This is a genomic window from Algoriphagus sp. (assembly GCF_029254265.1).
Taxonomy (GTDB): Bacteria; Bacteroidota; Bacteroidia; order Cytophagales; family Cyclobacteriaceae; genus Algoriphagus.
In genome coordinates, this window is sequence record NZ_JAQWXX010000012.1 from 1 (window position 1) to 57,671 (window position 57,671).

A 57,671-nucleotide genomic window follows, 5' to 3' on the forward strand; every position below is an offset into this window, starting at 1 on the left:
GCAGATCAGATTGCGGGATCTGTACAGAAAGGTATGGGGAATCTCCTCGGGGACCTGGTTATCGTCATCGTAATGGGTGCGATGCTAGGCAAGCTAGTCGCGGAGTCAGGGGCTGCACAGCGTATCGCAGGAACCCTGATGAAAATCTTTGGAGAAAAATACATCACTTGGGCTATGTCTCTAACCGGTCTGATTGTAGGAATCCCACTCTTTTATAATGTGGGCTTCGTCCTCTTGGTACCCTTAGCATTTACCGTAGCATATCAGTATAAAATATCTGCAGTCTATGTAGGGATTCCACTGTTGGCCGCATTATCTGTAACGCATGGATTTTTACCGCCACACCCTTCACCTGCTGCACTTGTAGCCCAATTTGAAGCCAATATGGGCCTGACTCTTTTTTACGGATTCTTAATCGCAATCCCTACCATCATCATTGCAGGACCTATTTTCACCAGAACACTTAAAAATATTGAGGCAAAACCATTAAAGACTTTTCAGGCAGAAACCAAACCTGAAGAACAACTACCAGGAAAAACAAATAGCTTTTTAACTGCTTTATTACCTGTTTTCCTCCTAGTAGGCACGACAGCACTCAGCTTAAATACACCCGAAGAGAGTCCATTTGCAAAGCTGATTGGCTTCATCTCCAATCCGGGTATTGTAATGTTGATCTCGGTTTTGGTAGCGACCTACACCTTGGGTTTGCGCCGCAAATTCAGCATGCCTCAGCTCATGGATATCTACACTATAGCTACCAAAGATATCGCAATGATATTGCTGATAGTGGCAGGTGCCGGAGCTTTGAAACAAATATTTACGGATACCGGAGTAAGTCAAGTGATTGCAGAAAGCTTGCAGACTTGGGATATTCATCCGCTGATCCTAGCATGGATCATCACAGCAATCATTCGAGTTTGTGTAGGATCTGCAACCGTAGCTGGATTGACCACAGCGGGCATAATCGCCCCACTAGTGACTACAATGAATGTAGATCCAAATCTTCTTGTGCTGTCAATAGGTGCTGGGAGTTTAATGTTTTCTCATTTCAACGATGCCGGATTCTGGATGTATAAGGAATTCTTCAACGTGAGCATCAAAGATACCATCAAATCTTGGTCCTTGATGGAGACACTCGTAGCAGTCATAGGACTTGCCGGAGTGTTAATTCTTGACCTTTTCGTATAAATTCAACTCTTAAATAGAATATAATGGAAACCCCCGAAAGTAACTTCACTAAAACTGGATTAACATTACCGCCTGCTCCAAAGCCCTTAGGAGTGTACAAGCCTTGTCTTGTGGATGGCAAATATCTCTACCTCTCCGGTCACGGAACCGTCCAATCAGACGGCACATTGATCATCGGAAGAATCGGTGAAGACATGGATCAAGAACATGGAAAACTTGCCGCAAGACAAGTGGGATTGGCTATGCTGGCGACTATCAAAGCCAATCTAGGTTCTCTGAATCGAGTCAAAAAAGTAATCAAAGTGCTCGGGATGGTAAATTGTATATCCACTTTTGAAAAGCACCCCTATATCATCAATGGCGCCAGCGAATTATTTGCCCAAGTTTGGGGCGAAGAAAATGGAATAGGGGTACGGTCTGCAGTAGGAATGGGTTCATTGCCTGATAATATACCAGTAGAAATCGAGGCTATGTTCGAGCTTCACGAGGGAGCTTAATGCTCCACTAGGGATTTGTACGATTGGAAAATACTTAGGACATCCTTGACGTAGTTGACGGCAAGGTGCCCTTTTGCAAAACCGCTTTTGACAACTGGATCTTTGTAATATTCTGGGTCACTTTTCAATTCTAAGAATTGAGATACTTCGGACCAGCTCTGAGTACTTTTTCCATATTTCAGAGTAAGTCTCCAGGCATCTTCGACATGCCCGTGACCAATGTTGTATGAAGCGAGGATAAATTTCAATCGCTCATTGACATCAGGTACTCGTTCAATCCAAAACTTATCCAAATAGCGAAGATATCTGACACCTCCAAGAAGTGACTCTTGCGGGTCATTTGGATTGGTGACTCCAAAACGTTCCAGAGTTACAGGCATTAATTGAAGTAAACCCTGGGCACCGGCATAGGAAGTAGCCGTAGTATCAAACCTCGATTCTTTATATACTAATGAGGCAAGTAATCTCCAGTCCCACCCCAGTTGCTCTGCTCCCACTTTGATTATTTCATCGTATTCGGAAATTTGATTTCCTGCAAGGGAAGAGAAAGGACTTGTATTTCGGAAATAAGAGTTTTTTGAGTTTCTAAAGTACTTTGAATAAAGGTCTGGAATAAATCGCTTTTGCTTTTCCACCATCCACTCATTCAGTTTTTCTAGCAGAATCGGTGAGTTTTCACGAACGACCCAGGCAACTTTTCCCTCATCGCTTATTTTCCAAGAAATATCCAAGCCCTCATAATAGGTAGCATTTGCCATCGCAATATTTTGATCGGCAACAGTCCATTTGATTTGACCATTTACAACTTGATCTATCAGTACTTCTTCTTGATCTTTAGATGCTTTTACCGTAAATGCGAGATTAAGGGAATCTTTTATAGCAGTTAGTTTACTTTGATACACAGTCCCTTCTCTTACAAAGATGGTATCATTTGCTAACTGCTCCCAAGATTTGATTTTCCCTTCTTTTTCACGTCCAACCAGAAGGGTTTTCATATTACCAAGGGGAATAGAAAAGGAATTTCCTAGGGCTCGCTGAGGATTCTCTTCCAGATTCATCGCAATCAAATCAACCTTTCCATTTTCTAAGAAATCAAAGGCCGCATCAATATCAGAAACCAACACCAGTCTTAATTGTACATCCAATCGCTTGGCAAGATCTCTTAGCAATTCGTACTCGTAACCCATCCTTCTCCCTCGATAGATATAATAACCTGTGGTGTTATTATCTACCGCTGCGCGGATAAATCCTCTCTTTTGAATTCCAGGGAGATCAAGGATATAGGTATCTTTAGTCAATTTGACCCCGAAATTCTTCTCGAGGAAAGTACATTGTACCCCAAAGAAAAGAAGTACAAAAACTAAAGTAAATAGAATAGAGGCTCTTTTCATTAAGTTGGGTCACTGAAACCCAGGATGTTCTGAAGCCCATTTGGCAAATGCTATGCCAAAAGAAAAAGTAAGGAATTGTTAAAAAAAGCAAATAAAAAAATGGGCAGCCGTATTTTCAGCTGCCCAGTATATTTAATTTTCTGCAGGAATGTCAAAAGGGGCAAAACTATTCTGGAAGAAAATTTTCCCAGAAAGTCTTCTAAGCTCAATTTCTTGTTCCTTAATATTGAAAATGGAAGTAATCAAACGATTCTGGGCAGTAAGCAAGTTAACCTGTGCATCTCTGAATTCGAGATAAGAAGAAATTCCCAAACGGAATCTCTCCAAGGCTATTTCTGTACTTTCTTTTGCAGTTTGATAGTTCTTCTTTTCTACCTCAAGAAGGTTCTTGTTCGTCAGATAGGTATTGTAAGACCGATGAATATCCGATTTGAGTTGCACTTCAAATTGGTCAGTCGCATAAGACTGGATCTTTTGTTGGACCTTTGCATTTTGGATTCGTCTATTCAGTGTCAATCCACTGAATAGATTCACAGTGATATTACCTCCACCATTGAATCCTTGACGCTGATTCTGAATCAAAAATCCTGCATCTGAATTGGAAGTGTTATTAACGTAATTCCCATTTAGATTTAAGATTGGTAATCTAGAAGCACGAAGTTCCTTCATTTGAAGAAATGCAACATTTTCTGCTCGCTGGGCAATCAATAAATTCTTGTTTTCGGTAAATGCATTTTCCTCCAAATCAAGAAGAAGAAGAGGATCACCAATCAAAATCGTGTCTTTCACAGTGAATTTGACATTCGGGTCCAATGCCATCAATTCATTTAGATTCACCCGAGCATTTTGGATAATCTGCTCTTGGGTCAAAAGCAAAGTCAAATCTGAATTGTAATCTACCTGAGCAGTCAGAAAATCTCTCTTGCCTGCACCGCCGAGTTCGTACTGAGCCTGTGCAATATCTAATCTGGATTGGCTGAGCTCCAAAGTATTTTTAAGGACTTCGTAGCGTTGTAGCTCCAGCACTAGTCTGTAATAAGCTGAAGAGATTCCGGCAACAGTATTCTCTACCACAACTTTGGTCTCTAGCTCAGAGATCTCTGTAAGTTGGCCTAGGCGCTTCATGACAATAAAGCTCTCTGGCCTAAAGCCATAAATCGCTGCTACGGTGAAATTTTCATTTCTCGATTTCGCATTGTCTATCTGTCTAGGCTCAGGATCGTTTACAAATTTTTGAGTGACGTCCTCCTTACTGAAGTTTCTCAGATAAGTCGCATCGACTCGAGGTAAAAATAAATCTCCAGTGCCAATTTTTTCATCTCCTTCGCGTAGCGTAATAGTTTCCACTGCAATTTTCACCTGCAAATTGTTTTCCAGACCCATTTGAATCGCCTTTTCCAAATCAAGAGATTCTTCACTTTGGGCAAATAAACAGGTAGAAATGCTACTCAATAAGAGCAATAGGGTAATTCTCTTCATTAAATTCGTGCTAGTCTAGCTTCTTTTGAAGTCAAGTATGTGTAAATAGCTGGGATAATAAATAAAGTCAAGATAGTCGCTAACGCCAATCCTCCAATTACAGTCGCTCCCATTGGCACTCGGCTTTCCGCTCCTGCTCCAAGTGCCAAAGCAATTGGAAGAATACCAAGGATAGTTGATAAACTAGTCATTAGAATCGGTCGGAATCTGGCGACAGCTGCTCCAAAGATTGCTTCGTTAACATCCATTCCTTGTGCTTTTCGCTGATTTGCAAATTCAACGATTAGAATTCCATTTTTTGTCACCAATCCAATCAACATGATAATTCCAATCTGGCTGAAAATATTCAAGGTATAGCCGAAAAACCATAGCGTGAACAAGGCTCCAAAGAGCGCAAGTGGTACGGTAAACATGATCGTCAAAGGATCTCTAAAGCTCTCAAACTGAGCAGAAAGAACTAGATAAATCAAAATCAAAGCAAAAATGAAAGCGAATAGCAAGCTATTGGAGCTTTCTCGAAATTCCTTGGAAGGTCCAGCCACATCTGTAGAGAAAGAATCATCAAGGACTTTAGCCGCTATTCGATCCATTTCATCCAATCCATTTCCAATGGTATATCCTTCAGCAAGATTAGCTGAAACCGTCGCGCTTACGAATCTATTATATCTATACAATTGTGGTGGCGTACTTTTTTCCACTACACGGACAAGGTTATCCAGTTGAATTAGCTCGCCATTGTCTGCTCTTACATAAAGCATCCGAAGATTAACCGGCTCATTTCTATCTTGAATTTGCATTTCACCTACTACCTGATATTGCTTTCCTTCTCGGATAAAGTAGGCAAATCGCTGCCCTGAGTAAGAAAGCTGAAGCGTACGAGCGATTTCCTGTACAGAAACACCAACATTTCTTGCTTTCTCACGATCGATCTCAATCTCTAACTCAGGCTTGGTGAATTTCAAATTTATATCAGAGAAAATAAAGGCAGGACTTTGACTGGTCTCTTCCAAAAAGGTAGGTATGACCGCTTTCAATTTGTCCAAGGTCGGTGCTTGTATGACGTATTGCACTGGAAGACCACCTCGCCGATCTCCAATAGACTGTGCTTGAGAAGCAAAAGCCCTAACAGAAGTAATGGTTCTCAGCTTCTGGTTAACTTGATCATAGATCTGTTGTTGGGATCTTTCTCGCTTATCCGCATCTGTCAGAATCATTCGGATAAACCCAGAATTAGTACTTGCAGTACCAAAACCTGGTGAAGTCACACTAATCATTCTGATTCGTTCTTCCTGTGGTATTTCCTCCATGAAATCACGGGTCAATTGATCGATTACCGGATCCATATAGCCAAAAGTTGCTCCCTCAGGACCAGCCATATTGATTCGTATTTCTCCCCGATCTTCGGTTGGGGCTAGCTCTGTTTGGATATTGTTGAATAACCAATAAATCCCAAATCCCATCAATCCAATGAATACAAATGCAACCCAACGAACTTTCATAAATCCGGTTAAGGCTTTATCATACTGATTGTTGATCCAGACAAATCCGGGCTCAGTAAAATTGTAAAACGCATTATGCTTTTCTCTTCTTTTGAGCAATTTAGAGCTTAGCATCGGGGTCATAGTCAATGCTACGAAGGAGGAGATTATCACGGCCCCAGCCACTACAATTCCAAATTCTTTGAAGAGTCTTCCCGTCGTTCCCGTCAGGAAAATCACCGGAAGAAATACCGCTGCCAAAGCAACTGTAGTAGCTATAACTGCAAAGAAAATTTCCTCAGATCCTTTTTCTGCAGCTTCTTGTGGATTTTCTCCCTTCTCTATTCGGGTATAAATATTCTCCAAAACGACAATGGCATCATCAACCACCAAGCCTATGGAGAGAACAATCCCCAAAAGTGTCAAGACATTGATAGAAAAATCCATCAAATACATGATGAAGAACACTCCGATTAAGGAAATAGGAATTGTCAAGACTGGAATGAAAGTCGTTCTCCAATCTCTAAGAAATAGGAAGATGATTGCAACCACCAAAAAGAAGGCAATAACTATCGTCTCTTGTACTTCAGCTATTGAATTTCGAATGTATTTAGTCGCATCATAAGTAACTTCGATTGTTACATCTGAAGGAAGATCTTTTTTAATGCTTTCAACTCTCTTGTAGAATTCATCCGCGATCTCAATACTGTTTGATCCAGGTAAGGGTACTAGAACTACCACAACCATTGGAGTATTGTCGCTTTTCAAAACTGTTCGCTCATTCAAAGCGGTAAGTTCTGCTTTGCCAATATCTTGAAAACGAACAATATTATTTTGATCTTCTTTAATAATCAAGTCATTGAATTCCATCGGTGAACTCAAACGGCTTTTTGTCCTTACCGATAATTCAATGGTTGATCCTTCGATTCTTCCAGAAGGTAATTCAACATTTTCACTCTGTACTTTTTGGAGAACATCTAAAGGAGTCACTCCGTAGGATGCCATTTTAAGGGGATCCATACGGAGACGGATGGCATATTCCTTATCTCCCCAAATCTGTACTCTACTTACACCAGGGATAGTCTGAAGTCGCTCTTTGAAAATATTATCTGCCAAATAGGAAACGTCAAGAAGACTTCTGACTTCACTCTGGACACTCAAATAAATGATTGGGTTGGAATCAGCATCAGCTTTAGATACTACTGGAGGTTCAGCATCAGGTGGCAAATTTCGCTGAGCTCCTGCAACTTTATCCCGGACATCATTTGCCGCAGCTTCAAGATCAGCTCCGACATCAAATTCTACGGTAATATTACTAGTTCCATCATTACTGGTAGAGCTCATGGACTTGATCCCTTGAATACCATTAATAGCCTCTTCGAGTGGCTCGGTAATCTGGGCTTCGATGACATCTGCATTGGCACCTGTATAAGCAGTCCTGACAGAAATTACTGGTGGATCCACGCTTGGATATTCTCGTATGCCGAGTAAACTGATACCAATCACTCCAAAAAGAACGATTGTTATCGACATCACGATGGCCAATACTGGCCTATTGATACTCAAACTAGAAAGACTTGCCATATTAGTTTGTATTTGTGATTTTCAAAGGGGACCCAGGCCGAGCCTGAAGCACACCTGATGTAAGTACCATATCTCCTTCTTCCAGACCCTTAGTGATTTGAACTTGACTTTCGGTACGAGTTCCTATTTCTACACTTCGTTCTTCAGCCTTTTGGTCCTTTCCTACCACAAAGACTTTATAACCTTGAAGCTCCGGAATTACCGATTCTGCAGGCACCATTAATGCATCATCTATTTCGCCTAATACAAATCGAATCTTAACAAACATTCCTGGAAGGAATTTACCTCCTTTATTAGAGCTTTGAGCTCTTAGTTTCAAGGTCCGGGTAGCTGCATCGATTTGTGGTTCAAAAGCATAAACTTTACCTTCTGCCTCATCCTTGGTTGCCTCACTTGAGAAGAAAACCGGAGCACCAACTTCTACCATGTTTGCATATCGCTCTGGAATAGAAAATTCAATTTTAATAGGATCCATGCTTACTACAGTTGCTATAATATCATTGGACCCAATCACACTACCTTCACTGACCTGGCGAAGACCCAATACCCCATTAAATGGAGCTCTGACAATAGTCTTTTGGATTTGAGCTTCTACTAATTTCAGATCTGAGAGTGTTGTGTTGTATTGGTTCAAGACGATGTCATATTCTTCCTGGCTGATAGCTTCACGTGCTAAAAGTTGTTTCTGACGATTCTCCTGACTTTCGAATAGCTTTTGGGTATACTCTAATTTTTGATATTGTGCCTGAAGATCATTGTCATTCAAATAAAGTAACGGCGTACCTTTGGAGACATATTGTCCTTCTTTGAAGGTAATCCTCGTGACCAAGCCTGAAACTTCAGGTCTCAGTGATACCGATTCATTGGGAAGAATAGTCCCAGTTACGTTCAGTTGATTCTTCAACGTTTCCTTTTTTAACGTAATTACCGTGACTGGTAATTCTGTAGCTCCTGCCGGAGGACCAGAAGGAGCAGCCGGGCCTGAATTAGTACCACTGTTCCATCTTGGATAAATGTAAATGACCGCGATAATGGCGACTAATGCTACGATTAATAGGGTTTTGGTTTGCTTATTCATTTAGAATAGTTGGAGCTTAATTACTGTGATTTTGAATAAATGCAAGCGATAAATGATTGAATTCGTAGGGACGTTCGACGTTCACCACATGCCCACATTTTTCTAGAATGGTTAATATTGAATTTTTATGAGATTTAATAATGTGCCTTACTGGCTCCAAAAACATTACATCTTGATCACCCATGACATACAATGTTGGAATCCCAAGATCTGACTCTTTGAAATATCTCAATAATGGATTTATATCTTTGGTAAGTTTGAACCATCGAATAAACTCTTTCTGGCAAAGTTTCTGGGCTTCTTGGATAAATAGATTCCGAGATTCAGCATGCTGCTTTCTTGGCATAATGACAAAAGCGAAGAGCTTATAAAGCCACATAAAAGGAATGATTCGCTTAAAGGCGTTTCCTAGAAAAACCAAGATTCTCGATTGGGTTGTCAATCTGGTTACTGCGCCTGCTAATACAAGCGATTTTACCCTATGTTTTTCTAATTCTGCCAATTGCCTGACCAATATTGTTCCGAGAGAAACTCCCATGAAATGCGCAGGCGGAATCTGTAATTCATCGAGCACTTCAATAATATCTTCAGTAACAGCAGTGAAGGTGTATTCCTCATTATAGATCGCTTTTGGGAGATCCACAGATTTGCCATGACCTCTCAGATCAATGAGTAAAAGATTAAATTGTTTTTTGAAATCCTTCAACTGCTTGTACCATACTGCAGAGGAACCTCCTGCGCCATGGATAAAAACTACCCATTCTTTACTCGTTTGATGGTCAAATTTCTTGTAATACAACATGGAAGGTTAACTCAAGCAACTAGTGAATGGTTCTGAAAAGTAAAATTACGAGTATTTATAGCATCTTTTTCATAAAAAGTACTGGAGGCAAATCTTAAACATCAAAGGAAAAATAATGGGATATCTATCCTAAGTTTTTCATAAAAATAAATTCATAAGATTTAGACGAGATACTAAAAGGGTGTTTTATTTCGTCAAAAAGGCTGTTGTATAAATATCCATTCAAAAATTTCCATTTTTCCAAATCATTTACTGAGAATCAATTACCAAGGGAATCCAAAGTTCAGCTATTTAAAAAAACCTTCATAAAACAACTTATTACTCATAAACTCCAACCAATGGTAGTCTGGAAGACATAATCCAATGCTGTAGCACCTTCTATCGGCTGATTGTCACAGTTTAAGGTAGTTCCCAGCTTTAGATAGATATCTTTTGGAAAGTCGTATTTCAAATCAAACTTAAAGTCTGTTCTAAAACGGCCTTCTTCAGTAAAGCTTGGGTAGGCTACTACTTGGGTAAGTAAATTCAAATCTCCGATATCATATAAGTTCAATTCTGAACCGATAAATGCTTCCCCTGATCTTCTGTTTGGTGAATCATCAAAATAAGTTTCATTGTTAAAGTTAACACCGGCTTGAAATCCGAAATAGGTCTTATTAGTATGAATAACGTATTTACCAACCCCGACTTTATTACCTGTTCGCAATCGAATCAACTGCTCAGTATTTGATAAGAAGGTGATATTATAAAGGAGAAACCAATCTTTTGGTAAGAAGAAATTAAATGTAATATCTGCATCGGTACGTTTTACGGGTTCGACTCCATCTTGATTTGATCGTAGTGAATTGAAGGAGGAACCTAATTTCCAACGGTCCGCTAAGTACCCCAACCCGCTTCTAACACTGAACTGCTTTAAGTTATTTGCTTTAGTAACACTCCAGCCAAGGTCAATATTAGCAGATAATCTGCTCCAAAAACCATCATCAAGGGCATTCAAATAAACAACTTCCTGCAGATCAACCTGTACTTTACCCCCCAATGGTTTTTCTAGATTTTTATCCTCCTTTTTCTTTTTCAGGGAAATATTTAGCAACTCTTGTGGATCATAGGTATCTATAATCGCATGAAGCGAATCGACACTATTAATGCTTCCGTTATAGCGTTTTCCAGAGGAAAGTGTAATCAGGAATTTTGTCTTTGAAATTATTTTCTTTACTCCAGACCAAGAAACTTTAAAATCTGAATCGGAATAATCCGTCTCTATAATCAATACCCCCTTATCCATACTTTTTACCTCTCCGACGATCAAATCATTGTTACTTAAAATAAGAGAATCAGTCTGTGCATGTGATCCTACTGAAAAAGCGAAAAATATTAAAATTAGAAATTTTTTCATATCGCAGAATTTGATCAAATAATAAATTGAATTAGGATGAACAAAGCAAAAAAAAACACCCCGAATTTGGGGTGTTTTTAATTGAAAACTTGTAAGGATTAGTTAAATATATACCTAACTCCAAGTTGCATTCTCCAAGTATCACCTAAAGAAGTTGAGGTTCTGAAGGTTTGAGTTGGGAAGTTACTTGTTCCTGGAATGGTGTTCAGTCTGTATTGAGGCTGACCAGAACTATTTACTCCTCTATAATTCAAGAGATTTTCTTGGAAAGCGAATTTCTGAATTCCCCAAGAAGAGTTGAATAAGTTACCAATGTTAAGGATATCGATAGAGAACTGAAGTTTGTTTTTCTTGTCTTTAGAAAGAACAAGATCCTCAGTGATTCTAAGGTCAAAACGATTTACAAAAGGTCTCAAAGCACCATTTCTTTCAGCAATCGAACCTCTGTTTTGACTCAAATACTCATCTTGATCGATGTAAGCGTTAAGCAATTGTGCTTGCTCAGCTGCTGTAATAGTTCTTCCTCCAACAGAAAACTCTTGGAATACCAACTCATTTGCGTTAGTTGGAATATACATCAATCTATTAGATGCATCTCCAAAATTTCCAGAATAAGTATAAGAGAATCTACCTGCATCAGAACCTTCATAGAACAATGTAATTGTAGTATTATCTGTCTGATAAGACAATGAACCTATCACTCGATTAGGGATATCAAATCCTGCAAATCCTAATTCAGGATTATTTCTGTCCACCTGAACAGTTGCAGGCCATAGTGAAATAGCTTGTGATCCTCCTGCTGCATCTAAATCTCTAGATCTAGATCTTGTGTAAGCAACCATTGCACTGAAACCGTTATCAAATTGCTTTTGAAGTTGAGCTGTGATAGAGTAATAATCTGCTTTCTCACGGGCATTTGTCAAATAGAACACGTTTCTAAAGTCGGAATCATTCGAATAGTTAGTTCCATTCCAATAAGGTCGTTCATCTGGACCTGATAGCGTTCCATCAGGAGTTCTTACCACTGGATTGTAAGCAATTGGAGTAGATACATCCTGAGAATAGATAAATTCTAAAGTACCAATTATCCCAAAAGGTAGTACTTGATCCACTGCAAAGTTGGTTCTCCAAACTTGAGGAAGCTTGAAATTTCTATCTGTTAAATTAAGCTCATTCGAAAGAGACTGATCAGGATTCTCAGGATTACCGTAAGTTACATCTGGGTTGAATACATAGTTTGGTCCTAAAGCAGCTTCTACACCAGATCCCTCATAACCAAGACCACCTCTTACTACACCCGAACCATTCACCTGGTTTGACAACCATACGAAAGGAATACGTCCTGAGAAAATACCTGTTCCACCTCTTACTTGTGTAGATCTATCACCATTTACATCCCAATTAAAACCTACTCTTGGAGACCATAGAGGATTCACTTTAGGGAATTGGCTTACGTCAGGAGTGATTGTTCCGTCAGGAGTATCAAACGTTTTATTCAAATTATCCAACAAAGTATTGGTTGGAATATTGATTGGATAGAATGGGAAATCAACTCTTAGACCACCAGTCACTTTTAAATTTTGATTAATTTGATATTCATCTTGTACATAGATACCAAACTGACCGAAATTGGTATTATCCACTGGAGGTGTAGTAGAACCGTCCAATGCATAACCTTTTGCAAAAGCTTCAGGGTAAGCACCTGGAGTACGATCAATCACAGTACTTACAAAGTCCGCATAGGAATTGAATCTATAGAACCCATTAAATACCGGGTTAAATGCATTCTTGAAAGTCATATACTCGAAGTTAACACCGAAAGTATACGTGTGCTTTCCTTTGTATATAGAGAAGTTGTCAGTAAAGTTGAAAATATTGTTTTCAAGTAAGTTACCTACTGTAAACAATTCGTTACCCATAGACATGTAATACAATAAATTACCGGAAGCATCTGGCTCTAATACTTCAATAAATGGGAAATTCTGGCCACCTGGAATACCTCTTTTGGGGTCAGTAATTGAAGTATATCCAATGTTAATTTGGTTGGACATATTTGTTCCAATTCTCGAGTTTACTTCTGCCACCCATGATTGTACTTTTCTGTCATTGGTATAGTTTGCATTTCTGAAGTTCATAGCTTCGATACCAGTTCTGGTAGTATTTCTATATCTAGTAGAAATATATCTGATGGAGTTACCATTAGTTGGCACATCAGTAAAAGCAGTGTAGTTATTATATCTCAAAGATACTTTATGGTTGTCATTTAAGTTCCAATCCAATCTTGCATTAAAGCGCTCTTGCTCTGATGCAAATGAATAGTTTTCGTAAGGCCCAGTTTCGTAATCATAGAGCTGTGAAAGCCTTTGGGATACAAATTCCAATTCCGAGGCTGGCACTCTAGAGATTGTCAAACCATCAGGCGTAAGTCCTGGACGAGAAGCTACTTTATTAAAGCTAGGTACAGCTTCTGTTTCCTTCTCATAAGAAGCGAAGAAAAATAATTTGTTTTTGATGATTGGGCCACCAACTCTAAATCCAGCAATCTCATTTTTAGAATCGCCGACGGATAGTCGAGTATCACCTACTTTATCACCAATCATTTGATCATTTCTTAGGAAATAATAAGCTGAACCAGAAAATTCGTTGGTACCTGATTTGGTAATCGCATTAACTGATGCACCAGTAAAACCACCTTGACGAACGTCAAATGGAGCGAGGTTAACTTGAACTTCCTCGATTGCATCAAGTGATATCGGATTTGCACCAGCAAATTGTCCTGATCCAAGACCGAAGTTGTTATTATAGATGTTACCATCTATGGTGTAATTATTGAATCTGCTTGAAGTTCCTGCAAATGATGTTCCATTAGACTGAGGAGTCAATCTAGTGAAATCATTGATGCTTCTATTGACTGTAGGAAGAGAGTTGATCTTATCGTTATTCAAGTTCAAAGCAGCTCCAGTTCTATCCGAATTCATCAATGCATCTTTACTTGCAATTACTTCAACTGCTTCAAGTTCCATTCCATCAGATAGTTCTGCATTTATAGTATAGGTTGAACCCAATCCTAATACGATTCCTTCGAATACTCGCTCTTCGTAGCCTACAAAAGAAATAACTACTGTGTAAGGACCGCCAACTCTCATGTTTGGAAGTACAAAACGGCCTTCTAAGTTACTTACTGCCCCATATCGGGTACCTGATGGCTGATGGGTGGCCACAATATTCGCTCCCGGAAGGGATTCACCTGTCTCGTCAGTTACTGATCCTTGAATGTTTGCAGTGGTTACACCTTGAGAGAAGGCGATTCCTGTGCTCAACACCAAGAGTAACAAGGACAATAAATTTTTAAGTAAATTTTGCCTCATAATTTGTTGATTTATGTAAGTTGGTTTGAATGTAATTCGACACAAAGGTAAAACCACCATTATTATTGGTTGGGTAGTTTAAGTTAAGTTTTCACATACAAAATTAACTTTTCTTAACATTAACTTAACATTGCAATCATGAAATATTCGATAAAAAAGTATTTTGAAAGGTCAAAAATTTCGATGAGTGGACTTATTTTTACTTTTCTCCCAATAATATTCTGTAGATTTTATTAAATATTATCAAATTGTTAAATGATAGAAAATCAAAATAGTATTTGGTTTTTAGTCATTTCAGGTTTTCAAAATTTTGAATTAATTTTATACTCAAAATAATCATCCATTGACTAGAAAAGGTATCATTTGGCTTTACGTGTTTTTGATAGCCATTTTAACGGACATAGCGTTTATTTTAGAGCATAATAACGAGTTAAGATTTTTTTCTAAACCGTTGGTTATTTTGTCTTTAGGAATATATTTTTTTCAGATAAGTAGGACAGTTTTTTCTACACTTCTCACAAGGACAATTCTCTCTGCATTATTATTTTCCTGGATAGGTGATATACTACTACTTTGGGAAGAGTTTTTTCTATTCGGTTTGGGTGCATTTTTGATTGCACAAGTTTGCTACATCATTGGATTCAAAGTAGCCCAAAAAGCACCTGAATCACTTTTCAATCATAATTTTGTAAAAACTTTCTTCATAAATCTACCTATCTATTTGGTAGCAGCCTACTTATATTATCTGATCCATCCTAATCTTGGAGGTTACAAAATGCCTGTAATTGTATATACGATCGCAATAGTAAGCATGGTCACCACGGCAAGAGAACGATTTGGAAAAAGTAACCCCGCTTCATTTTGGCAAGTATTTATCGGGGCTTCTCTGTTTTTTATTTCAGATGGACTGATTGCTCTCAATAGGTTTTATATTTCATTTCCTGAAGCTGATGTGCTCGTGATGGGGACCTATGCAATTGCTCAACTGCTTATCGTGATGGGAATTCGGGCACATTTAATCCAACCACAATAAAAAAGAGGCCTAAGCCTCTTTTAATTATTTTTTTAAACTTACTCGAATTGAAAGTTCTTCAAGCTGATCATCTGCTATTGTACTTGGAGAATCGATCATCACATCTCGACCTGAATTATTTTTCGGGAAAGCAATGTAGTCTCGGATGGAGTCTGAGCCTCCGAAAATCGCGCAAAGTCTGTCAAAACCAAAGGCGATACCTCCGTGTGGTGGTGCTCCATATTCAAAGGCCTCCATCAGAAATCCAAATTGCTTTTGCGCCTCTTCTGGAGTAAACCCTAAATGTGAAAACATCAATTGCTGCGTCCCACGATCATGAATTCTGATCGATCCACCTCCTATTTCAACACCATTAATTACCAAATCATAGGCATTGGCACGAACAGCTCCTGGGTCTGTCTCTAGCAAAGGTATATCCTCACGTTTTGGAGAGGTGAATGGGTGGTGCATGGCATGGAATCGCTTTGTCTCCTCATCCCACTCCAACAATGGAAAATCAACTACCCAAAGTGGTTTAAATATATTTCGATCACGCAATCCAAGCTCCTCGCCCATTTTCAGACGTAATTCTGAAAGTTGCTTTCGTACCGTATTGGCATCACCGCTTAATAAAAGCATTAAGTCTCCCGGCTCTGCTCCAAATGCATCAGCCCAGCCTTTTAAGTCTTCAGCGGAATAAAACTTATCTACCGTAGATTTGATAGTCCCATCTGGATTGTACTTCGCATAAACCAGTCCTTTGGCACCAATCTGAGGCCTTTTGACCCAATCAGTTAATGCATCAAGTTGCTTACGAGTATATTCAGCAGCTCCTTTAGCGCAGATTCCTATGACTAATTCTGCATCGTCAAAAATTGGGAACCCTTTTCCTTTTACCAACTCATTGAGCTCGACAAACTTCATATCAAATCGAAGATCTGGCTTGTCATTGCCATAATATTTCATGGCATCTGCATAAGTCATCCGCTTCACCTCCTCGAGTTCTACCTTCTTCACCTCCCGGAAAAGATGTTTTGTCAAACCTTCGAACGTGGAAAGAATATCCTCTTGATTTACAAAAGCCATTTCACAGTCAATCTGAGTAAACTCAGGCTGCCGATCAGCTCTTAAATCTTCATCACGAAAGCACTTGACAATCTGAAAATAGCGATCAAAACCAGAGACCATAAGCAACTGCTTAAATGTCTGAGGAGATTGAGGCAAGGCATAGAATTCACCTGGATTTACTCGGGATGGTACAACAAAATCTCTTGCGCCTTCAGGAGTAGACTTGATTAAAACAGGAGTCTCCACTTCAATGAAATCTTGCGCATCCATATATTTTCGAGTCTCCTGCATCATTCGATGACGCAGCTGCAATTTCTCACGAACCACATTTCTTCGAAGATCCAAGTAGCGGTATTTCATTCGAAGCTCATCCCCGCCGTCAGTTTCATCCTCAATAATAAAAGGAGGAATTTTTGCAGCATTGAGAACTTCCAACTTAGAAACTTTTATTTCGATATCTCCAGTTGGAATTTTATCATTCTTAGCAGTTCTTTCAATTACTTTTCCAGTCGCTTGAACAACAAACTCCCTACCCAAAGAGGCAGCTTTTTCAATCACCGATTTTTCAGTGGATTCTTCTTCAAAAATCAGTTGAGTCAGACCATAGCGATCACGAAGATCAACCCAGATCAACCCTCCTTTATTTCTAACCCGCTGTACCCAGCCGGCTAGTGTCACTTCTTGATTTACTTGATCTAAGCGTAATTCGCCACAGGTATGCGTTCTAAGCATTTTTTTGTCATTTTTTGGGAGGTCAAAGATAAAGAATTGACTTTGACAACACAGCTTTGATTGCAATTTTCGTAAGGATTTGGGAGATATATTTTAGAAAATTCATTTTCTCTTGTACTTACCTGAAAAAAAATTGGCTGAAAATCATTCTATTAGTTTTTTTCACATTTGATCACAACGAAATAAATCCTTAATTCATTTCGTTGGCATTATAGTTGCGAGTTTTCGCTATTAAGAAATCCTTTCCAAAAACTTGGAATAGAGTTTCTTTTTTCCTTTTTTGAGGTCTAATTACAATCACCCCTTATTATCAACACTTTATGAAAAATAAATGGATCGGAATTGCTGCAGTAGTAATACTAATAGGAGCGGCTTCCTCTCTACCATTTTTTAACTTTCAGACCCAAGACAAACCTGATGCTGAGGTATTGGAATTTCCTATCTCCGATTTAGAAAATGAAAAGGTTTACCTATATGGAATCGACGTTACAGGTCTTAATATTATAGAAGGGACTGTAGCAAAAAACCAAACTCTGGGCTCAATTTTAGCTCCTTTCAACGTCCCCTATCAAATCATTGACGAGCTAGCCAAGAAATCAAAATCTATTTTTGATGTTCGAGGCATCGCTTTCAATAAAAAATTCACGGTAATCACTCCGGCAGATACCACACAAGCTCAATTTTTTATTTATGAGCCAAATCCAGCCGAATATGTAGTCTTCAATCTAGACTCTATAGATATCTACAAAGCAGAGAAACCTGCTGAATATCGAACCAAAGAAGTTGGCGGAATCATCGAAAGCAATCTATCGTCAGACATGTCAAAGCAGAACATCACCTATGATATCGTCGATCAATTTGCTGATCTCTATGGTTGGTCTGTTGATTTTGGAGCACTCCAGAAAGGTGACAAATTCAAAGTCGTCTACGAAGAAAAATTAATTGATGGAGTAGTAGTGGGCGTTTCAGATATCAAACTTGCGTATTTTGAGCACAAAGGAGAGGAATTCCATGCTATCCCTTTCGAACAAAACGGAGAAATGAATTTCTTCGATCAGGAAGGGAATTCCCTAAAGAAAGCTTTCCTCAGAGATCCCCTTAAATACACCAGAATCAGTTCACGATACAATTTGAAAAGATTTCATCCTGTGCAAAAAAGATATAAAGCACATCTTGGAACAGACTATGCCGCAGCAACTGGAACTGAAATCCGATCTGTGGGAGATGGCGTCGTGACAGATGCAAAATATACTTCCGCAAATGGAAATTATGTAAAGATCAAACATAACGGCACCTACACTACACAATACCTTCACATGTCTAAAATCGCTAAAGGTATGAAACCCGGTCAGCGAGTAAAACAAGGACAGGTTATTGGATATGTTGGTAGTACGGGATTGGCGACAGGACCTCACCTTTGCTTTAGATTCTGGAAAAATGGGAAACAAGAAGATTGGTTGAGAGAGAAAATTCCACCATCTGAGCCTATTCTGGCTGCAAATCTTGTAGCTTTCAATGCAAAGAAAACTGAATCTCTGGAGCTTTTGGCTTCTATAAATCTAGCTGGAGAACCTGAAAAATTAGTAGCTAAAACCCGCTCTGGTAACAGCCCAGCCGGAGATTAAATACTTACTCATTTCTAAAAAAAGAAAAGGAGTTGGACGCCAGATTTTGGCTTTCAACTCCTTTTTTGTTGAGGTCTTTCAAAACAACAAAAACCTGAAAGCATCAATAATTTGAGGTAAAAATAACCATTTGATTTGATTTCATGCTTTGAAAGCTTAATCACCCGAATTTGGAAATGAGAATCATGAGTGAAATCTTAACTTGCAGGATCAATACATTTCAAGGTGGAAAACGAATCTTACATCCGAATCAATAAATATTTAAGTGAAGTGGGTTTTTGCTCCAGAAGAGAAGCGGATAAACTTTTGGAACAGGGACGAATCACTTTAAATGGTAAAATTCCTGAACTCGGCACCAAGGTCGGTCCAAAAGATCAAGTCGCTGTAGATGGTAAAAACGTGGGAAGACCTATCCAAAATCACACCTATATTGCATTCAACAAACCAGTCGGTATTGTCTCAACCACGGATGTCAAAGGCGAAAAGGATAATATCATTGATTTCATCGGGCATCCTCAGCGGATTTTCCCGATAGGCAGATTAGATAAGGACAGTGAAGGCTTGATCTTTCTTACTAGTGAAGGAGACATCGTAAACAAGATTCTAAGAGCCAAAAACAATCATGAAAAAGAATACGTCGTTACGGTAGATCGACCGGTAAATGATGAATTTGTTCGAAGAATGGGGGCCGGAATTCCTATTCTGGATACAGTCACAGATCCATGTAAAGTAGAACGAATCAGCAAGTTTAAATTCCGGATTACGCTTACCCAGGGATTAAATCGTCAGATCCGCCGAATGTGCGAGTATTTAGGATTCAAAGTCGTTCAACTCAAGCGAATCCGAATTATGAACATTCATTTGGATCTTCCAGTCGGAAAATGGAGAGATTTGACAGAAAAGGAATTAGCAGAATTAAATTCTTTGATTTCAGGTAGTTCGAAGACTTTTGATTAAAGCTTAGCCAACTTTATTTCACTTAAATTCCATGTGTATTGGTTCTGATAAATCTTGTCTATTTTGAAAATCCAAGGCTACGATTTGACCGCCTCTAAAGCATTCCGATCAGTCTCAAATTGAATAGAGCTTACACTTCTAATTATCCTTTGGATAAGGATTGTTTCTATACTTTGAATCACAAGAGTCAGAGCTCACATCGCTTTGATCTGCAGAGTTCCACACGATATGCATGCAAGCTTGCGTGCTTTCATTTTTCCAATATTCCGTACTTCGGCCAGGAGCGATATCCTGAATCCAATACGAGACTACAAGTCCCTTATCTTTTAGTTTTTGGCGCTCCTTTTCTATGGCCGCAGAATTTGCTGGTGCTGCTCCATCGTGGTAGGCATCCATTACCTTATGAGATGCTTCTATCCCAGCCTTACATTTCCCTTCATCGCCGGCTGTCACTTCGGTAACCACATGATCACCCTTTTTTTCAAAGGAAACCGAGAGACAACTATTCTCCTTTGCATTGTACCAAAGTTGTTGTTTTTTAAACAGGGAAGAACCTGCGATTTCGAAGCCTCGTTCGGCAAGAAGATTCTCAGCTTCTTCCAATTTTATACCTACCAAGTCGTTTTGAGAAGATTGGCCGAAGGAAAGCAATGGAATCAATAGGAACACTAGGCTAGCTAAAGCCCAATTTCTAAAAAAGGATGGCATGTTTATATGTGTTAGCTTTTTCATTTTGATTATTGTTAGTGTTTAGAGTAAATGTTAAATGCTGCTTTTCTAAATAGAGAATACTGTAAACCATATCATTTAATTTTTCAAGGACTTGCCTATTCAAAATTTGAAAAACTCAAGTTGTTCCCAATCCAGAATTTTTAGTGAGTTATCCAAATTACCTGAATAAACATCCAAGGTTGAAGGGTTTGATGGATAAGAATTACTTTCAAATGATACTTTTCTGTAGGATTTATTACTGTACAAAATCAGATCTCTCCATTCGTTCGTTTCTTCAGTGCTGATGTAAAGCGGAAAGTCTATTACGGTAAATCGAGTAATGACATTTCCTTGATTTGAGAGTAAAAACATCGTACACCCTCCGGAACCACAGAAATATGGTCCTGTAAGTCCAACAAAAATTTCTTTTTTGCCATCACCATTCAAATCAAATTGCTCATACTTAAACTTTCGACTTATAGTATCTATCCACTCCTTTTCTAAATCTTCTTTGAATTGATCCTTTAAGGTCATCCCAATTAACCGGGTAATATTTTCCTGATCATCCTGAGTATAGGGCATTGTTGATATACCATCCTGAGAAGCAATTTGGTCAGTTACTACTTTAGTAGAAGTTTGATTTTGGCAGGAAGTTATCCACAAGCCAAGGCACATGGAAATAAATAAATTTTTCATAGCGTTATAAACACCTAAAGCCCGAATAATCAGGCTTTAGGTAAGTTTGGCGGTCAATTTTTTTCTTTAGTCTATTAAAATCTCAGACCTGCAGTAAGGAAAAACCCTCTACCATTTCCAAGGTCAATTTGAGTAACATCAGCCTGAATGTTGGACAAAGACCATTGGTAGGAAGCGTCTAGGTAGAAGATGGCTATGTCTAAACCTGCGCCCGCAAATATGCCCACCTGTGGAGATTGAATATCATCGTCATCAGTATTATTCATGACAAAAAAACCAGAGGCTCCACCAAAAACTCGAAGTCCAGCTACAGAATCAGCATTCCCCAATACATCTAAGCCAACCGCTAAAGGAACCCTAATGCCGCTGTGACTCCCATCAATTGCTGCTCCCGGATCATTCGAGGTGAAGCTGAAAGAAGACTTCTGATAGAAAACACCTGGCTCAAAGTAAAACTTTTCTCCAAATGCAACGCTCGCTCCGACTTGCCACCCAGTCTCTCCAGAGACTGAAATTCCATCACCTGCTGATAAACTTGTAGTGTTAAAACCTACACCAGGTTTAATCTGAGTTTGGGCATGTACGCAAAAAACTGTTAGGCTAAGAGCAACAGTTAAAATCCATAATTTTTTCATAATGAATGGTTTAAAATTGAATTGGAATTTCGTCAATCCAGAAATAACAGATGTTTTTTTCTATATTTTAAAAATAACAGTTCCAGTTTTTTTTTATTAAAAGCGTTATTTTAGTTTGTTATTTCTTAAGATATGAAGACATTCATTATATTTTTTCTACTCAGATTTACACTACTTCCTGTTTTTTCACAGGACACATTATTTGTGAACAAACACCATTTCAATAGCCCAGTTCAAAATACTTTTGCAGCAAAAGAGACAATTTTTGCAAAAACAACTACTGAATTGTTCAAATTAGATAACAAAGAGTGGGTTCCAATTGATGAGGATTTTTCAAAGCCCTATGTGTTTTATAAAGAAAATTTTTACGAATCTGACTTTATCCCCAAATCTGAATTATTTGAAATAAGCTCCATGAAACAACTTATACCACAAAAAGGGAAGTTCATTGCAACTGCTGCAAGAGCTGGTTCAAGATTTTTTGTAGCCAGTGGAAGCGAATTATTCGAATACGAGATTAGGGATCACTATACGCGTTCTTACTTCAATATGTCCATCCGTGATATTTATATAGAAGATAGATTAAAGGTCATTTCAACCTATTCGGGTATATATGTAAATGATTCCATCTTACTGAATAATCCAAATTACTCCAATGGTCCACTTGTAAAAATAGACTCTTCTTACTTTTTGGTTTGGGACGAGATAAGCAAATTTTATCCTCCAGACTCTTCCAGAGTGATTCCAAACGGGACTAGTTTATTTGCAGGAAAAGCCAGAAAACTAATTCCCTGGAATGACCATACTATTGCTCTTCATACACAATTAGTATCCAAAGTACTTCCCGAATTTGAACTCCAGCCTATTCATCAGGGATTAGAATATTTGGATTTAGAAGTATATCAGGATGACCTCATCTTTTCAACTTTTCAAGGGCTTTGTCTGAGATGGGACGGAACGAAAGTCGATACATTAGCTAAAATCCCATCTAGGATACGAGATCTCTTTGCCATTGGGAATAGACTTTTATTGGCTTCTGACCTTGGGGTTTATGAGTTAAATAATGGTGAGCAAAACAGTCTAAAGAAAATTGCTAATACCCTAAATAGCGTAATGACTACTTTTGATGATTTCGGAAATCTTTGGATAGCAACAGAAAATGGTCTTTATATTCTTACTCCAAATTATCCAGATCCCATTGTTATTATTCCTAATGTAGAATTTAATAGGGAAGCGTTATTACTTTCCGGAGAATTGCTTTATGTAGGCGCAGTAGATGGATTATATACACTAAATACTTATGAAATTGAAAAATCCTACTTACCAAATCTTCTTAGCTCAGTGAAAATCCCTTTACAGGAGAGGAAGTCTATTTGGGTAATTGCTGGTTTTATTGCCTTATCCCTATTGTTGACATGGTATTATTTCTCCTCAAGAATACCTAAAGAAAGCATATTTAGCTCAAGGCTATCCAATAAAAATGAATTGGACCTAAATGATTTGGAAACCCAAATCCTAGAACAAAGAATATTTACGGTGGAAAATTTAGCTGAGTATCTGGAAACAAATCCCGTTCAGTTAAATAGAAATTTTAAGAAGATGGGCACTACTCCCGGCAAATTTCTGAAAAAAGTAAAGTTAAAGCAGGCGCAAGAATTCCATAAATCAGGTTTGTCATTAGAGGAAATTGCATCCAAAATTGGTTACTCAGTTAAATTCTTAAAAAATGAATTAAATATAGATTAGGTGTCTAAAATAGAACAAAAGCACATCTGCTTCTTCCATAGATGATTTTATCCTAGGAGAAAACCTTATATCGATCCTCTTATATTGGCTCATTGGCAATTTTTCAAGAATGATTATCCAAATATTTATTTAAACATTAGAGTTGGCCAAATAAATAGCTCCTGTAGTCAGCAGAAGCTATTTATTGTTTTTCAAGGATTTTAAGTTTTTAAAAAAACCCTATTATTCCATAGTATCTACTTTTTTCTTCCTACCGGAGTAGAACTATGAATTTTCCCGAGTTTCAGCTCAGTGCGGCGGTTCAGCTGGTGCATCGCCTCGGTGCAGGTCACTGCATTGCAGTCATGGACCGGTTGAGTCTCTCCAAACCATTCGTAATCCATCCTGTTCTCCTCGACTCCACGCTTCTTCAGGTACTCCATCACCACTTCGCTCCGCTTCTCGGACAGCTTCTCGTTGTAATCATTGCTACCTCTTTGGTCGGTATGACCTCCGATGAATAGCATCAAGTTTGGCATTCTGTTAAGCATCACAGCCGTTCTTTCCAGTTCAAGCTTATCTGCTGATCTGAGCATGCTCTTGTCAAAATCAAAATAGATCGTCGGGATCGCTCTCAACTCCTTCTGAATCAAATCCATGATCGCTTCAGGGTTACAATAGTCCAGATTCTTCAACTCCTCAGGAATTTCATAACTCTTGCTCGGATCAGGGAAGGCCTCAAGTAATAATTCTGATCTTCTGTTTAGCTGATGAGCTGACTCTGAACATGGCTTACCGTTTCCGCAATCATTCACCAGGTTCTGCTCTCCAAACCACTCCAGGCGAATTCGATCCGCAGAGATGTTGTGCTGGGCCATGTACTCGGTCACTGCCTTGGCCCGGTCATTGGACAGACGGATGTTGTACTCGTCACTAGCTCTGGAGTCGGTATGCGAGGATACCAAAAGATCCAAGAATGTGTACTGGTTCATCAACTGTCCCAACTTGTCCAAAGCTGGCTTTGCATCGTCTCTTATCTTAAACTTGTCCAGGTCATAATAAATAATGTCAACATACACCGGCAACTGATACGGGATCGGAATCAACTTATATTCCCGCTTGATCGTGTCTCCTTCAAAGCCTTTCGTGCTGATTGCATCGTCAGTTACACTGAAATAACCTGGCTTACTTATCGTGATATTAAAATCACTCTCCGGCTCCAGCTCTGAGCGAAGCGTACCATCTCCATTTCTATAGGTCTGTACCGTTCCTCCCTGGGTCTTGTCAGTCAGCGTAGCCAAATAACTATCACTGATAATCAAACCCTCACAGTCGATCACTCTTGCCAAAAAGGCTTTGTATAAATCAGCAATCTGGTACAGGTCATCCAATCCCACTCCACCTTTACGATTGGAAGAAAGATAAATTTCTTTATTGTCTAACTCCCTATATGCAAAGTCATCTGCGATCGAGTTGATCGGTGTACCCATGTTTTTCACATTGCTGAATGCTGTTTCGCTGTAGTCTGCCACAAACACGTCCATACTTCCCATGCCTTTGTGGCCCGTGGAACTGAAGTAGAACTTATTGCCTCTTCTAAACGCATGGCTCTCATCACCTGCGGTGTTGACCTCTGGGCCTAGATTGATTGCCGGTCCAAAGGTCATATTCTCATCGTATTCGGCATAGTACAAGTCATAGCCTCCCATAGCAAGTGAATCAGGCATATCAGAGGTGAAGTACAATCGCTTTGCTTCTTCATCCACAAAGGGATGCATCACGGAGTAGCCCGTCGAATCATTAAACGGCACCGGATAGAATCCTTCAAGCTGGCCGGATTCATTTAAGGTGCTGTAATAGATCTCCGGACTGACTTCCACGTTTCTATTTTTCTTCTCTTTGGTGATCCCGCGGGTCACCGAGTAAAACATCAGACCTGCCTCCTTTGCATAGTATGGATCTCCGAAGTTGTAGGTATTCGGTACATTCGAGATCATCTCGCTTATAACTCCGGTGCTGTCCTGCCTGTAGACACTAAAGTATTCTCTACCAGTATTGTCTTGCTTGGCTTCACTGAAAATTTTGTTCCGTCCATCGATTCGAATCCCAGGCATCTTATCTACAAACTCTCCACCTCGATCCGAGGTGAAGTACACATTCCCATTTGCATCTTTGACATAAGTAAAATCTGAACCTTCAGAGTTTAACGCGCTCATCGGCTCCAGTTTTACTTTTCTCAGTCCAGGGATCGGGGTATAAAATGGTCTTTTTGCCAATAACTCTTGAACTGCCGCACTATCTGCAGAACTGTATTCCTTTGCTGTAAGTAAGGCTTTCGCCTCATTCAGATTGCCACTTAGTTCTGCCGAACGTAAGAAACTTGCATATACTTTTGGACTTGTTTCCTCATAGCCTATTGCAGTTTTCCACCACATATATGAGTTGTCATAGTCCCGTAACTCATCGTAGCTTTCTGCTACTTTTGTGGCAGTCTCCATCTTGGGCTTCTTCGCGTAGGCTTGCTGGTACAATGTTGAGGCTGTCTTGTAATTCTTCTCTACCTTCATCAACGAATCCGCATATCGGATCTTATTTTTCTGAGCTTGCGTGATTCCCACTGATCCAAAGATCAGCACTGCACTCAGTATGACTTGTGTTGCTATCTTTTTCATAATCAGAACCATCTTTGATTTTTCATTACTGCTTTTCTAGGAATCATATAGAAGCCTACCGAAAGCTCATGAGAGTTATTTCGGTAGGCATTCAGTACGTTTAGGTTATGATCATAAGCATAACCAAGTCGCAAACGCTCTGTGGGGAAAATCTCTATAATCGCAGCTACAGCATTGCGCTTGTTCAGCCCTTCCTGCAAGTTGTCATTCCAGATCTTCATATTGCTGCGATAACTTCCACCTACCCACAGTTGCTCCATAAATAAAAACATTGCGTTAATGTCGTAGTTCGTCGGAGCACCCTTCCCTTCCTTGATCAGAAAGCTCGGCTTGAACTTTACATTCGTAGACAGGTCAAACAGGTAGCCCGCCGTCAGGTAGTAGTGGAAGTCATGATAGGCTAACGCTACGTCTTCTTTCTCCAAGGCCTTCTTCCCGATCATATTATACACGCTGAAGCCTGCATAGAATCGGTCGTTGTGGAAAAATAACCCTGAATTCAAGTTTGGAGTCAACAGGTTGATACGACCCTCCGGTATCTCACTGTCCGGAAAATCATTCGGATCTAGCATGCTCCCGTCTATGGAGTACTGGGAGAATCCCGCACTCACGCCCAAGCCCAACCAGCTACGCTCACCCGTCTGAATCCGGTACGCATAGGTCAACAACCCACCCGTCGTCTTGGCCGGTCCCAGGTTGTCACTCATCAACGAGAATCCAAAACCCATTGTCCCTTCATTGGCGCTCAAGTCAGCTGTCACAGTGAATCTCTCAGGAGCTCCTGGGAAATTAACCCACTGACTCCGATATGTACTCTGGATGTAGGGCTCCCCTTTGTAACCTGCATATCCCGGATTGATATGCAACCCATTGAAAATATACTGACTAAACTGGGGAAGCTGCTGTCCAAAAGTAGCCCCACTGACCAGTATGGTCAGTAGTAAGGCTAGTCCTGTGATTTTAAAAGTCGTTTTCATGCTTTTATGATTTTATTTTCAATGGCTGCATGGAATCTCGCTCGGCGGTTCAACTTTTCACTAAGTGGCGGTTGAGCTTTGCTCGATTTCATATCGCTTCGATTTTATTCTTAGTTCTTTATTACCTGAATCCAACCTTTAAATACATGGCTTTTACCAGCTTTATCTACTGTAGTCAAAATGTAGAAGTAAGTACCGGCTACTTGACCTGGTGCATTCCAATCATTCCGATAATTTTCTTGCTCAAAGACATGGTCTCCATATCTGTTAATGATCACGATTTCATTGCTTACAAACCTTCCAAGACCTTTAATCTCGAATAAATCATTGTCACCATCTTGATTAGGTGTGATCACGTTAGGGATTCGAAATGGTAGAATTTGATTCACATCATCGTCTTGATTATCCAAACTGTTGATGTCGTCTTCTTCTATATTCACTCTAACGATATTGGTAATAGTTCCAGCATCGCCAGCTTGAACCTTAACTCGAATCACTACCACCCCATCAGCTGGTAAGAATGGAATATTCCAAGTAATTCGACTACCTGTAACTGAAGGTGTCCCTACCTGTATTTGAGTATCACTTACGTTTGCTACGGTTGAGTTTAAGTAAGTAACTCCGTTTGGAAGATCATCCACCAGCACAACATTGGTCGCTGGAGTTTCGCCTATATTCGTCAACCGAATCTCATACTCAAATTCGTCTCCTTCATAGACTTCAGCCTCGAAACTGGTCTTCGATACCGCAAGATCTACCTGATCGTTGATGATCGTAATAGTGACTTTATCCTCATCCTTGATATCTTCATCTCCACCATTTGGGTCTTTTGCCGTGACCACAGCAACATTGACAATTTCTCCTTCCAAAAGATCTGAGATAGTCACGGAATAGGTTGTGAAAAAAGATTTAGAATCACCAGGCTTCAATTCATCAATAACATCTTCAAAACCAGTCAGCGGATCTACAACATCGATATTGGTCAAGGTAACATTACCCGTATTTGTCACTGTCAAAGTATAAGTGATTAACTCACCTTCATCAGATACAACTTCTTTATCTGCCACTTTTTCAATGGTCAAACTTGGTGTTAGTGTACAATTTATGAAGGATAAAGTCACAGTGGCCGTCGTTGCCAATGTGCATGGTGAAGTTTGCTCTACTGTGTAAGTGTACACATTGCTTACATTTGTCCAAATCCCACCTGGAGTTGGATTCCCTTCTAAAGAATTAAACAGCAATTCATCATTTGGTCTAGTCCCCTCACAAAAATTCAAAATCCCATTTTCTCCTGCGCTTTTAATTTCAGTTACTTCAATGGATATTTCATCAGTTTTGGACGCACACTCTTCTGCTCCTTCCACGGATACTGTGAGTCTATAAATTGAACTTCTTGTGACATTTTCCAGAACTAATTTTGTTTGATCGTCGTCGGAATCGGACACTGTTTCCCAACCGGAATCGGTCTGCCTTTCCCATAGGTAGATATAATTTACCTCAGTGGTCGTTAAAGTATCTGTGAGGTTAGAGGTAATCAAAGCAGAGCCCCCTTCGCAAATATTAGTATCAGACAACTCCAGCTCAACACTATGGGCATAAACATTAACAACTTTCTCCGAGACCACTCTACAGTTAGAATTAATTAACGTTTCATTGCTTCCTGCAACGAGTACCCTAAATTCAAAACTCTCGTTTGGGTCTAAATTCAAATATGGGTTTGGAAAAGATACCGTGGCGTCCACGTCAGAGTTTACAATTGAACTACCAATGTTAATCCAACTAGAGGTAGCACCAACTGGGCGATATTGAAGTTGAAAATGATTTTCAAGGAAAGGGTACTGTGAATTAACTGTTCTTGCTCTTAAAAGAGGATCATCACCCGGACAAATTGCATCTGCCGATTCCAGTATCGCTTCAGGCCCAAGAGGCGAAAAACTGATATCATCAATAGCCAAATCGTTTCCAAATTGATTGGGAACTACATTGGTGATTTCTAAGAATACACCTGTTTGATCGGAAGGAAGCTGAAAATCAAATTTAAGCTCATACCAATTATGTCTAGGCTTGACCTCACTGTCAGTGGTAGTTCTTGAGGAAATCAACTCCCCTTTTGAACCGTCACTATTAACTCTAAAAATATCAAATCGAACTCTTGGATGAGCACTACTTTCCAAGCCACCCCCACCATCAGGTTCTTCATCATCAGCCGTATTTAAATCAATTATCCATGTTGAAAATCTAAAATAATCACCTCCACACAGTCCTTCAATTTTCCTAGTAAAATAGGTCGTCGTAGAACTATGAGCATCCACCAACAACATGTAGCCATTTTCATCATCCGTATGATCAGGACTTGAAACAAAATATTCATTGTAATAACCTCGACTGTCAGTTACTATTGAGTAGCCACCTTTACCACCTTCAGGAGGAAGTCCTATGGAATTTTCCAGATAATCGACATAGGCCGGACCCCAGTTTCCATCAATTACCGACTGTGGTAGAGGAAGTGTATAGCCTCTACCATCTCCAAGAGGGGTAATTTCTATTTTCCTGGAAAACAATTCGTGAGACTTCTGATAATCTGTTTTTAGGCTTTCAATGTTCGTCCAAAGTGCTGGTGAGAAAAAGTCAATTGAGTTTATATACGAAAGTCCTTGTCTTTTAAAAAATACATCAGCTCCGGCTCCATCATTGAAGGAATCTTCCCCGCCTGGGTTATCTCCAACCTTCCCAAAAGTTTCAAGAAAAATCGGATCACCAATTCCATTTTGAGAAAATCCTGAACTTAGGTTTGAAAAAAATAAAAGAATAATTAATCCAATTTTTAATAAATTCATTGGACCGTAAGATTTATTTCTATCGAAAAACCTCTTCCACAAAAAATGGATTCGGATGAAATGACTGGTGGATGAAATGTCCATATCGTTTATATTTTAAAATTTCGAGTTCTTAAACTTATTTTTATAATACACTCACTATCAATTTATTAATTCTATAAAAAAATTATTCCAAATCGCCCTTTAGTTTTTTAGAAGTAGATTTTCATCTAATAAAAAACTTTATACAGCAAAAATTTCTGTTCACAATAAATTATTACAGGTAAAAGTACACTTTATTGTTTTTCACACCCTTCCTTTTTGATTTGTAATACAATTTATTTACTGTGAAAAAATATTTTTAAGATTCAAAAAATTCCTGTGAGTTGTGAATTCTGGTTTAAAATGAAGTAGACTTTTTTGACACTCATCAAAAAACAAAATCAAAACCTAATCTCAATTTACATCCATGTATCTTAAGGAAGGATTTATCACATTCCAGACTCTTCTATTTCCCAAACTCCTAAAATCAATGGCAATCTTATCTGAAAATTCAATTGAACCAAAAGTTTTCTTAAACACCTTTCTTTTGCAAAAGAAGACCGCTAATTCTTGGAGGATGTCAACTGCATCAGATCGCATTTCGCGCCTAAAAAGTATTAGTGAATGGATAAAAGGACATCAAAAGGATATTCAAGATGTGTTATTCGCTGACTTTCACAAACCTCGGGTTGAAACAGATCTTTCAGAGATCTTCACGGTGACCTCAGAAATCAACCATGCAATTAAGAATCTAAAAGCATGGATGAAACCAAAGTCCGTTTCGACTCCTCTTCCTTTGCTTGGGACGAGTGGAAAAATATATTATGAGCCAAAAGGATGTGCTTTGATTATAGCACCATGGAATTATCCATTCAATCTTGCCATAGGACCATTGGTTTCTGCCTTGGCCGCAGGATGTCCTGCAATCATCAAACCATCCGAACTGACGCCAAACACTTCTTCCCTTATTGAGAAGATGATTTCCGAATTATTTGATCCCTCGGAGGTTGCCGTTTTTCAAGGCGAGTCTAATGTGGCTCAAGAGCTTTTGAAGCTTCCGTTTGATCATATTTTCTTTACAGGTAGTCCTGCCGTGGGGAAAATTGTAATGAAAGCCGCAGCAGAGAATTTGACTTCGGTCACTTTGGAGCTAGGTGGAAAATCTCCTGTAATTATTGATCAAGATGCTAATTTGAAGGATACTGCCGAGAAACTAGTTTTTGGAAAGTTCATCAATTGTGGACAAACCTGCGTAGCACCAGATTACCTTTTAGTACATGAGAAAAGCAAAGAGAAGCTATTGATGGAACTGAAGGTTGCTCTTAAAAACATGTATGATCCGAAATTTGACGGAATTGAAAAGTCTCCAGATCTGGCAAGGATAATCAACGATAGGCATTTTGAAAGATTGGTCTCAAGCCTCAAAGACGGGATACAAAATGGGGCGATAATTGAATTTGGAGGAAAATACGATGCACCTTCCCGATTCATTGAACCAACATTGATCAGCTGCTTAAGCGATGATATCATTCTGATGGAAGAAGAAATCTTTGGCCCAATCCTTCCAATCAAGACCTTCTCCATGCTGGATGAAGCCATTTCCTACATCAACGGAAAGCCCAAACCACTTGCGCTTTATTATTTCGGATCAAACACTACAAATTCTTCCCGAGTTATTCAGGAGACGAGTTCTGGAAATGCTATGATCAATGATTGTGTGATTCATTTCCTGGATTTGGAGATGCCATTTGGAGGAGTAAATAATAGTGGAATAGGAAAAGCTCATGGACATTATGGTTTCTTGGCATTTTCAAATGAAAAGGGAGTGTTGAAGCAACGAGTGGGATTAAATAATGCAACTTTGCTTCGACCTCCTTATGGTGCTGCTGCTCAAAAAATTGTCCAATCATTAATCAAATGGTTTTAATCTACCACAAATGAAAATACTATACCGATCAATTTTTCTTCTTTCAATCAGCATTCTACTATGGAACTGTAGCGAGAATCCTGAAATTCCCATGGCAGGCGAATTACCTGCTATGGATCTTTTTGATCAATCTTATGGCAATGAGACAAATCAACTATTCGATATATTTCTCCCACAAGGAAGATCCAGAGAAAATACACCTCTCATTATATATATACATGGTGGTGGGTGGATAGATGGAAGCAAGGAAGAATTTCTCCAGTTTAGGCAGTCTTTCCAAAGGGAATTTCCTGATTATGCCATCGCCTCCATTAATTATCGCCTTTTTGACTTCTTAACGGGAAAGAACAAATTTCCCACGCAGGAAAATGACGTAATTGCAGCGGTGAGATCGATTCAATTGCAAACTGTAAATTGGAATATCTCCGACCAAATTATCTTGGCAGGAGCAAGTGCAGGGGGACATTTGGCCTTACTTCATAGCTACAAACATCAAACTATTGGAAATATTAAAGCAGTAATTGCCTTCTTTCCTCCAAGCGATTTAGTTTCGCTTTATACTTTTAATCAAATCACTCAACTCGGCCTTAATGCCTTGTTGGGTGGAAATCCTCAAGAACAAGCCACTGCCTACTTAGAATCTAGCCCAAGTAATTTTATCCAAGAAGCGGTAGTCCCAACTATTTTCTTTCACGGAAGCAGCGACACAGTAGTTCCGGTATGGCAAAGTGATCTTTTTGCGGACAAACTGAATTCGGTATCAGCTCGATTTGAATACAAACGAATTGAAAACCAAGGTCATGGATTCAATGATCCAACTTATTCACAAGCATTTAAAGATGCTGCTAGCTTTTTAGAGCGGAATTTAGAATAAAAAAACCCGGGCAAATGCCGGGTTACCAAAGGATTTAGACTCGCTGGAGTCCCGTAGAATGTGCCATATCTTTAATGGCATTTACTACACTTGCGGAAGGCTGAAGTTGGATTTGATCCACTTGCTCTATTGTGCTCAGCAATTCAATGTATTCTTCCATCAGTGAATCATCACTGTGTAAGGCTTGCACCAAGAGTTCTTGTTCTACCTCCTTCATTTCCTGATAGATATACCTGATCAGGTCATTTTGGGTAAATTGTTTTGTCATAGGCAATGTTTAACTGTTTCATTTTTTTTCTAAGATGAATTAATGCGTACCGCATTCTACCTAAAGCGGTATTGATACTCACTCCAGTTTGATCTGCAATTTCCTGGAAACTCAAATCCAAGTAATGTCGCATGATCAATACTTCCTTTTGAGCCTCAGGAAGCTCCTCAATGAGGCGCTTTACCAGCTCAATGTTATCTTCTCTTATTTGACGATCTTCAACATTTTCCTCTGCAAATCTTAGAGAATTTAACACATTAGACCCGTCTTCCATGACAATGGTTGGATAGCGCTTGGCTTTTCTGAAATAATCAATTGCCAGATTATGTGCTATACGCATCACCCATGGTTGAAATTTCCCCTCCTCATTGTATTTATCTGAGTGAAGTGTATTCACTACTTTGACAAAAACATCTTGAAGCAAGTCTTCCGCAACTTTTTGATCCTTGACGATCAAAACAATGGTAGTGTAAATTTTGCTTTGGTACCGATCTACTAAAAGATCAAAGGCAGCATCACTGCCATTTCGATACTGAGCGATCAATTCGCTGTCCTTAGGACCTATTCGCTTACTCATTTTTTAAGTTGGTTTATGATAAACGTAGAGGTCTAGGCCATAGTATCTTTTTAGAGTAAATAAAAATTGTAGGTGCTAAAAGTATTATTTCAAATAGAACTCTGCAAAGAAATTCGAAAGATTTTATGCTTAGAAAGAAATCCTATGATAAATCAAAAGATTATTTCGGACTTGATCCAAAAAACCACTCTTTTATTTGCAGAATAATTGATTTGGTAATCCATATAACCAATGATAATGCCAAAGAGTGTTAAAAACGAATTCTAATTTTGTCTTTTTTACACTATCACATTCCTCAGATTGCAGTTCATTGTGTACATTCGTGATCTAAGAAAAAAAAGTAAATCAATGGAATTAAGCGGAAAAGTAATTCAAAAATTAGCTGAAGTAGGTGGTAATTCAAAGAGCGGAAACGCTTGGAGAAAGCAAGAATTTATTGTTGAGACCGAAGGACAATACCCGAAGAAAGTATGTGTATCACTTTGGGGAGATAAAATCGACCAATTTGCAGTTGGTGTAGGTGAGCAAGTCACTCTCAGCATTGATGTAGAAAGCAGGGAATATAACGGCAGATGGTATACCGAAGTAAAAGCTTACCGGGTAGACCGAACTGGTGGAGCAGCGGCACCTAGCAATTCAGCTATGCCAGATGTAGACACCTTTCATTCAGAAGGTGAAGAGGATAAATTACCTTTCTAAAAGAGATCAGTATGTGGGATGATTTTGATGAAGATGAGGATACCTGGGATGAGGACGATGAAAGTAGCTTCAGAAAAGAGCATGAAAAAATCTACAAACACCCCCTAATGAAAAAAGCCAAAGATATCCTAGCCCTGACCAGAGCATTGGTCGGGAGCTTGGATGAGGCTAGAAGAGAGCTCTATGGAAGCATCATGCTCCAAGACGCAATGTTGATAAGTTCCAAATTTGCTGCTGCAGAATCCACCTCAGATTTTGTTTCCAAAATGGAAAAAGCTGTTTTTATTAAGGTGCATGCAAAAAACTTGAACGGGATGACTTATCAGCTTGCAATGGAAGAAACCCATGCTGAAGAACATTTAGAATTACTTCGAGCCTCTATAGAAGAATACCGAAAACTTTTTATTGAATGGATCAAAAGTCTAGATCCAAGTGAAAAAACAGATGATGGTTGGGGGGTTTTCACTGAAAACTAACCCCCGGATCCAAATTGAAATCCCAAATAAGCACCACCAAGCATAAGAATAAGTGTAATCACGATTAAAAGTAGTAAGACATTCAAAGGAAACTCCCAAGGAACATCACCAATCTTAAAGCGTATAGGTTTTTTCCAATTAATCATTTGGGTACTATTTTTTCAGAATTTCTTTCCACCCTTTTGATTCTATAGCTGCAGCAGACTCTTCCACTTTTTCCTTTAAAGTCCTTTTGAAGGCATCCATCTTTGATCCTACTTCGGCATCAAATGATCCAACAATTGAAGCAGCTAGAATACCAGCATTTTTACCGCCATTCAAGGCAACTGTAGCCACGGGAATACCGCTTGGCATTTGCAGAATCGACAAAATACTATCCCAACCGTCTATGGAATTGGAACTCTTGATCGGCACCCCTATTACCGGCAGACTAGTTAAAGAAGCAACCATTCCTGGCAAATGTGCCGCTCCTCCTGCACCTGCTACAATCACTTTCAGTCCCCTTTCTCGAGCTGATTCGGCGTAATCAATCATGCGCTGAGGGGTTCGATGGGCTGAAACTACTGTTAACTCATAAGCAACTCCCAACTCTTCTAAAAATGCTGCAGCTTCTGCCATTATTGGAAGGTCAGACTGACTTCCCATGATTATTCCTACCTGTGGGTTCATAGCGTTGATTTGATTTTAATGAGTTCTTTAATTCTTTGAGCCCTTTTTTTCAAGTTATCCACATTATCATCCAGCAAAGTCACATGTCCCATTTTTCGAAATGGTTTGGTGATTTTTTTACCATACAAGTGAATATAAACTCCTTTTTCTGCCAATGCTTCTTCTTTCCCTTCTACTAAGACAGGACCTGTAAATCCTTCTTCGCCTAATAAGTTGATCATTGCCGCAGGACATCTCAATTCTGTATTACCCAGCGGCCAGTTCATCACGGCACGAAGATGCTGCTCAAATTGAGAAGTGAAATTAGCTTCGATCGAATGGTGACCACTATTGTGAGGCCTAGGGGCAATTTCATTTACCAAAACTTCACCTTCTTTGGTCACAAACATTTCAACAGCTAAAATTCCCACCATATCCAATTTTAGGATGACTGCCTTGGCTATTTCACTTGCCTGCTCTGCTATTTCTTGTGAAATCTCTGCTGGCGCAAAAAGAAACTCAACCAAATTGGCAGTGGGGTGAAATGCACACTCTACACTCGGATATACTTCCAAATCTCCATTGGAATTTCGAGCAACAGTAACTGCGATCTCTCGGTCGAAGTCAATTAATTTTTCCAATAGACCAGGTGCATCAAAGGCTTTGTCCAAATCGGCTGACGAACGCAATACCTGAACTCCACGTCCATCATAGCCTTCTTTACCAAGTTTATTGACTGCTGGTAAAAAATCTACATTATGGATAACTTCAGCTTTATCAGCAGTTAAAATGAATTCTGCTGTAGGGATTCCATTAGATTTATAGAATTCCTTTTGGGCTCGCTTGTCTTGAATTAGTCTTAAGATATGAGGCTGTGGATAAACTCGCTTTCCCTCTTGCTCCAATTTTTCAAGCGCCTCTGTATTAACACTTTCAATCTCTACAGTTATGACATCGCATTTACTTCCAAATTCATAAACTGTATCAAAATCCTTTAGAGAACCCACAGTAAAATCCTGTGCTAAGTCCTTACAAGGTGCATTGGGATCGGGGTCTAAAATGTGGATATCTTGATTGTAGTTGATGGCAGACTGGATAAGCATCCGGCCTAGCTGACCTCCACCTAGTACTCCAAGAATGGGTGAATTTGTTTGCATTGCTTAACTGTTTTTCAAAAATAAGACAATCTGAGCTAAGGAAAAACCAAAGCTAATTCTGAAAACGGATTCCCATTAATTCCATAAGCTTGTGCGCATTGAAACTTGGGCAAGCTCCTTCCTTGAGTTTGTAATCAAAATCGATAGATTGATCATGGATCTCGGAGTGGAAGCTGAAGTTTTTCACTTTTGAAATCCGATTTTCTAAGTCTGCCAATTCTATATCATGCGTACTAATGATTCCTAAAGCTTTTGTATCCACAACCTGCCTGATCAAAGCTTCTGATCCGGCTATTCGATCTTCAGTATTTGTGCCTTTCAAGATTTCATCCAAAAGGAAAAAAATTTCTTCTCCTGCTTCAATCCGATCAATCACCAATTTGATTCGACTCAGTTCGGCATAGAATGAACTGACGCTTTCCCCCAGATTATCAGTATTTCGCATGCTGGTATAAAGCTGGAAATTCCCAAATCCAAATTGCGCTGCAAATGGCCTTAATCCGAGATTCACTAGGACACAATTTATTCCAAGGGTCCGCATAAAAGTCGTCTTGCCACTCATATTCGACCCAGTCAGTAAGATTATACTGGTAGAAGAATCTTGACTGAAATCATTTGAAACTGCAATTTCAGGCTTAAGTAAGGGGTGAGCTATTTCCAAACCTCTGATTCCTTTTTCCACATTGATAATCTCCCCTTTTCCACCGAGCTCATATTGAAATGTTCCCAACGAAATTAACATTTCCCAAAAAGCTAATTGCTCTGGGAATTCAGATACAAGTTTCCCATGATTTTTCTTCCACTTTGACAGTCTGACGTAAAGTAGAAGATCCGTCCAAAAGAAAAGATTTAATGGGATGTAAAGAAGATTTAAACGATTTTGAATCCAAAGGCCCAATCGATCAAGTTCTTCTAATAAGATCGAAGGCTTAGTACTGGAGTCAGAAGACCTAGGTAAGGAATTTCGTAAAAGGTCACTTTTGAATTCCTGTTTCTCTAATTCTAACAACCAATATCGAAAGGTTTTAAGTTGATTTCTAGAGGGAATTTCTTCTCCAGCTTTCTTTAAAGATCCAAATACAACTCCCAAAAAGCCCATTCCAATCAAAACCCAAATTCCATAAAAACCTGCCGGGATCATCCCTAGATTAGCGAGAACTGTCAATATTATCCCTCCTATCGGTCCAAGAACTGCAAAAAGCTTGATCCATGATTTCTCCACTTCATCCGTCTTGAGCCAGTTAATCCAAGAATGAATTGATTTTTCATCTCGATAAAAAGACATCCCAATACTTTCCATAGCTTGAAGAAAACCCGGTTTTGTAGACAGCTCATCAATCGCTTCTCGAAATGCTGCGGTTTTTTTCAGATCAAAATCAGAATTTAGAAGTGATGCCAGCTTGTATTTTCCCTCTTGAGATACCGTATGGTTGAGTAATTGAAATAAGGAATGATCGCCGAAAAGATCCAAATCATTTGAAAAAGGATGTGATTTGCTTTGGAATTCGAGACCGGGATCAAAAGATTTCAAACTCCGGGATTTTCTCAAGTCTCGGCTAGCCTTCATTTTCTCCAATGAAGAGTAGATAGCTTCTTGATCTTTGAGCTGATTATAAGAAGAAATCAGGTAGACAAAACCAGCAACGGTCCCAAAAAATAAAATAAACCAAATTGGACTTTCAGAAAGACTTAAAACGAAAAAGCCAATTAAGCCAAAAAAAGAAAAAACCCTTAAAATCGAGAGTGAGGCTGTTTTACTTTTCAGTTTACTCAATTTATCGGATAGCTGTTCACTGCTGAAATCAAATTCTTTCATCCTCAAAGATAGGAATTGATCTATGCTAAGATCTAAAAAGAGTAGAAGTAAATCAGTAGGAATAAAATCTTTGTGGCATACTTTTCGTTTCAAAAAAAATATTCTAAAACGATGAATAAAGAAATCAAAACCCCAAAATCTGAATCAGAAGAAATACAGGAATGGGATTTAACCCAGGAGTTTGGCATTTTCCCAAAGGATGTTTCGTTGACACAAAATATTGGATGTGTGGGAGGTAAAAAGAAAAAAGGATCTTCTTCAAATGCCAAAAAGGATTAAAATCTTTACCTTCAGATTTTTAAATGAACCTATCAAAACTATGAAAAAGCTTTTATCAACCTATGGAATTGGGGCATTAACGCTTCTGGTTTTTTCCCTGATGTCCTGTAATTCTGACTCTGACGAGATTTTAAAAGAGCCTGACTTGTCTATAGTAAATGACGATTACCTGATTGCCCAAGCATTCGAAGATCTAGACAATATCACCCTTACAGCTCTTAACAACAGTGGATTAGGGGCTCGAATAACCAAGGATGTTTCGCTAACCGAAATTTGTGCCTCTGCAACAGCAAATCTCGATGAGACCGGAAAAAAAATTACAATCGATTTTGGAGCGGGCTGTACCAGTAGCAACGGAATCACCAGAAAAGGTAAAATTATTCTTTCTTACTCAGGTAATTTACTTTTCCCTGGTTCACAAGTGATCACTACCTTCGATGGCTATCACGTCAATGACAAAAAAATCGAGGGGACACGAACTATTACCAATACGGGAATTGATTTTATCGGAGGGACTGTTTCTCTTGCAGTAAAAGTAGAAAACGGAAAAATAACTTGGCCTGATAATACTTTCATCACCGTGGCTAGTAACCAAATTCGAGTAGTTAAACTGGGAGGTGATGGTTATGAAGCATCAATTACCGGTACAGCCACTGGGAAAAGCAGAGAAGGAGTGGTTTACAGCACCCTTGTAATTGATCCATTGATTATAAAACAAACTTGCGTGGAAACTGGAGTATGGGTTCCTGGCACTGGGACCTTGCAGTTTCTATTTACAGGGATAGAAGTGACCGTGGATTATGGAACAGGAGTTTGTGATAAAATGGTGACCATCATTTACCCAGGTGGTTCAAAAGAAGTCACTTTAGATTAAAATAAAGGAAAATTAAATTGAAACGGCTATTTTCACGAATAGCCGTTTTTTTATGGAGAAAAAATTAATTGAAGGATTCGAACACATTAGATATGAGCGGAAGCAACCAAGCAAAGCCGAGCTAATCCAAAACTCCCAGAATTTCTATATGCTGATGGATTCACGAAGGACAGTTCGTGAGTTTGACACCAGACCAGTGCCACTTGAAGTAATCGAAAATATTATCCTAACCGCAAGTACTGCCCCATCTGGTGCACATAAACAACCTTGGACTTTTTGTTTGGTATCTGATCCGGAAATCAAACGAAAAATCAGAGAGGCAGCAGAAGAGGAGGAAAAAATTTCCTATTCTAGCAGAATGCCAGAAAATTGGAAGAGCGATCTCAAGCCCTTGGGCACCAATTGGGAAAAGCCATTTTTAGAAGATGCACCATACCTTATTGTGGTTTTCAAGCAATCCTATGGGCTAGTTAATGGAGAAAAGGTACAGCATTACTACGTCAGTGAATCGGTTGGAATCGCATGCGGCTTTTTAATCGCAGCCATCCACCAGGCAGGTTTGGTAGCAGTGACTCATACTCCAAGTCCAATGAACTTTCTCAGTCAAATATTAGAAAGACCATCCAATGAAAAACCCTTTTTACTGGTTCCTGTTGGTTATGCTAGAGAAGAAACGTATGTTCCGGATATCCAGAGAAAAGGATTAAAAGACATACTCATCAAATACTAAAAAAGGCGATCAATTGATCGCCTTTTACTTTTTATTTTCCTTGATGGACAACCCGTTGAGGAAAAGGGATTTCAATTCCATTTTTTTCAAACTCATCGTTAATCGCTTCCATACCCTCAAAATACAATGGCCAAAGGTTATCCGCATTGGTCCAGACCCGAATTACCAAGTCTAGCGAGCTATCTCCAAAATTATTTAAGAAGACAACTGGAACAGGATCTTTTAGAGCTCTTTCATCTTTTTCAAAAATCTCCAAAATAATCTCTCTTGCTTGCTTGATATTAGTACCATAGGCGACCCCCACTGTATAGTCAACTCGGCGAGTATCCTGAGTACTCATGTTGATTACATCGGAGTTGGCTAGATTTCCATTGGGAATGATAATCTCTTTATTATCAAAAGTCAGCAAGTGAGTATATAGGATTTGAATTTTGGAAACTTTTCCAGTATGGCCCTGGCCTGTGATTACATCCCCCACTTTAAATGGCTTGAAAGCTAGGATAAGCAATCCCCCTGCAAAATTAGAAAGAGAGCCTTGTAGGGCAAGACCGATCGCAAGACCTGCAGCACCAAAAATGGCTAAGAAAGAGGTTACTGGAACTCCAATAATCGCCGCCACTCCAACAAAAAGCACCACATAAAGAATAACTTTTGAAAAAGAATAGAGAAACTCATTTAAAGAAGGGCTGTCTTCTCTCTTTTCCAGAAAAGTTTTTAATCCCTTTAAAACTTTTTTAATGATGAATTTACCAATGAGGTAAAATAAAATCGCATAAATAATTGATGGAACAACTTGATATGCTAAATCAATACCCTGTGAGATTAGAGCATCTGTAGTTTCCTGAGAAATTTCCATAAATGTAAATTGTTTGATTTAGTTGGTTAGGATTTAATAAGCACTTGCCAACGAAAGGCCCAGTGCCAAGTCAATTCAAAATCATTTATTCCGGCTTGTCGTAAAATTCGCTCCCAATCATTTCTGGAAAATGCCCTTAATACTGAAACTGCTGCGTCATTCTGCACCATTGGTGATTTGCTGAAAACCGCGGTCAAATATTTAATGCTATAATAGGCAAAGGGATGCCGATGCAAATCATTAATGACTAGACCAATTTTAGATTTGACTTTCAACGCATTAATAAGATCCACCAATTCAGGATCTGTAAAATGATGTGTAAAGAGCGTGCAAGTAGTGATATCTACTTTTTGGTTCAGAAATTCATCCGAAAAAACGTTTTGAACGGTTAAAGTTACATTTTTTAGGTCGAAGAGCCTAGATTTTGCTTCTTTGATAATATTTGGATTAGCATCAATTCCTATAAAATTCACCTGAGAGGGCTGATTAATCGCCCAATCATGCATGACTCGAATCATGTCTCCTCCCCCACAGCCAATATCCGCAATCAAATATTTATCCTTGGGATTGGAATCAAAAAACTTCGCAATTCCACTTGTTGTGACATGATTTCCGCCTAACCATCGATTAATGGTTTTTAATTCTTTTAAGGTTTGTACCAATTCTTCCCCTGAACATTCGAGATCGTCCATTAACTCCTTTTCCTCGCTTCTTTGGGAGAATTTACTCATGATTTTTCCAGATGTAGCGTTTCAAGCGTTAACCCAGGACCAAATCCCAAAGCCAAAATATCACCAGTCACTTCATCATCAAGAAGAAAACGGTGGAGCACAAATAAAATAGTAGCTGAAGACATGTTCCCAAAGTTCTTCAAAACTTCAAGTGCATGACGATTTTCCTTTTCGGAGATTCCAAATGCTTGTTGGACTTTTTGCAAAATCTGCTTCCCTCCAGGGTGAATTGCAAAGTTCTTGATTGTGGACAAGTTAAATTTCTTTTCAAAAACCTCTTTCAAAGAATGTATCCCCTCATCTAACAGACCGGGAATATATTTGCTGAGCCGCATCTCAAACCCAAAATCACCGATTCCCCATGCCATATCATTTTCTCCTTTCCAGAGCACTTGGCTCAGGTAGGACCTCAATTTTAACCCTTTGTCCGAATTTACTATCAGTGCAGCAGCTGCACCATCGGCGAAGAGTGAGTTGGCAAGTAAATTATCCTCAGAATATTCTTTTTGAAAATGGATTGTACAAAGCTCCACTGACACTAGTAGCACTTTAGCGTCTGTCTCTGCTCTAACTATTTTATCGGCCAGCTTTAATCCACTAAATGCCGCATAACAACCCATGAAATGAATGCAATAGCGTTCCACAGTATTTGACATCTCCAAGCGTTGCATCAACTCCAATTCAATCCCAGGAGCAACCATACCGGTACAAGACACCAAAATTAAATGCGTGATATCTATAAACTTCACGTCGGTTTCCTTAAGACAATCTTTAACTGCATCTTCGCAAAGTGCTCCAGCATGACGCTGAAATAAATCCATCCGGGCTTTGGTCCCTGGAAATGGCTCCAAATTTTCAGATTTTGGGAAAAAAGTATATTCACTAAAATCTCTTTTTTCAAAATCTTCTAAAACACTATACCGCGAATTAATTCCGGATTTTTTGTACAAAAATTTCAGCTTTCTTGCCTCATAATCATCTAGTTGATGTGCTGCTTCCATAAAATCGGCAATGGTACTTTGATCAATGGGAGAACCTGGATTTGCAAGTCCTATGCTTACTATGCTGGAATTCATTATATCAAGTTAAATGAATATTTCTAAATTGTAGGAATACAAACACAACCTTCCTAAACAGATAAGGTTATCGGACGTTCTCACTTACACTTATGATATCATCTTCCACCATAAAGCATCTGAGACTACCATTTTCATTGTTTTTGATGCCAGTTTTTCTTTTTGCACTAGCACTTACGCCTAACTTGAATGAGGCTAGGTTGTTATGGGTTTTTCTGGCACTCCACCTATTTTTATATCCTTCAAGTAATGGATACAATAGCTATTTCGACAAAGATGAGGAAAGCATAGGAGGCTTAAAGAATCCACCTAAAGTGACAAAGGATCTATATTGGATTTCCTTGTTGTTTTTTGCAATCGCAATTGGGCTAGGAGGGTTGATCAATTGGAGTTTTGCAAGCATGCTATTTTGCTATGGGCTAATAAGCATGGCTTATTCCCACCCTTCAATTCGAATCAAAAAATACCCTTGGCTCAGCTGGTTTATAGCGGGATTATTTCAGGGTTACTTTACATTTGCAATGGCCTATGCTGGCCTTAGCGATCTTGGCTGGGACATTTTCACTAAAACTCACGTCATGATCCCTGGTGTTTTGACAAGCCTCATGCTTTGGGGAAATTATCCTTTGACACAAGTCTATCAACATCGAGAAGATGGAAGAAGAGGCGACCGAACCCTGAGCCTTTTATTGGGAATCAAAGGCACCTTTGCGTTTTCGGCCTTTCTTTTTGCACTGACAGGAGCTGCGTTCGTTTGGTATTTTCTTGATCGAAATCAAACCAGCATCATGTGGATTTATGTATCCGCAATGGCACCAATTATCTTATTTTTCTTTCTTTGGTTCAGCTTTGTTCGGACCAACCCGGAGAAATATGCAAATTATAATTGGGCCATGGGAATGAATTCCATTTCTGCTCTTGTCCTGAATGCATTTTTCATATACTATTTTTTGGAAAACACTCAGATTCTCCAGGTATTCGGATATTAAAAAGGCTTTCCATGTGTATTTTTGATGATCTGCCTTGCCATAAATGGCACATGGGCTATCAGATTTCGGGTAAATCTGGATGCGCTTTTTGACCCAAAAAGAGTCTGAACGCCTCTGCCAATCATCAATCTTCTTTCAAAAAGTAACTTCCAGTTAGAAGTATAATAGTGTTCAATTTCTTCCCTAGCGCTTAAGTTAATGAGTGCTTCTGCTGCCAACTTACCGGCTTGAATAGCCATTGCCATTCCATTTCCACAAAGTGGTGTGATCAAACCAGCGGAATCTCCAACCATTAGAATATGTTGCTCCACTGGCATTTTAGCCTCAAAGTTGATTTCATTAATCACCTCAGGTTTATCAAAAAGGAATTCACTTTCAGAAAAAATCCGTTTTAAATGGGGGTTTTTGTATAAAATTTGTTGTTCCATTTCTTCAATGGAACCCATAGATCTAAGCTGATCCCTGCTGCCTAGATAACATAGATTTACTTTATTTTCTTCTATGGCATTTACACCGCAATAACCTCCTGTGAAATTATGAAGCGCAACAGTATTTCGGTCTATTTCTGTTTTTACGTGGTATTTAACACCAATATAGGGGCTACGTTTTTTTATAAAATCCCGATTTAAGACTTTATCAAGTTTTGATCTTTTTCCAAAAGCGCCTATCACATTAGTTGCTGTCAAGACTTTACCATCTGCCAATTCCAAAGTAAAATCCACCTGATTGAAGGATATGTTTTCTACCTGATTTCCAGTCCAGATTTCTGCACCATTTTCTAAAGCCCTTTGGTATAAAAAATCATCTAAGACATACCTACTGATTCCAAACCCTCCAAGGTCTAAAGGAATAGTCGTGTTTTTACCCCTAGTGTCGGAGAAAATAAAACGATCAATCTGAGGTAAGTCCAAAGGAGGTAGCAAACCCTCTCTTTTCAAAAAATCAAGAACTTCATTCGAGAGATATTCCCCGCAAACACGATGAAATGGGTACACTTTTTTCTCAATTAAAAGTACCTGTCTACCGGACTTTGAAAGTAAATTGGCTGCAATCAACCCCGCAAGACCTCCTCCTATTATTAAATTTTCAAACCTATCTACCACTCTATTGCCTTTAATTTTAAGAATAAACCGCCTATCAAAAATGAAGGTTCATTAACTACCCTTTGTTGAAATTGGCTGTTTAATTATCCAAAACAAAAATTAAATATTCATGAGAAACTCACTACCCAAATTACTTAGGAGATTTACATTAATCCTAGGAGTCTTGGGCGTAATGTTCTACTCTGGGGATACTTTGGCACAAAAAAAGAAGAAAAAAGATGCCAAGAATACCCCAGCTGCGACAGCCGCTCCAAGTAGACCCGCTAATGGCGGTGCAAAAACCAATGGACCAAAACCGTACGGTGAGGTAATTACAAAAAATGCTAAGTCGAAAGATGGATTATTTAAAGTCCATGAGATTGAAGGCAAATACTTTTACGAAATCCCAGATTCATTACTAGGTCGAGACATGCTAATGGTGACCACAATAGCTAAAACTGCAGATGGTTTAGGTTATGGTGGAGAACGTACCAATACCCTTATGCTTCGCTGGGAAAAAAACAATGATGATATTCTTTTAAAAGTGGTTTCAGTAAATAATTATGCAGCTGATTCACTTCCTATAGCGATTGCAGTTCAAAACTCTAATCTTGAGCCAATACTTCAGAAATTTGATATTAAATCCAAATCAACTGACTCTACTGGTATTGTAATCGAGGCTACCGATTTATTCAGCAAAGATGTTCAAGCTTTAGGATTGCCTCGAAACAGAAGAACACAGTACAAAGTGACCAGATTGGATAGCGATCGATCTTTTATTTCGCACATCCATACATACCCAATGAATATCGAGGCTCGATATGTAATGACGTACAATGCTACTGATCCACCTTCCAACAGTTCTACAGGTTTGATCACCTTGGAAATGAACTCTTCTATGCTTCTTCTTCCAAAAGAGCCAATGATGCAGCGACTTTCCGATCAGCGTGTAGGTTGGTTTAGCAGATCAATCGTTGATTATGGTTCCGATCAGCAGAAAGCTGCTTCAAGAACATATCTTGACAGATGGAGACTTGAGGTGAAGGAAGAGGATATGGAGAAATTCAAGCGGGGAGAATTGGTAGAACCAAAGAAGCAGATCGTGTATTACATTGATCCCGCAACTCCGAAGCAGTGGGTTCCTCACCTTATCGCAGGGGTTGAAGATTGGCAGGTGGCATTTGAAGCCGCTGGTTTCAAAAATGCTATTATCGCCAAAGAAGCTCCGACAAAAGATGAAGATCCTACTTGGAGCGCGGAAGATGCACGTTATTCTGTGATCCGTTATTTCGCTTCAGATATTCAGAATGCTTATGGACCACACGTTTCCGATCCTAGATCTGGAGAGATCCTAGAGTCTGATATTGGATGGTACCATAACGTAATGAATCTGCTTAGAAACTGGTTCTTTATCCAGACTGCAGCGATCAACCCAGATGCTAGAGGTGTTAACTTCGACGATGAGGTTATGGGTAGATTAATCCGCTTCGTATCCTCCCATGAAGTTGGTCACACACTTGGACTTCCTCACAATTTTGCTTCTTCTCATGCTTATCCAGTAGAAAAGCTTCGGGATGCAGCCTTTACAGCAGAGATGGGTACTGCTCCTTCAATTATGGATTATGCCAGATTCAACTATGTAGCGCAGCCTGAAGATAAAGGTGTGAGCTTGATGCCGAATGTGGGTCCATATGATAAGTATGCCGTAATGTGGGGTTATAGACCAATTCCAGGAGCTAAAAGCCCAGAGGATGAGCAAGCTACATTGGATAAATGGATCATGGAAAAACAAGGTGATGCTGTGTATAGATACGGTCGTCAGGGAAATAGCTACGACCCTACCGCGCAAAGCGAGGACTTAGGAGATAATTCTATGCTCGCTTCTGAATACGGAATCAAAAACTTGAAGCGTATCATGCCAAACTTAATGGAGTGGACCAAGGAAGAAGATAAGCCTTTCAAGGATTTTGATGACTTAGAAGAAATGTATGGACAAGTAATCACTCAATTCAATCGATATATGGGTCATGTAAGAACCAATGTTGGTGGAGTAGCAGAGATCTACCGTGCATCAGGTCAAGATATCCCAGTATATATCCATACTTCAAAAGACATTCAAAAGTCTGCAGTGAACTTCTTAAATACCAATCTTTTTGCCACTCCGGAGTGGATGATGGATGAAGAAATTATTTCAAGAATCGGTGACTTCGGTTCCTTAGAAAGGATCAGAGGTATTCAGGTGACAACTCTAAATGGAATACTAGAGTGGGGAAGACTTGGACGAATGATCGAAAATGAAGCATTGAATAATAATGATGCTTACAAGATGACTGAGCTTTTTGATGATTTGAGAAAAGGAATCTGGACAGAACTGAGTTCAGGAAGAACTATCGATGTACATAGAAGAGCTTTGCAAAGAGCGCATATTGAAAGATTGGAACTTCTTTTAACCGGAAGTGAGCCTAATCTTCCAGCAAATTTCAGAAGGTTTGCAGGACCACAAATCAATGCTTCTCAATCTGATATTAGACCTATGGCAAGAGGGGAATTGAAAACTTTGCAGGCAAACATCAGATCTGCGATCCCAAGAACTTCAGATAAAATGTCTAAACTTCATTTAGAAGATGCTTTGGAGCGAATCAATACGATTTTGGACCCAAAATAAATCTGAAAAGATAAATTTAAAAAGGGGCGTTTGTTAAACGCCCCTTTTTTTGTAAGAAAGTAATTTCCTTATTTTTAAGCAAGATTTCAATCATGACAAACGCCCTTTCGATACTACAAAATCACAAACTCAGAATCACAGAATGTAGATTGGAGATCATACAAGAATTTTTAGAGAAGCAAGTTGCTTTAGCACACAGTGATTTAGAGGACAGATTAAATAGCCAATTTGATCGAGTTACGATTTACAGAACGCTTAAGACTTTTTTAGACAAGGACCTCATTCATAAAGTACTAGATGACAGTGGAGCCACTAAATATGCCTTGTGTGCCCATGAGGAAGAAGACCACAATCATGAGCACGTGCATTTTAAGTGTGAAAAATGTGGTGAAACAACCTGCCTTGATTCAATAGCCCTTCCTAAAATCACATTACCCTCCGGGTTTAAAAAACGAGAAATGAGCTTACTGGTACAAGGTATTTGCGATAAGTGTCACTAAAATTCAACCGGCTCCGGAGAATTAGTTTTAACAGGACTATCTGATGGCCAAATTACCCCTGGAGGCAAATCTATCTTTGGTGGAGTGATATTATCAACCCCTCCATCACCATCATCATTTCTGTTATTCCCTTTACGAAAGGAATTTTTCGACATGGTGGCTACAAAATAAATTAGAATAATGTATGCCAAGCCACAAAGAATCAAATCAATCACCAAACTGCTCATACTAAAAATTTTATGATAATATAATTGAATACTACTTTTAAATCAATGCATTATGCGAAATGTTTTTAATCTGGTGATTCTTTTATGATTTATTTCGGCTTGCTAAATCCCAAGGATAGGTGGATATTTGCGGTCTGAAAATTTAAAGTAATGATTGTAAAAACTAAGAAATATAAATTAGAGTCAGGTACTTACATTAAGATGGGGCTGATCAGCATTATCAAAGAGCAATGGTGGGTAATACCAATCGCTTTATCGATTTGTTTAGGTTACTTCTGGATTCCTTCTATTTGGTGGTTTATTGGTGCATTGATCGCCTATGGACTTTATGTCCTTTTTTGGGCTATCCAATTTACCGGAGTCACACAGATGGAGCAAAACAAAGTGATTTTTGAAAAAATGGCTTATGAAATCGACAGTCGCCAGATATTAATGAAAATCAATACCAAGCAAGGAATGCCCGTTCAATGGAATATGATTAAAAAGGTAGAGGTGACCAAAGATGCCTTTGTATTATACCTTTCCAAAGCACAATTTATCCACCTTCCTTTTAGAATATTCAATTCGGACAATGAGCGAAAATTCATGGAGACGATTCTTCGTAGAAAAGAATTTATAAAATGAAAAAGGGCTGCCAATCGGCAGCCCTCTCTTTTTAAATTGTAATTCGAATTACATTGGAGGTAGGATAACTGTATCGATTACGTGAACGACACCATTATCAGCCATAATATCTGCTGCAGTTACAGTAGCATTGTTGATCATAGCTTTTCCATCTTTCAATGTTACTGTGATCTCACTTCCTTGTACTGTTGTAGCTTTTTGACCATTCTTTAGATCTGTTGAAAGAATTTTACCTGGAACAACATGGTAAGTCAATACAGCTACCAATTTTGCCTTATTCTCTGGCTTCAATAAATTCTCAACAGTACCTGCTGGAAGTTTTGCAAAAGCTTCATTGGTTGGAGCAAAAACTGTAAATGGACCATCTCCCTTCAATACGTCTACTAAATCTCCTGCTTTTACAGCAGCTACTAGAGTAGAAAGGAAATCAGTTGCAACTGCAAGATCAACGATGTCTGCTTCTACTTCGTGAACAGAATCATTTTTTGGGGTAAATGATGATGCAAAAACTAGCAATGCAATCATCATTATGCTTGTGAATTTTTTCATGATAGAAAATAGTTTTGGTTAGGGAATACTAACACCTTGTTTAAATAATTGTTTTTCAAGGATTTGTTAAGTCATAAAATTGAAGGGGATTTTATGTACAACGGCTTTTAACTTGGTTAAGCGGAAGAATACTCATTATCTTCAATCACAAAAAAGTATATCCTTCCAGAAAAATCATCCCAAATGCAAATCAAATTGATAGCTGTAGGTAAGACAGACCACCCCTCGGTCATTCAATTAATAAAAGAATATGAGTCTAGGTTGGGTCATTATATTCGATTTGAGTTGGAGATAATACCAGACCTTAAAAACACCAAAACTCTTTCAGAATCACTTCAAAAGGAAAAAGAAGGAGAATTAATTCTAAAAAAAATTTCTCCCTCAGACGATCTCATTTTATTAGATGAGCACGGCAAAAGTTATTCATCCATCGACTTTTCAAACCTTCTTCAAAAGAAAATGAACTCAGGTCTGAAACAGCTCATTTTTGTAATTGGTGGCCCATACGGCTTTTCTGAGGCTGTTTATGGAAGATCTAATGGCAAATTATCAATTTCTAAAATGACTTTTTCGCACCAGATGATCAGACCATTTTTTGTTGAACAACTATACAGGGCATTTACAATTCTTCGAAATGAACCTTATCATCATGAATAAATAGAATTATCTCAATGTTAAGTTTTGGATAAATATTTGTTTCAATGTTACTGATTTGTTAATTTTAAATTAATTTGGTAACAAAGGATTTATCCATTCATGAAAAAAGCGCTTCTCTTTACATTCATTTTACTTCTGCAGGGGATCATTTCCTTTGCCCAGGAAGTAGTGGATCAGCTAGAGGAGATTAAGTTTGAATCAGTATCAGAGGAAAAGCATTGGAAAAAAGGTCAAGAATCACCTTATAATCTATTCAGAGCGGTGCATGCTGAAATTGACCCTTCGGATGAAAAATGGGTAAACCTAACACAGGAATTAGACAAAAAGCACAACAAAAAAGGAAATTCCCTTGCCCTACTCAGAAGTATTTTTGAAAAATCACATCGGGATCTTTTCAAAAAATATGAGCAGCACTCATCTTTTAATGCAATGTTGTCTGAAGGAAAATTTGACTGCGTAAGTGGTTCAGCGGCATTGGGTCTATTGCTTGAGCGATATGGATTTAATTTTGAAATTATCGAGACCGATTACCATGTGTTCATAGTGATTGATTTTGATGGTAGAAACATCATTTACGAAAGCACACTTCCGGTTGGAGGAATGATCACCTCACATAGCCAAGTTATCGCATATCTGGAATCCTACAAGCCTACTAATAATACTCCGTTTTATAATCTAAATCAACGACTTGGCGATCCTAACAGGGTTTTGGAAGATAGATCTATTTTTAGAAAAGTGTCATTGATCCAGTTAGCTGGTCTTCAATATTACAATGACGCGATACTACATTTTAATGAGCAATATTTTTCTGATGCATCTTTACAATTAAACAAAGCTTTGGCCTTGTACCCATCTCCCCGCATAGAAGGATTAAAATCTCTTGCGATTGAGCAAGCTTATAAAACATTTGGCAAAGACATAAAATAAAAAAAAATGACTCTCATCTCTGAGAGTCTTTAAAGTCACTTGTTCAATCACCCAATAGACAAGTATTTGCTCACCAAAAAATTTAAGATCCAACAATCAAGAAAATATTACTGACATCAGCTAAGCAGTTATCTCCAATTGGATAACCAGTTTAAGCCAGGCTCTCCAAAAGTAGATCTCAATACATATTTTCGCTATACGACAAATGCCCTATTTGAGGTAGGGCATTAGATTGGAATTAGTGATGATGTCCTCCTGGACCATGAACATGCCCGTGAGAAATCTCTTCAGGATCAGCATCTCTTACGGCAACAATTTTTCCTTCAAAGGATAGATCATACCCTGCTAAAGGAGGATTAAAGTCCATATGAACACCCAAATAATCGATTTTAGTGATCTCTCCTTTGATCTGATTGCCTTTATCGTCCTGCATTGGAATTACTTTGCCTACTTTCAGAAGATCCTGATTTTTCTTTCCCTCTTGCTTAAAATTAGACTTTGGAATAATTGTCTTCCGCTCCTCATAGTAATCTCCATAAGCATTTTCAAAATCAATAAAAACGGAAAAGGAATCGCCCGCTGATTTTCCTATCAAGGCTTCTTCGAATTTTGGGAAAACTGAATCTGTTCCAATTAAAAACATGAAAGGAGCATTCTCAGGCACATTTTCCCAAGGCTGCATCCCTGTTTCACCATTATCAACTTTAAGGTCATAGCAAATGGATACAACCTTGTGTTTTTCTACTATCATAGTCTAATGAAGAGTTATTTGAATAAATAGGTTAGCCCTACTTGACCTACAAAATTTTTCCTATCATAGCCTGGTACAAAATATTGATCAGGTTGGTTTTCCAAAAACCACATGTAGTTCAGAGTATTGACATATTGCATTCTCGCATTTACCAAGATGTTACCAAATTGCCAATCTGCTATAAATGAAGGAACTAGATCAACATATTTGTTTCTAAAGTCCTTAGAGGCTTCATATCTATAATAATAAAAATCAAGATTATAGACGATTCGCTCCACTTGAAAACCGATTCGATTCATCTTGTGAACCCAGGCAAATTCCACAAAAATCTGATTACTTGCAGGTCCATTTCCTACACCTAGCACCTGCCCGTTATGAGTATAACCATGACGGACATGATCATGAATGTACCAAGTCTTCAAGCTTCTGATATCATCTCTTATAGTCTGTCCGGTCTGAGTCATCTCGGAACTAATCTGGAAATAGTGACCTGGTTTATTCAAATCCATCAAATGGGAAAACCCGAATGTAAATCCTCTTCCGGATTCCGGAGTAATTATGAAATCACCCAATCTCCTGTTGTTTCCACGAGTTCCGTATTCACCATAAAATTCAAAGTGACCTTCTGGGCTTAGCCATCTGAAATACCCGGAACTGAATTGTTGTCGCTTGTCACGAATAGGATCATATATGTTTTCTGATCCTTTTCGGCCATTAAAGATCGGGAGTACATCAGCAAAATCAGTGATATCATCTCGATAAAGATGGTTGGTGGAGCCGTATCCCAGAAAGAGTCCCGGTACCCACTTAGGCTGATAGGTAAATACTATCCCAGAAAGAAATCTATTTCCATTAGCTTGTTTTGGAATGTAGGCAGGATTCTCCTGGATGGTATAATCAGGCCATGGGGGCAAATACTTACTAGACTTCAAAAACCCAGCAATTATTTGACCTTCAAATGACCCGATTTTTGTTTCTACTGGTTTTCTGGTATTAGCCGTGAAATGTAGGAATCCTGGTGCATTATTACCCAATAATAGTGAATTGCGTCTGCCCGGACCCCACCACAGGTTTTCTGTAGAAATTCCAACTGAATACTCTTTGAAATTATACCGTAAACTTGACTGACCCAGAAATAATTTGTTGTAGGCTCCCGTCCCAAATCGTTCCGGTGTATCGATACGATTCATATACTCATAATAGAAAAGAATCGTGGCTTGGTGCTCAATAGGGAATCCTAGGTAATCCTTGTTTTGAGCCATTAACAGCTCCGGCTGGAGCTGAAGACTGAAACCTTTGTATTCTGCATATGCACCTGCACTAATTATATTTTGAAAACCTCGATTTGGAATAAATGCCCCGTCATTAACCCCGAAAGCATAATTAGAATTGTATTGCAAACGATAGGTTGCCGGCATCGTTAAGAATTTAACTTGACCTTCTGGGCCAAGTCTTCTGTGGAATACTGAATTATCAAAGTCTACTATTGAACTGTCTAAATCAAAGCCATTTTTGAACCCAAATGCATCCACAGGATAAAGCGGCCTTATCATAAAAGAAGATGCAGAGTCAATATTTCCTAAAAGTTGCGCTCGTCGGAGGTAGTCATCCAAAACTGGAGTACCCAAGGAAATGGTCTGCGAAAACCCTTTCGGAAGAAGTCCAAACATTAAAAATGCAAGGAGGAATAGACTAAATACCTTATTTCTATTCATCATTTCAAAATTAAAGCTTCAACGGTGATACCTGCCAAAGACCAAGATTCATCGCAAACGGGATCGGGTGAGTTCGTAGCCGAAAGATCTGAATTCATGTATATTCTCACATTCGAGTTCTGATGTTCTACGATTTTAGAAATGCTATACCGGGTAGTATAATTTTGAAAAGCGCCAAAAAGACACAATCCTGGCATATTGGTCTTCACCGCATCAGTCTTCGGTCTATTTTGTCTAAAATATGTATCAGGATAAGATTGATACAAGCAGTATGTGGATTCGCAAGGAGAATTTGAAAAGGTAGTTCGGAAAACTTCTTCATTATCTATTCCAAAAAACCAATAATCAGGTCCTCCGATTCCATCATTAGGATTCCCATCCCAGCTATCGTGAATCAGAATATCGAGCGTAATTTTTAATAAATTGTGAGAAGGAAGGTCGTCTAGATTAACTGCTATTTCCTCATTATGATAAAAACCTGCCACCGTGTCGTTCTGGAATACAAAAAGCTTTCCATTTTCGAACCCAGCCAAATCAAGTGTGGAAAAATCATTAGAATACACGACTCGTTCAGATTCAAGGGTATCTGTACAAGATAACAAAGCAAAAAATGAAATTATTAAAACAAGGGCTGTCCTTCCACGCTGCCAACTATTAAGACCCATTTATTTTTTGTCTATTTAGGAAAAGAATAACTGCAAAATAACGAAAAACCATCCAAAAGAGAATAAACAAAAGGGAGCAAATTGGACAGAGTCCAAAATTTAATTTGTTACTTTTACCTTACTAACAGAATTTACATGGCTATTTTTACTATCGTCGCCGGTGCACGACCAAATTTCATGAAAATTGCGCCCATCATTCACCAACTTCAGAAAAAACAAAAAGAGGGGTTTGATGTAAACTTTCGACTTGTACACACCGGACAGCATTATGATAAAAAGATGTCTGGAGACTTCTTTGAACAACTTAATATTCCTGAACCAGATGCAAATCTTGGTGGTGGTGGTGGTACTCAAGCAGAGCAAACTGCTGCCATTATGGTTGCTTTCGAAAAAGAGCTTCTGGTAAATCGCCCTGACATTGTGCTCGTTGTAGGTGATGTCACTAGCACTTTAGCTTGTTCTATAGCAGCAAAAAAGCTTCAAATCGATGTTGCCCATGTGGAAGGAGGAATTCGCTCCGGAGACTTGACCATGCCTGAAGAGATCAACAGAATGGTAACAGATAGCATTACAGATCATTTTTTCACTACCTCAGAAATCGCGAATACCAACTTGAGAAAAAGTGGTTTTGCAGAGGAGAAAATCCACTATGTAGGAAATACAATGATTGACACGTTGATGGCTCAGATGCCAAGATTTCAAAAGCCTGAAGGTGAAATCTTTGAAAATCTAGAACCAGGAAAATACTTCGTAATGACCATGCATCGACCCGCAAATGTGGATCAAGAGCATAAGCTTAAGGCTATGATTGATGCAATTTTAGAAGGAACTAAAGGTCTCCCAATTATTTTCCCTGTTCACCCAAGAACAGCTAAAAATCTACAATCCCTTGGTATAGATGCTCCAAATCTACTTATGAGCGATCCTTTGGGCTATTTGGAGTTCAATTACCTAGTGAAAAATGCAAAAGGTGTGATCACCGATTCGGGAGGAATTACTGAAGAGGCGTCAGTGATGAATGTCCCTTGTGTCACCCTTCGAGACAATACAGAAAGAGCTGAAACCATACACTTGGGCACAAATGAGCTCGCTGGAACTGATCCTACTAAGCTTAAACCCTACCTCGAAAAAATCATGGCGGGTACTTGGAAGCAATATCAAGGAATTCCAATGTGGGATGGGAAAACGGCTGAGCGAATCGTGGATATTTTGATTGAATCTTATTCCTGATCTAGCATGAGAAACGGGGATCGAGTCAATTTCCTTGTAAAAAATCTTGAGCTATTGCCACATCCTGAGGGTGGGTTTTATAAAGAAACTTACCGCTCTCCGCAATCCGTACTCACTATGGACGGGGATAGAAACCTGACGACCTCCATCTACTTTTTATTGACATCTGATCATGTGAGTAGGTTTCACAGGATTAAGAGCGACGAGCATTGGTATTTTCATGAAGGAAATTGTTTGACAATTCACTTGCTAAACAATCAGGGCCATGAAAAATTAGAGCTTGGTTTGCTTTCCCAAAAATCCAAACCTTATCATTTTGTGCCGGCAAATACGATTTTTGGAAGTAGTATTGAAGAGAAGCATGGCTATGCTCTGGTTTCCTGTGTAGTCTCACCAGGATTTGATTTCAAGGATTTTAAACTTTTCACAGAGGAAGAGTTACTCCATGATTTCCCCAATCATTCAGAGATCATTACCCAATTGACATAAAAAAAGCTCCCAGAATCTGGGAGCCATTTTCACTGTGGTAATTTTATTGGTTAGAATGAGAATGCCACTCTAAATGTCATTTTAACACCAGGAGCTAAACTTGTGAAGATCTGATCTTGCGCTTCGTAAGATTGGAATACCAATTCTCTCCTATCGTTTAACATATTTTGAATTCCAAATCCAGCTTGAATTCGCTCATCCGCACCAAAGGATTTATTGATATTCAAGTTTAAGCTATGGAAAGGAACGGTATAATTATCGGTTTGATTTCCAAATCCAACAAAGTTCAACGTTGGTCCTTGCACGTTATAAAATAGACCAGCTTCCCAACCTGTAACAAAGCTTTGATATGCTAAGCCCGTGTTGATAATGTATGGTGCCTGGCCAGCCATGCTCCTTGTGTCCTCTACAGACTCACCCTCACGAGCAGAGAGTTGTCTTGATCTGAATTCTGACCCAGACATTTTGATTGTAGATTCAGTGATCGTCACGTTAGTATTCCAAGTGAAATTTTCTAATGCTGGAGCTAGGAATTGAAGACTCTTTCTGAATTCGAATTCCAAACCTATCACTTGACCATTTCCTACGTTTCTTGGTTGAAATGATCCAGCATCTGACAAGAATTGAACAATTTCAATTGGTCTGTCAAATGATTTGTAGAATGCACTTGCAGAAAACATTTGACCTCTTTCCTGGAATGCTTCCCATCTTACATCAAAGTTATTTATTCTCGTTGGAGTCAGCTTTCCATCCCAAATCACTTCTGATCCACCATTAGTTACTTCTTGGAATAATCCACCAATAAATGTTCTTCCAGTGATTGGATCTAAGATCTCAGCATAGGACAATTCTTTGAAAGATGGTCTGGCAATAGTTCTAGTAGCAGAAAATCTTAAATTTTGTTTTTCTTTTATTGAGTAGATTAGGTTTATAGTAGGAAAGAAATCAGTCTCATCCAAAACAGTATCATCATTTAACACAATAGAACCGTTTTGATTTGTACCAGTATATTTCTGTACATAGTTTTCCATTCTCAAACCTACCACAGCTTTCAGTTTTTCAGCAGGATTGATTTCAGTTGATAAATAGGCTCCAATGCTATTTACATTTGAATTGTAGGAGTTTGGATTGATTGGGATAAAGCTTGGATTATATCTAACCCCATTCCGGTTGTTTGCACTGAAAAGATTTGCATCATCTAAGATTGCATTTGGATCTCCAGTGAAAATGGTATTACCTGTAGGAAACTGGAAATTCTGAATATCAAAATCACGTGTCTTGTACACATAATTACCTCCAAATTTGAATTTCGCGTCTCTTCCAAATACGCTATACTGATTAGTCAAATCCAATTTACCGACTATGTTTTGCTCATCAAGATTTCTCCAGATACGCTCTGGAAGCCCCACTTCAGTAGAAATTGTATTTGTTGGTTCTCTAAATCTAGTAAATCGAATATCCGGATCATTGATCTTAGAGATAGTTGGTGACACTTTCCAATTCACATTCCATTTACCACCAGCTAAAAAGTGTTCCCCTCCCAATAATATGTTGGTCAAAGAACGCTCACTGTACTCTAAGTTATATTGCTTTGCCTCAAAATTCGCTCCCAGGTTAGTTCCAATAAAATCAAACACGCCAGCCTTAGATTCACCATTCTGAAGCTTCATAAAATTCAATCTAA

At 38.8% G+C, this 57,671-nt stretch carries 51 protein-coding genes (1 of these 51 running past the window's edge); 21 read left to right on the forward strand and 30 right to left on the reverse strand.

Features of this window, described 5'->3' with window-relative positions; translation table 11 throughout:
• Positions 1–1,188, forward strand: a 1,188-nt coding sequence (locus P8O16_RS01110) for a gluconate:H+ symporter (protein ID WP_300309991.1), incomplete at its 5' end; no start/stop codon positions are given.
• Positions 1,189–1,211: 23 nt separating this feature from the next.
• Positions 1,212–1,685 (forward strand): RidA family protein, encoded by a 474-nt coding sequence (locus P8O16_RS01115; RefSeq protein ID WP_300309993.1) that lies wholly within the window; start codon positions 1,212–1,214, stop codon positions 1,683–1,685.
• Here P8O16_RS01115 and P8O16_RS01120 read toward each other — a convergent pair.
• The 7 genes from P8O16_RS01120 to P8O16_RS01150 form a co-directional block, all read right to left on the reverse strand.
• Positions 1,682–3,076: a transporter substrate-binding domain-containing protein gene (locus tag P8O16_RS01120; RefSeq protein WP_300309995.1), complete on the reverse strand. Its 1,395-nt coding sequence runs from the start codon at positions 3,074–3,076 to the stop codon at positions 1,682–1,684. The two genes, P8O16_RS01115 and P8O16_RS01120, sit on opposite strands and share 4 nt — an antisense overlap.
• A gap of 132 nt (positions 3,077–3,208) precedes the next feature.
• Entirely contained in the window at positions 3,209–4,555 is a 1,347-nt protein-coding gene (locus P8O16_RS01125) for a TolC family protein (protein ID WP_300309997.1), read from the reverse strand.
• The gene (locus P8O16_RS01130; protein ID WP_300310000.1) at positions 4,555–7,617 is read right to left on the reverse strand and encodes an efflux RND transporter permease subunit; all 3,063 of its coding nucleotides are present in this window, start codon (positions 7,615–7,617) and stop codon (positions 4,555–4,557) included. The genes P8O16_RS01125 and P8O16_RS01130 overlap by 1 nt, the downstream gene beginning before the upstream one ends.
• 1 nt (position 7,618) lies before the next feature.
• A complete protein-coding gene (locus P8O16_RS01135) occupies positions 7,619–8,695 on the reverse strand; it encodes an efflux RND transporter periplasmic adaptor subunit (protein WP_300310002.1) in 1,077 nt (358 codons plus the stop codon).
• Between the two features lie 16 nt (positions 8,696–8,711).
• A complete protein-coding gene (locus P8O16_RS01140) occupies positions 8,712–9,497 on the reverse strand; it encodes an alpha/beta hydrolase (RefSeq protein WP_300310004.1) in 786 nt (261 codons plus the stop codon).
• Positions 9,498–9,819: 322 nt separating this feature from the next.
• Positions 9,820–10,893 carry a DUF481 domain-containing protein gene (locus tag P8O16_RS01145; RefSeq protein WP_300310005.1) on the reverse strand — a complete coding sequence of 358 codons (1,074 nt, stop codon included), beginning with the start codon at positions 10,891–10,893 and terminating at the stop codon, positions 9,820–9,822.
• 98 nt (positions 10,894–10,991) lie between these two features.
• Positions 10,992–14,261, reverse strand: coding sequence for a TonB-dependent receptor (locus P8O16_RS01150; protein WP_300310007.1), 3,270 nt, complete (start codon positions 14,259–14,261; stop codon positions 10,992–10,994).
• A 373-nt stretch (positions 14,262–14,634) separates the two neighbouring features.
• Here P8O16_RS01150 and P8O16_RS01155 point away from each other — a divergent pair, with 373 nt between their 5' ends.
• Positions 14,635–15,294, forward strand: a complete 660-nt coding sequence (locus tag P8O16_RS01155; RefSeq protein WP_367182791.1) for a lysoplasmalogenase — start codon at positions 14,635–14,637, stop codon at positions 15,292–15,294.
• Between the two features lie 24 nt (positions 15,295–15,318).
• Here the strand turns inward: P8O16_RS01155 and aspS are convergent, their stop codons facing one another.
• Positions 15,319–17,073 (reverse strand): aspartate--tRNA ligase, encoded by a 1,755-nt coding sequence (aspS, locus tag P8O16_RS01160; protein ID WP_300310012.1) that lies wholly within the window; start codon positions 17,071–17,073, stop codon positions 15,319–15,321.
• A 320-nt stretch (positions 17,074–17,393) separates the two neighbouring features.
• Here aspS and P8O16_RS01165 point away from each other — a divergent pair, with 320 nt between their 5' ends.
• Together P8O16_RS01165 and rluF are read left to right on the forward strand one after the other, a co-directional pair.
• Entirely contained in the window at positions 17,394–18,698 is a 1,305-nt protein-coding gene (locus tag P8O16_RS01165; protein WP_300310014.1) for a peptidoglycan DD-metalloendopeptidase family protein, read from the forward strand.
• 225 nt (positions 18,699–18,923) lie between these two features.
• Positions 18,924–19,655 carry a 23S rRNA pseudouridine(2604) synthase RluF gene (gene rluF, locus P8O16_RS01170; RefSeq protein WP_300310016.1) on the forward strand — a complete coding sequence of 244 codons (732 nt, stop codon included), beginning with the start codon at positions 18,924–18,926 and terminating at the stop codon, positions 19,653–19,655.
• Between the two features lie 138 nt (positions 19,656–19,793).
• Here rluF and P8O16_RS01175 read toward each other — a convergent pair whose 3' ends face one another.
• The 3 genes from P8O16_RS01175 to P8O16_RS01185 all read right to left on the reverse strand — a co-directional run bounded on the left by P8O16_RS01175 (position 19,794) and on the right by P8O16_RS01185 (position 21,697).
• Positions 19,794–20,387 carry a hypothetical protein gene (locus tag P8O16_RS01175; RefSeq protein WP_300310017.1) on the reverse strand — a complete coding sequence of 198 codons (594 nt, stop codon included), beginning with the start codon at positions 20,385–20,387 and terminating at the stop codon, positions 19,794–19,796.
• Between the two features lie 99 nt (positions 20,388–20,486).
• Positions 20,487–21,062, reverse strand: coding sequence for a hypothetical protein (locus P8O16_RS01180; RefSeq protein ID WP_300310019.1), 576 nt, complete (start codon positions 21,060–21,062; stop codon positions 20,487–20,489).
• Between the two features lie 74 nt (positions 21,063–21,136).
• Entirely contained in the window at positions 21,137–21,697 is a 561-nt protein-coding gene (locus tag P8O16_RS01185; RefSeq protein ID WP_300310021.1) for a hypothetical protein, read from the reverse strand.
• 132 nt (positions 21,698–21,829) lie between these two features.
• Between P8O16_RS01185 and P8O16_RS01190 the strand changes: the two genes are divergently transcribed.
• Positions 21,830–23,443: an AraC family transcriptional regulator gene (locus P8O16_RS01190; RefSeq protein WP_300310023.1), complete on the forward strand. Its 1,614-nt coding sequence runs from the start codon at positions 21,830–21,832 to the stop codon at positions 23,441–23,443.
• 236 nt (positions 23,444–23,679) lie between these two features.
• Here P8O16_RS01190 and P8O16_RS01195 read toward each other — a convergent pair whose 3' ends face one another.
• From P8O16_RS01195 to P8O16_RS01205, 3 genes are all read right to left on the reverse strand, one after another.
• Entirely contained in the window at positions 23,680–26,094 is a 2,415-nt protein-coding gene (locus P8O16_RS01195; protein ID WP_300310025.1) for an OmpA family protein, read from the reverse strand.
• A gap of 2 nt (positions 26,095–26,096) precedes the next feature.
• On the reverse strand, positions 26,097–27,071 hold the full coding sequence (locus P8O16_RS01200; RefSeq protein ID WP_300310027.1) for a type IX secretion system membrane protein PorP/SprF: 975 nt from the start codon (positions 27,069–27,071) through the stop codon (positions 26,097–26,099).
• Positions 27,072–27,181: 110 nt separating this feature from the next.
• Complete coding sequence (locus tag P8O16_RS01205) at positions 27,182–29,908, reverse strand: gliding motility-associated C-terminal domain-containing protein (RefSeq protein ID WP_300310029.1); 2,727 nt, start codon at positions 29,906–29,908, stop codon at positions 27,182–27,184.
• Between the two features lie 511 nt (positions 29,909–30,419).
• On the opposite strand from P8O16_RS01205, the gene P8O16_RS01210 reads away from it, so the two are divergent.
• Entirely contained in the window at positions 30,420–31,856 is a 1,437-nt protein-coding gene (locus tag P8O16_RS01210; protein WP_300310032.1) for an aldehyde dehydrogenase family protein, read from the forward strand.
• A gap of 10 nt (positions 31,857–31,866) precedes the next feature.
• Entirely contained in the window at positions 31,867–32,730 is an 864-nt protein-coding gene (locus tag P8O16_RS01215) for an alpha/beta hydrolase (protein ID WP_300310034.1), read from the forward strand.
• A gap of 34 nt (positions 32,731–32,764) precedes the next feature.
• Here P8O16_RS01215 and P8O16_RS01220 read toward each other — a convergent pair whose 3' ends face one another.
• Together P8O16_RS01220 and P8O16_RS01225 are read right to left on the reverse strand one after the other, a co-directional pair.
• On the reverse strand, positions 32,765–32,998 hold the full coding sequence (locus tag P8O16_RS01220) for a hypothetical protein (protein ID WP_300310035.1): 234 nt from the start codon (positions 32,996–32,998) through the stop codon (positions 32,765–32,767).
• Positions 32,973–33,575, reverse strand: a complete 603-nt coding sequence (locus tag P8O16_RS01225) for a sigma-70 family RNA polymerase sigma factor (protein ID WP_075348988.1) — start codon at positions 33,573–33,575, stop codon at positions 32,973–32,975. Before P8O16_RS01225 ends, P8O16_RS01220 begins: the two co-directional genes overlap by 26 nt.
• Positions 33,576–33,923: 348 nt before the next feature.
• On the opposite strand from P8O16_RS01225, the gene P8O16_RS01230 reads away from it, so the two are divergent.
• Together P8O16_RS01230 and P8O16_RS01235 are read left to right on the forward strand one after the other, a co-directional pair.
• The gene (locus P8O16_RS01230) at positions 33,924–34,274 is read left to right on the forward strand and encodes a DUF3127 domain-containing protein (RefSeq protein WP_300310037.1); all 351 of its coding nucleotides are present in this window, start codon (positions 33,924–33,926) and stop codon (positions 34,272–34,274) included.
• Between the two features lie 11 nt (positions 34,275–34,285).
• Positions 34,286–34,750 carry a hypothetical protein gene (locus P8O16_RS01235; RefSeq protein WP_300310039.1) on the forward strand — a complete coding sequence of 155 codons (465 nt, stop codon included), beginning with the start codon at positions 34,286–34,288 and terminating at the stop codon, positions 34,748–34,750.
• On the opposite strand, the gene P8O16_RS01240 is transcribed toward P8O16_RS01235, so the two are convergent.
• The 4 genes from P8O16_RS01240 to P8O16_RS01255 are packed head-to-tail and all read right to left on the reverse strand — an operon-like array spanning position 34,747 to position 38,464.
• A complete protein-coding gene (locus P8O16_RS01240) occupies positions 34,747–34,896 on the reverse strand; it encodes a hypothetical protein (protein ID WP_300310040.1) in 150 nt (49 codons plus the stop codon). The two genes, P8O16_RS01235 and P8O16_RS01240, sit on opposite strands and share 4 nt — an antisense overlap.
• Positions 34,897–34,903: 7 nt before the next feature.
• Positions 34,904–35,419 carry a 5-(carboxyamino)imidazole ribonucleotide mutase gene (gene purE / locus P8O16_RS01245; protein WP_300310042.1) on the reverse strand — a complete coding sequence of 172 codons (516 nt, stop codon included), beginning with the start codon at positions 35,417–35,419 and terminating at the stop codon, positions 34,904–34,906.
• The gene (locus tag P8O16_RS01250; protein ID WP_300310044.1) at positions 35,416–36,555 is read right to left on the reverse strand and encodes a 5-(carboxyamino)imidazole ribonucleotide synthase; all 1,140 of its coding nucleotides are present in this window, start codon (positions 36,553–36,555) and stop codon (positions 35,416–35,418) included. Before P8O16_RS01250 ends, purE begins: the two co-directional genes overlap by 4 nt.
• 52 nt (positions 36,556–36,607) lie before the next feature.
• A complete protein-coding gene (locus P8O16_RS01255) occupies positions 36,608–38,464 on the reverse strand; it encodes a DNA mismatch repair protein (protein ID WP_300310046.1) in 1,857 nt (618 codons plus the stop codon).
• Between the two features lie 18 nt (positions 38,465–38,482).
• Between P8O16_RS01255 and P8O16_RS01260 the strand changes: the two genes are divergently transcribed.
• From P8O16_RS01260 to P8O16_RS01270, 3 genes are read left to right on the forward strand one after another with little or no spacing between them, the layout of a single operon-like run.
• Entirely contained in the window at positions 38,483–38,650 is a 168-nt protein-coding gene (locus P8O16_RS01260; protein ID WP_300310048.1) for a hypothetical protein, read from the forward strand.
• A gap of 40 nt (positions 38,651–38,690) precedes the next feature.
• Positions 38,691–39,524, forward strand: a complete 834-nt coding sequence (locus tag P8O16_RS01265; protein ID WP_300310050.1) for a hypothetical protein — start codon at positions 38,691–38,693, stop codon at positions 39,522–39,524.
• Between the two features lie 52 nt (positions 39,525–39,576).
• The gene (locus tag P8O16_RS01270; protein WP_300310052.1) at positions 39,577–40,254 is read left to right on the forward strand and encodes a nitroreductase family protein; all 678 of its coding nucleotides are present in this window, start codon (positions 39,577–39,579) and stop codon (positions 40,252–40,254) included.
• 31 nt (positions 40,255–40,285) lie between these two features.
• Here the strand turns inward: P8O16_RS01270 and P8O16_RS01275 are convergent, their stop codons facing one another.
• Genes P8O16_RS01275 through P8O16_RS01285 form a run of 3 tightly spaced genes read right to left on the reverse strand, consistent with a single transcriptional unit; the run spans position 40,286 to position 42,917 of the window.
• Positions 40,286–41,110 (reverse strand): mechanosensitive ion channel family protein, encoded by an 825-nt coding sequence (locus tag P8O16_RS01275; RefSeq protein ID WP_300310054.1) that lies wholly within the window; start codon positions 41,108–41,110, stop codon positions 40,286–40,288.
• Positions 41,111–41,136: 26 nt separating this feature from the next.
• Positions 41,137–41,841, reverse strand: a complete 705-nt coding sequence (locus P8O16_RS01280) for a methyltransferase domain-containing protein (RefSeq protein WP_300310056.1) — start codon at positions 41,839–41,841, stop codon at positions 41,137–41,139.
• Positions 41,838–42,917: a type III polyketide synthase gene (locus P8O16_RS01285; RefSeq protein WP_300310058.1), complete on the reverse strand. Its 1,080-nt coding sequence runs from the start codon at positions 42,915–42,917 to the stop codon at positions 41,838–41,840. The genes P8O16_RS01280 and P8O16_RS01285 overlap by 4 nt, the downstream gene beginning before the upstream one ends.
• A 92-nt stretch (positions 42,918–43,009) precedes the next feature.
• On the opposite strand from P8O16_RS01285, the gene P8O16_RS01290 reads away from it, so the two are divergent.
• Positions 43,010–43,906: a UbiA family prenyltransferase gene (locus P8O16_RS01290; RefSeq protein ID WP_300310060.1), complete on the forward strand. Its 897-nt coding sequence runs from the start codon at positions 43,010–43,012 to the stop codon at positions 43,904–43,906.
• Here the strand turns inward: P8O16_RS01290 and P8O16_RS01295 are convergent.
• Positions 43,903–45,009, reverse strand: coding sequence for an NAD(P)/FAD-dependent oxidoreductase (locus P8O16_RS01295; protein ID WP_300310062.1), 1,107 nt, complete (start codon positions 45,007–45,009; stop codon positions 43,903–43,905). The genes P8O16_RS01290 and P8O16_RS01295 overlap by 4 nt on opposite strands.
• Before the next feature lie 109 nt (positions 45,010–45,118).
• Here P8O16_RS01295 and P8O16_RS01300 point away from each other — a divergent pair, with 109 nt between their 5' ends.
• Both P8O16_RS01300 and P8O16_RS01305 read left to right on the forward strand, forming a co-directional pair.
• Positions 45,119–47,653, forward strand: a complete 2,535-nt coding sequence (locus P8O16_RS01300; RefSeq protein ID WP_300310064.1) for a zinc-dependent metalloprotease — start codon at positions 45,119–45,121, stop codon at positions 47,651–47,653.
• A gap of 92 nt (positions 47,654–47,745) precedes the next feature.
• Positions 47,746–48,153 carry a Fur family transcriptional regulator gene (locus P8O16_RS01305; RefSeq protein ID WP_300310066.1) on the forward strand — a complete coding sequence of 136 codons (408 nt, stop codon included), beginning with the start codon at positions 47,746–47,748 and terminating at the stop codon, positions 48,151–48,153.
• Here the strand turns inward: P8O16_RS01305 and P8O16_RS01310 are convergent.
• Positions 48,150–48,380 (reverse strand): hypothetical protein, encoded by a 231-nt coding sequence (locus P8O16_RS01310; RefSeq protein WP_300310068.1) that lies wholly within the window; start codon positions 48,378–48,380, stop codon positions 48,150–48,152. The genes P8O16_RS01305 and P8O16_RS01310 overlap by 4 nt on opposite strands.
• Positions 48,381–48,530: 150 nt before the next feature.
• Between P8O16_RS01310 and P8O16_RS01315 the strand changes: the two genes are divergently transcribed.
• The gene (locus P8O16_RS01315) at positions 48,531–49,004 is read left to right on the forward strand and encodes a YcxB family protein (protein WP_075348972.1); all 474 of its coding nucleotides are present in this window, start codon (positions 48,531–48,533) and stop codon (positions 49,002–49,004) included.
• 48 nt (positions 49,005–49,052) lie between these two features.
• Here P8O16_RS01315 and P8O16_RS01320 read toward each other — a convergent pair whose 3' ends face one another.
• On the reverse strand, positions 49,053–49,553 hold the full coding sequence (locus P8O16_RS01320; protein WP_300310071.1) for a fasciclin domain-containing protein: 501 nt from the start codon (positions 49,551–49,553) through the stop codon (positions 49,053–49,055).
• Positions 49,554–49,736: 183 nt separating this feature from the next.
• Between P8O16_RS01320 and rlmH the strand changes: the two genes are divergently transcribed.
• Positions 49,737–50,210, forward strand: coding sequence for a 23S rRNA (pseudouridine(1915)-N(3))-methyltransferase RlmH (gene rlmH, locus P8O16_RS01325; protein ID WP_300310073.1), 474 nt, complete (start codon positions 49,737–49,739; stop codon positions 50,208–50,210).
• A 99-nt stretch (positions 50,211–50,309) separates the two neighbouring features.
• Complete coding sequence (locus P8O16_RS01330) at positions 50,310–51,137, forward strand: hypothetical protein (RefSeq protein ID WP_300310075.1); 828 nt, start codon at positions 50,310–50,312, stop codon at positions 51,135–51,137.
• 238 nt (positions 51,138–51,375) lie between these two features.
• Here the strand turns inward: P8O16_RS01330 and P8O16_RS01335 are convergent, their stop codons facing one another.
• From P8O16_RS01335 to P8O16_RS01345, 3 genes are read right to left on the reverse strand one after another with little or no spacing between them, the layout of a single operon-like run.
• Positions 51,376–51,888: an FKBP-type peptidyl-prolyl cis-trans isomerase gene (locus tag P8O16_RS01335; protein ID WP_300310077.1), complete on the reverse strand. Its 513-nt coding sequence runs from the start codon at positions 51,886–51,888 to the stop codon at positions 51,376–51,378.
• 14 nt (positions 51,889–51,902) lie between these two features.
• Positions 51,903–53,606: a capsule assembly Wzi family protein gene (locus P8O16_RS01340; protein ID WP_367182790.1), complete on the reverse strand. Its 1,704-nt coding sequence runs from the start codon at positions 53,604–53,606 to the stop codon at positions 51,903–51,905.
• A complete protein-coding gene (locus tag P8O16_RS01345; protein WP_300310079.1) occupies positions 53,603–54,268 on the reverse strand; it encodes a hypothetical protein in 666 nt (221 codons plus the stop codon). Before P8O16_RS01345 ends, P8O16_RS01340 begins: the two co-directional genes overlap by 4 nt.
• A gap of 135 nt (positions 54,269–54,403) precedes the next feature.
• Here P8O16_RS01345 and wecB point away from each other — a divergent pair, with 135 nt between their 5' ends.
• Both wecB and P8O16_RS01355 read left to right on the forward strand, forming a co-directional pair.
• On the forward strand, positions 54,404–55,498 hold the full coding sequence (gene wecB, locus P8O16_RS01350) for a non-hydrolyzing UDP-N-acetylglucosamine 2-epimerase (protein WP_300310081.1): 1,095 nt from the start codon (positions 54,404–54,406) through the stop codon (positions 55,496–55,498).
• A gap of 6 nt (positions 55,499–55,504) precedes the next feature.
• Positions 55,505–55,987 carry a cupin domain-containing protein gene (locus P8O16_RS01355; RefSeq protein WP_300310083.1) on the forward strand — a complete coding sequence of 161 codons (483 nt, stop codon included), beginning with the start codon at positions 55,505–55,507 and terminating at the stop codon, positions 55,985–55,987.
• Positions 55,988–56,037: 50 nt separating this feature from the next.
• Here the strand turns inward: P8O16_RS01355 and P8O16_RS01360 are convergent, their stop codons facing one another.
• On the reverse strand, positions 56,038–57,671 hold the 3' portion of the coding sequence (locus P8O16_RS01360; protein ID WP_300310090.1) for a TonB-dependent receptor. The gene runs 1,243 nt beyond the window's last position; only the last 1,634 of its 2,877 coding nucleotides appear in the window; the start codon falls outside the window, past its right edge — the gene reads right to left on this strand; its stop codon occupies positions 56,038–56,040.

Excerpts from the sequence above, each read along its gene's own strand:
- P8O16_RS01285 (WP_300310058.1), bottom strand. The coding sequence starts at position 42,917 with ATGAATTCCAGCATAGTAAGCATAGGACTTGCAAATCCAGGTTCTCCC.
- P8O16_RS01305 (WP_300310066.1), top strand. The coding sequence starts at position 47,746 with ATGACAAACGCCCTTTCGATACTACAAAATCACAAACTCAGAATCACA.
- P8O16_RS01165 (WP_300310014.1), top strand. The coding sequence starts at position 17,394 with ATGAAAAATAAATGGATCGGAATTGCTGCAGTAGTAATACTAATAGGA.
- P8O16_RS01200 (WP_300310027.1), bottom strand. The coding sequence starts at position 27,071 with ATGAAAACGACTTTTAAAATCACAGGACTAGCCTTACTACTGACCATA.
- P8O16_RS01180 (WP_300310019.1), bottom strand. The coding sequence starts at position 21,062 with ATGAAAAATTTATTTATTTCCATGTGCCTTGGCTTGTGGATAACTTCC.
- P8O16_RS01240 (WP_300310040.1), bottom strand. The coding sequence starts at position 34,896 with ATGATTAATTGGAAAAAACCTATACGCTTTAAGATTGGTGATGTTCCT.
- P8O16_RS01120 (WP_300309995.1), bottom strand. The coding sequence starts at position 3,076 with ATGAAAAGAGCCTCTATTCTATTTACTTTAGTTTTTGTACTTCTTTTC.
- P8O16_RS01320 (WP_300310071.1), bottom strand. The coding sequence starts at position 49,553 with ATGAAAAAATTCACAAGCATAATGATGATTGCATTGCTAGTTTTTGCA.
- P8O16_RS01210 (WP_300310032.1), top strand. The coding sequence starts at position 30,420 with ATGGCAATCTTATCTGAAAATTCAATTGAACCAAAAGTTTTCTTAAAC.
- P8O16_RS01140 (WP_300310004.1), bottom strand. The coding sequence starts at position 9,497 with ATGTTGTATTACAAGAAATTTGACCATCAAACGAGTAAAGAATGGGTA.
- P8O16_RS01125 (WP_300309997.1), bottom strand. The coding sequence starts at position 4,555 with ATGAAGAGAATTACCCTATTGCTCTTATTGAGTAGCATTTCTACCTGT.
- wecB (WP_300310081.1), top strand. The coding sequence starts at position 54,404 with ATGGCTATTTTTACTATCGTCGCCGGTGCACGACCAAATTTCATGAAA.
- P8O16_RS01275 (WP_300310054.1), bottom strand. The coding sequence starts at position 41,110 with ATGGAAATTTCTCAGGAAACTACAGATGCTCTAATCTCACAGGGTATT.
- P8O16_RS01205 (WP_300310029.1), bottom strand. The coding sequence starts at position 29,908 with ATGAATTTATTAAAAATTGGATTAATTATTCTTTTATTTTTTTCAAAC.
- P8O16_RS01355 (WP_300310083.1), top strand. The coding sequence starts at position 55,505 with ATGAGAAACGGGGATCGAGTCAATTTCCTTGTAAAAAATCTTGAGCTA.
- P8O16_RS01330 (WP_300310075.1), top strand. The coding sequence starts at position 50,310 with ATGAAAAAAGCGCTTCTCTTTACATTCATTTTACTTCTGCAGGGGATC.
- P8O16_RS01195 (WP_300310025.1), bottom strand. The coding sequence starts at position 26,094 with ATGAAAAAGATAGCAACACAAGTCATACTGAGTGCAGTGCTGATCTTT.
- P8O16_RS01335 (WP_300310077.1), bottom strand. The coding sequence starts at position 51,888 with ATGATAGTAGAAAAACACAAGGTTGTATCCATTTGCTATGACCTTAAA.
- P8O16_RS01290 (WP_300310060.1), top strand. The coding sequence starts at position 43,010 with ATGATATCATCTTCCACCATAAAGCATCTGAGACTACCATTTTCATTG.
- P8O16_RS01280 (WP_300310056.1), bottom strand. The coding sequence starts at position 41,841 with ATGAGTAAATTCTCCCAAAGAAGCGAGGAAAAGGAGTTAATGGACGAT.
- P8O16_RS01150 (WP_300310007.1), bottom strand. The coding sequence starts at position 14,261 with ATGAGGCAAAATTTACTTAAAAATTTATTGTCCTTGTTACTCTTGGTG.
- purE (WP_300310042.1), bottom strand. The coding sequence starts at position 35,419 with ATGAACCCACAGGTAGGAATAATCATGGGAAGTCAGTCTGACCTTCCA.
- rlmH (WP_300310073.1), top strand. The coding sequence starts at position 49,737 with ATGCAAATCAAATTGATAGCTGTAGGTAAGACAGACCACCCCTCGGTC.
- P8O16_RS01175 (WP_300310017.1), bottom strand. The coding sequence starts at position 20,387 with ATGAAAAAGCTAACACATATAAACATGCCATCCTTTTTTAGAAATTGG.
- P8O16_RS01225 (WP_075348988.1), bottom strand. The coding sequence starts at position 33,575 with ATGAGTAAGCGAATAGGTCCTAAGGACAGCGAATTGATCGCTCAGTAT.
- P8O16_RS01250 (WP_300310044.1), bottom strand. The coding sequence starts at position 36,555 with ATGCAAACAAATTCACCCATTCTTGGAGTACTAGGTGGAGGTCAGCTA.
- P8O16_RS01235 (WP_300310039.1), top strand. The coding sequence starts at position 34,286 with ATGTGGGATGATTTTGATGAAGATGAGGATACCTGGGATGAGGACGAT.
- P8O16_RS01215 (WP_300310034.1), top strand. The coding sequence starts at position 31,867 with ATGAAAATACTATACCGATCAATTTTTCTTCTTTCAATCAGCATTCTA.
- P8O16_RS01345 (WP_300310079.1), bottom strand. The coding sequence starts at position 54,268 with ATGGGTCTTAATAGTTGGCAGCGTGGAAGGACAGCCCTTGTTTTAATA.
- P8O16_RS01185 (WP_300310021.1), bottom strand. The coding sequence starts at position 21,697 with ATGAAAAAATTATGGATTTTAACTGTTGCTCTTAGCCTAACAGTTTTT.
- P8O16_RS01315 (WP_075348972.1), top strand. The coding sequence starts at position 48,531 with ATGATTGTAAAAACTAAGAAATATAAATTAGAGTCAGGTACTTACATT.
- P8O16_RS01135 (WP_300310002.1), bottom strand. The coding sequence starts at position 8,695 with ATGAATAAGCAAACCAAAACCCTATTAATCGTAGCATTAGTCGCCATT.
- P8O16_RS01230 (WP_300310037.1), top strand. The coding sequence starts at position 33,924 with ATGGAATTAAGCGGAAAAGTAATTCAAAAATTAGCTGAAGTAGGTGGT.
- P8O16_RS01310 (WP_300310068.1), bottom strand. The coding sequence starts at position 48,380 with ATGAGCAGTTTGGTGATTGATTTGATTCTTTGTGGCTTGGCATACATT.
- P8O16_RS01300 (WP_300310064.1), top strand. The coding sequence starts at position 45,119 with ATGAGAAACTCACTACCCAAATTACTTAGGAGATTTACATTAATCCTA.
- aspS (WP_300310012.1), bottom strand. The coding sequence starts at position 17,073 with ATGCTTAGAACGCATACCTGTGGCGAATTACGCTTAGATCAAGTAAAT.
- P8O16_RS01190 (WP_300310023.1), top strand. The coding sequence starts at position 21,830 with ATGAAGACATTCATTATATTTTTTCTACTCAGATTTACACTACTTCCT.
- P8O16_RS01130 (WP_300310000.1), bottom strand. The coding sequence starts at position 7,617 with ATGGCAAGTCTTTCTAGTTTGAGTATCAATAGGCCAGTATTGGCCATC.
- P8O16_RS01340 (WP_367182790.1), bottom strand. The coding sequence starts at position 53,606 with ATGATGAATAGAAATAAGGTATTTAGTCTATTCCTCCTTGCATTTTTA.
- P8O16_RS01145 (WP_300310005.1), bottom strand. The coding sequence starts at position 10,893 with ATGAAAAAATTTCTAATTTTAATATTTTTCGCTTTTTCAGTAGGATCA.
- P8O16_RS01115 (WP_300309993.1), top strand. The coding sequence starts at position 1,212 with ATGGAAACCCCCGAAAGTAACTTCACTAAAACTGGATTAACATTACCG.
- P8O16_RS01220 (WP_300310035.1), bottom strand. The coding sequence starts at position 32,998 with ATGACAAAACAATTTACCCAAAATGACCTGATCAGGTATATCTATCAG.
- P8O16_RS01260 (WP_300310048.1), top strand. The coding sequence starts at position 38,483 with ATGAATAAAGAAATCAAAACCCCAAAATCTGAATCAGAAGAAATACAG.
- P8O16_RS01270 (WP_300310052.1), top strand. The coding sequence starts at position 39,577 with ATGGAGAAAAAATTAATTGAAGGATTCGAACACATTAGATATGAGCGG.
- P8O16_RS01265 (WP_300310050.1), top strand. The coding sequence starts at position 38,691 with ATGAAAAAGCTTTTATCAACCTATGGAATTGGGGCATTAACGCTTCTG.